The 55214-nt window shown below is 61.3% G+C and carries 54 protein-coding genes, 3 tRNA genes and 1 pseudogene (1 of these 58 running past the window's edge); 34 read left to right on the forward strand and 24 right to left on the reverse strand.

Annotated elements, in window-relative coordinates; all coding sequences use genetic code 11:
* Nucleotides 1-119: 119 nt before the first annotated feature.
* The 5 genes and pseudogenes from ACTNBZ_RS07890 to ACTNBZ_RS07910 form a co-directional block, all read left to right on the forward strand.
* Nucleotides 120-593, forward strand: a pseudogene (locus ACTNBZ_RS07890) (glutamate synthase-related protein); the annotation flags it as partial.
* 11 nt (nt 594-604) lie between these two features.
* Entirely contained in the window at nt 605-1033 is a 429-nt protein-coding gene (locus ACTNBZ_RS07895; protein ID WP_441209125.1) for a 4Fe-4S dicluster domain-containing protein, read from the forward strand.
* Between the two features lie 5 nt (nt 1034-1038).
* On the forward strand, nt 1039-2283 hold the full coding sequence (locus ACTNBZ_RS07900; RefSeq protein ID WP_441209126.1) for an NAD(P)/FAD-dependent oxidoreductase: 1245 nt from the start codon (nt 1039-1041) through the stop codon (nt 2281-2283).
* The gene (locus ACTNBZ_RS07905) at nt 2277-2996 is read left to right on the forward strand and encodes a glutamate synthase (RefSeq protein WP_441209127.1); all 720 of its coding nucleotides are present in this window, start codon (nt 2277-2279) and stop codon (nt 2994-2996) included. The genes ACTNBZ_RS07900 and ACTNBZ_RS07905 overlap by 7 nt, the downstream gene beginning before the upstream one ends.
* Before the next feature lie 76 nt (nt 2997-3072).
* A complete protein-coding gene (locus tag ACTNBZ_RS07910; RefSeq protein WP_441209128.1) occupies nt 3073-4674 on the forward strand; it encodes a CTP synthase in 1602 nt (533 codons plus the stop codon).
* Between the two features lie 49 nt (nt 4675-4723).
* Here the strand turns inward: ACTNBZ_RS07910 and ACTNBZ_RS07915 are convergent, their stop codons facing one another.
* Nucleotides 4724-6250: a putative polysaccharide biosynthesis protein gene (locus ACTNBZ_RS07915; RefSeq protein WP_441209129.1), complete on the reverse strand. Its 1527-nt coding sequence runs from the start codon at nt 6248-6250 to the stop codon at nt 4724-4726.
* Between the two features lie 153 nt (nt 6251-6403).
* Between ACTNBZ_RS07915 and ACTNBZ_RS07920 the strand changes: the two genes are divergently transcribed.
* The gene (locus tag ACTNBZ_RS07920) at nt 6404-7102 is read left to right on the forward strand and encodes a DUF554 domain-containing protein (RefSeq protein WP_441209130.1); all 699 of its coding nucleotides are present in this window, start codon (nt 6404-6406) and stop codon (nt 7100-7102) included.
* An 84-nt stretch (nt 7103-7186) separates the two neighbouring features.
* Here the strand turns inward: ACTNBZ_RS07920 and ACTNBZ_RS07925 are convergent, their stop codons facing one another.
* The 4 genes from ACTNBZ_RS07925 to ftsH form a co-directional block, all read right to left on the reverse strand.
* A complete protein-coding gene (locus ACTNBZ_RS07925) occupies nt 7187-7720 on the reverse strand; it encodes a transcription repressor NadR (RefSeq protein WP_441209131.1) in 534 nt (177 codons plus the stop codon).
* Between the two features lie 104 nt (nt 7721-7824).
* Nucleotides 7825-9099: a helix-turn-helix domain-containing protein gene (locus ACTNBZ_RS07930; protein WP_441209132.1), complete on the reverse strand. Its 1275-nt coding sequence runs from the start codon at nt 9097-9099 to the stop codon at nt 7825-7827.
* A gap of 390 nt (nt 9100-9489) precedes the next feature.
* Nucleotides 9490-10452 (reverse strand): hypothetical protein, encoded by a 963-nt coding sequence (locus ACTNBZ_RS07935; protein WP_441209133.1) that lies wholly within the window; start codon nt 10450-10452, stop codon nt 9490-9492.
* A 158-nt stretch (nt 10453-10610) separates the two neighbouring features.
* Nucleotides 10611-12713, reverse strand: a complete 2103-nt coding sequence (ftsH, locus tag ACTNBZ_RS07940; RefSeq protein WP_441209189.1) for an ATP-dependent zinc metalloprotease FtsH — start codon at nt 12711-12713, stop codon at nt 10611-10613.
* 342 nt (nt 12714-13055) lie between these two features.
* On the opposite strand from ftsH, the gene gap reads away from it, so the two are divergent.
* Entirely contained in the window at nt 13056-14084 is a 1029-nt protein-coding gene (gap, locus tag ACTNBZ_RS07945) for a type I glyceraldehyde-3-phosphate dehydrogenase (RefSeq protein WP_441209134.1), read from the forward strand.
* Between the two features lie 99 nt (nt 14085-14183).
* On the opposite strand, the gene ACTNBZ_RS07950 is transcribed toward gap, so the two are convergent.
* Entirely contained in the window at nt 14184-14396 is a 213-nt protein-coding gene (locus ACTNBZ_RS07950) for a hypothetical protein (protein ID WP_441209135.1), read from the reverse strand.
* A gap of 295 nt (nt 14397-14691) precedes the next feature.
* Between ACTNBZ_RS07950 and rlmB the strand changes: the two genes are divergently transcribed.
* The 3 genes from rlmB to ACTNBZ_RS07965 all read left to right on the forward strand — a co-directional run bounded on the left by rlmB (nt 14692) and on the right by ACTNBZ_RS07965 (nt 18204).
* Entirely contained in the window at nt 14692-15477 is a 786-nt protein-coding gene (gene rlmB / locus ACTNBZ_RS07955; RefSeq protein ID WP_441209136.1) for a 23S rRNA (guanosine(2251)-2'-O)-methyltransferase RlmB, read from the forward strand.
* A gap of 35 nt (nt 15478-15512) precedes the next feature.
* A complete protein-coding gene (locus ACTNBZ_RS07960) occupies nt 15513-17762 on the forward strand; it encodes a hypothetical protein (RefSeq protein ID WP_441209137.1) in 2250 nt (749 codons plus the stop codon).
* Nucleotides 17763-17901: 139 nt separating this feature from the next.
* On the forward strand, nt 17902-18204 hold the full coding sequence (locus ACTNBZ_RS07965) for a DUF6506 family protein (protein ID WP_441209138.1): 303 nt from the start codon (nt 17902-17904) through the stop codon (nt 18202-18204).
* A gap of 108 nt (nt 18205-18312) precedes the next feature.
* Here the strand turns inward: ACTNBZ_RS07965 and ACTNBZ_RS07970 are convergent, their stop codons facing one another.
* Together ACTNBZ_RS07970 and spoIID are read right to left on the reverse strand one after the other, a co-directional pair.
* The gene (locus tag ACTNBZ_RS07970; RefSeq protein ID WP_441209139.1) at nt 18313-19704 is read right to left on the reverse strand and encodes an NAD(P)/FAD-dependent oxidoreductase; all 1392 of its coding nucleotides are present in this window, start codon (nt 19702-19704) and stop codon (nt 18313-18315) included.
* A gap of 80 nt (nt 19705-19784) precedes the next feature.
* Complete coding sequence (gene spoIID / locus ACTNBZ_RS07975; RefSeq protein WP_441209140.1) at nt 19785-20780, reverse strand: stage II sporulation protein D; 996 nt, start codon at nt 20778-20780, stop codon at nt 19785-19787.
* A 190-nt stretch (nt 20781-20970) separates the two neighbouring features.
* On the opposite strand from spoIID, the gene ACTNBZ_RS07980 reads away from it, so the two are divergent.
* Complete coding sequence (locus ACTNBZ_RS07980) at nt 20971-22338, forward strand: citrate/2-methylcitrate synthase (RefSeq protein WP_441209141.1); 1368 nt, start codon at nt 20971-20973, stop codon at nt 22336-22338.
* A 47-nt stretch (nt 22339-22385) separates the two neighbouring features.
* On the opposite strand, the gene ACTNBZ_RS07985 is transcribed toward ACTNBZ_RS07980, so the two are convergent.
* Nucleotides 22386-23534 carry a sensor histidine kinase gene (locus ACTNBZ_RS07985; RefSeq protein ID WP_441209142.1) on the reverse strand — a complete coding sequence of 383 codons (1149 nt, stop codon included), beginning with the start codon at nt 23532-23534 and terminating at the stop codon, nt 22386-22388.
* A gap of 269 nt (nt 23535-23803) precedes the next feature.
* On the opposite strand from ACTNBZ_RS07985, the gene ACTNBZ_RS07990 reads away from it, so the two are divergent.
* On the forward strand, nt 23804-24694 hold the full coding sequence (locus tag ACTNBZ_RS07990) for a hypothetical protein (RefSeq protein WP_441209143.1): 891 nt from the start codon (nt 23804-23806) through the stop codon (nt 24692-24694).
* On the forward strand, nt 24684-26651 hold the full coding sequence (gene metG, locus ACTNBZ_RS07995) for a methionine--tRNA ligase (RefSeq protein WP_441209144.1): 1968 nt from the start codon (nt 24684-24686) through the stop codon (nt 26649-26651). The genes ACTNBZ_RS07990 and metG overlap by 11 nt, the downstream gene beginning before the upstream one ends.
* A gap of 88 nt (nt 26652-26739) precedes the next feature.
* Here the strand turns inward: metG and ACTNBZ_RS08000 are convergent, their stop codons facing one another.
* From ACTNBZ_RS08000 to coaBC, 3 genes are all read right to left on the reverse strand, one after another.
* Nucleotides 26740-27219 (reverse strand): DUF6773 family protein, encoded by a 480-nt coding sequence (locus ACTNBZ_RS08000; protein ID WP_441209145.1) that lies wholly within the window; start codon nt 27217-27219, stop codon nt 26740-26742.
* Nucleotides 27216-27425 carry a helix-turn-helix transcriptional regulator gene (locus ACTNBZ_RS08005; protein WP_441209146.1) on the reverse strand — a complete coding sequence of 70 codons (210 nt, stop codon included), beginning with the start codon at nt 27423-27425 and terminating at the stop codon, nt 27216-27218. The genes ACTNBZ_RS08000 and ACTNBZ_RS08005 overlap by 4 nt, the downstream gene beginning before the upstream one ends.
* 157 nt (nt 27426-27582) lie before the next feature.
* Entirely contained in the window at nt 27583-28788 is a 1206-nt protein-coding gene (gene coaBC, locus ACTNBZ_RS08010) for a bifunctional phosphopantothenoylcysteine decarboxylase/phosphopantothenate--cysteine ligase CoaBC (protein WP_441209147.1), read from the reverse strand.
* Between the two features lie 396 nt (nt 28789-29184).
* Between coaBC and ACTNBZ_RS08015 the strand changes: the two genes are divergently transcribed.
* A complete protein-coding gene (locus ACTNBZ_RS08015; protein WP_441209148.1) occupies nt 29185-29859 on the forward strand; it encodes an ECF transporter S component in 675 nt (224 codons plus the stop codon).
* Nucleotides 29860-29881: 22 nt separating this feature from the next.
* Entirely contained in the window at nt 29882-30655 is a 774-nt protein-coding gene (locus tag ACTNBZ_RS08020) for a type III pantothenate kinase (protein WP_441209149.1), read from the forward strand.
* A 55-nt stretch (nt 30656-30710) separates the two neighbouring features.
* Here the strand turns inward: ACTNBZ_RS08020 and ACTNBZ_RS08025 are convergent, their stop codons facing one another.
* The 5 genes from ACTNBZ_RS08025 to ACTNBZ_RS08045 all read right to left on the reverse strand — a co-directional run bounded on the left by ACTNBZ_RS08025 (nt 30711) and on the right by ACTNBZ_RS08045 (nt 36291).
* Nucleotides 30711-31616, reverse strand: a complete 906-nt coding sequence (locus ACTNBZ_RS08025; RefSeq protein WP_441209150.1) for an RluA family pseudouridine synthase — start codon at nt 31614-31616, stop codon at nt 30711-30713.
* A 438-nt stretch (nt 31617-32054) separates the two neighbouring features.
* Nucleotides 32055-32999 carry a 50S ribosomal protein L11 methyltransferase gene (gene prmA / locus ACTNBZ_RS08030; protein ID WP_441209151.1) on the reverse strand — a complete coding sequence of 315 codons (945 nt, stop codon included), beginning with the start codon at nt 32997-32999 and terminating at the stop codon, nt 32055-32057.
* 1 nt (nt 33000) lies between these two features.
* The gene (locus tag ACTNBZ_RS08035) at nt 33001-33873 is read right to left on the reverse strand and encodes a DegV family protein (RefSeq protein WP_441209152.1); all 873 of its coding nucleotides are present in this window, start codon (nt 33871-33873) and stop codon (nt 33001-33003) included.
* Nucleotides 33874-33943: 70 nt separating this feature from the next.
* The gene (locus ACTNBZ_RS08040; protein WP_441209153.1) at nt 33944-34495 is read right to left on the reverse strand and encodes a DUF1836 domain-containing protein; all 552 of its coding nucleotides are present in this window, start codon (nt 34493-34495) and stop codon (nt 33944-33946) included.
* Between the two features lie 197 nt (nt 34496-34692).
* The gene (locus ACTNBZ_RS08045) at nt 34693-36291 is read right to left on the reverse strand and encodes an ABC-F family ATP-binding cassette domain-containing protein (RefSeq protein WP_441209154.1); all 1599 of its coding nucleotides are present in this window, start codon (nt 36289-36291) and stop codon (nt 34693-34695) included.
* A gap of 150 nt (nt 36292-36441) precedes the next feature.
* Between ACTNBZ_RS08045 and ACTNBZ_RS08050 the strand changes: the two genes are divergently transcribed.
* Complete coding sequence (locus ACTNBZ_RS08050) at nt 36442-37260, forward strand: putative RNA methyltransferase (RefSeq protein WP_441209155.1); 819 nt, start codon at nt 36442-36444, stop codon at nt 37258-37260.
* A 48-nt stretch (nt 37261-37308) separates the two neighbouring features.
* Here ACTNBZ_RS08050 and asnA read toward each other — a convergent pair whose 3' ends face one another.
* A complete protein-coding gene (asnA, locus tag ACTNBZ_RS08055; RefSeq protein ID WP_441209156.1) occupies nt 37309-38322 on the reverse strand; it encodes an aspartate--ammonia ligase in 1014 nt (337 codons plus the stop codon).
* 221 nt (nt 38323-38543) lie between these two features.
* On the opposite strand from asnA, the gene ACTNBZ_RS08060 reads away from it, so the two are divergent.
* From ACTNBZ_RS08060 to ACTNBZ_RS08135, 16 genes are all read left to right on the forward strand, one after another.
* Nucleotides 38544-39041 (forward strand): RNA polymerase sigma factor, encoded by a 498-nt coding sequence (locus ACTNBZ_RS08060; protein WP_441209157.1) that lies wholly within the window; start codon nt 38544-38546, stop codon nt 39039-39041.
* Nucleotides 39038-39904 carry a DUF3298 domain-containing protein gene (locus tag ACTNBZ_RS08065; RefSeq protein ID WP_441209158.1) on the forward strand — a complete coding sequence of 289 codons (867 nt, stop codon included), beginning with the start codon at nt 39038-39040 and terminating at the stop codon, nt 39902-39904. Before ACTNBZ_RS08060 ends, ACTNBZ_RS08065 begins: the two co-directional genes overlap by 4 nt.
* A gap of 135 nt (nt 39905-40039) precedes the next feature.
* Nucleotides 40040-40116: transfer RNA gene (locus tag ACTNBZ_RS08070), tRNA-Met, on the forward strand.
* Nucleotides 40117-40143: 27 nt separating this feature from the next.
* Nucleotides 40144-40218, forward strand: a tRNA-Glu gene (locus tag ACTNBZ_RS08075).
* A gap of 29 nt (nt 40219-40247) precedes the next feature.
* Nucleotides 40248-40324: transfer RNA gene (locus ACTNBZ_RS08080), tRNA-Val, on the forward strand.
* A gap of 510 nt (nt 40325-40834) precedes the next feature.
* Complete coding sequence (locus tag ACTNBZ_RS08085; RefSeq protein WP_441209159.1) at nt 40835-41194, forward strand: BlaI/MecI/CopY family transcriptional regulator; 360 nt, start codon at nt 40835-40837, stop codon at nt 41192-41194.
* 5 nt (nt 41195-41199) lie between these two features.
* Entirely contained in the window at nt 41200-43893 is a 2694-nt protein-coding gene (locus ACTNBZ_RS08090) for a M56 family metallopeptidase (protein ID WP_441209160.1), read from the forward strand.
* Between the two features lie 327 nt (nt 43894-44220).
* On the forward strand, nt 44221-44847 hold the full coding sequence (locus ACTNBZ_RS08095) for a TetR/AcrR family transcriptional regulator (RefSeq protein WP_441209161.1): 627 nt from the start codon (nt 44221-44223) through the stop codon (nt 44845-44847).
* 252 nt (nt 44848-45099) lie between these two features.
* Nucleotides 45100-45321, forward strand: coding sequence for a GNAT family N-acetyltransferase (locus ACTNBZ_RS08100; protein ID WP_441209162.1), 222 nt, complete (start codon nt 45100-45102; stop codon nt 45319-45321).
* A gap of 110 nt (nt 45322-45431) precedes the next feature.
* A complete protein-coding gene (locus tag ACTNBZ_RS08105; RefSeq protein WP_441209163.1) occupies nt 45432-45653 on the forward strand; it encodes a hypothetical protein in 222 nt (73 codons plus the stop codon).
* 4 nt (nt 45654-45657) lie between these two features.
* Nucleotides 45658-45810, forward strand: coding sequence for a hypothetical protein (locus tag ACTNBZ_RS08110; protein ID WP_441209164.1), 153 nt, complete (start codon nt 45658-45660; stop codon nt 45808-45810).
* Between the two features lie 17 nt (nt 45811-45827).
* Entirely contained in the window at nt 45828-46394 is a 567-nt protein-coding gene (locus tag ACTNBZ_RS08115; RefSeq protein WP_441209165.1) for a hypothetical protein, read from the forward strand.
* 168 nt (nt 46395-46562) lie between these two features.
* Complete coding sequence (locus tag ACTNBZ_RS08120; protein WP_441209166.1) at nt 46563-46739, forward strand: hypothetical protein; 177 nt, start codon at nt 46563-46565, stop codon at nt 46737-46739.
* A 198-nt stretch (nt 46740-46937) separates the two neighbouring features.
* The gene (locus ACTNBZ_RS08125) at nt 46938-47636 is read left to right on the forward strand and encodes a flavodoxin family protein (RefSeq protein WP_441209167.1); all 699 of its coding nucleotides are present in this window, start codon (nt 46938-46940) and stop codon (nt 47634-47636) included.
* Nucleotides 47637-47693: 57 nt separating this feature from the next.
* Complete coding sequence (locus ACTNBZ_RS08130; RefSeq protein ID WP_441209168.1) at nt 47694-48056, forward strand: hypothetical protein; 363 nt, start codon at nt 47694-47696, stop codon at nt 48054-48056.
* Nucleotides 47989-48642, forward strand: coding sequence for a dockerin type I domain-containing protein (locus ACTNBZ_RS08135; protein WP_441209190.1), 654 nt, complete (start codon nt 47989-47991; stop codon nt 48640-48642). The genes ACTNBZ_RS08130 and ACTNBZ_RS08135 overlap by 68 nt, the downstream gene beginning before the upstream one ends.
* A gap of 410 nt (nt 48643-49052) precedes the next feature.
* Here ACTNBZ_RS08135 and ACTNBZ_RS08140 read toward each other — a convergent pair whose 3' ends face one another.
* The 5 genes from ACTNBZ_RS08140 to ACTNBZ_RS08160 all read right to left on the reverse strand — a co-directional run bounded on the left by ACTNBZ_RS08140 (nt 49053) and on the right by ACTNBZ_RS08160 (nt 52937).
* Entirely contained in the window at nt 49053-49208 is a 156-nt protein-coding gene (locus ACTNBZ_RS08140; protein WP_441209169.1) for a FeoB-associated Cys-rich membrane protein, read from the reverse strand.
* Nucleotides 49209-49227: 19 nt separating this feature from the next.
* Nucleotides 49228-51441: a ferrous iron transport protein B gene (feoB, locus tag ACTNBZ_RS08145; RefSeq protein WP_441209170.1), complete on the reverse strand. Its 2214-nt coding sequence runs from the start codon at nt 51439-51441 to the stop codon at nt 49228-49230.
* Nucleotides 51442-51683: 242 nt separating this feature from the next.
* Nucleotides 51684-51920 carry a FeoA family protein gene (locus tag ACTNBZ_RS08150; RefSeq protein ID WP_441209171.1) on the reverse strand — a complete coding sequence of 79 codons (237 nt, stop codon included), beginning with the start codon at nt 51918-51920 and terminating at the stop codon, nt 51684-51686.
* Between the two features lie 112 nt (nt 51921-52032).
* Nucleotides 52033-52245, reverse strand: a complete 213-nt coding sequence (locus tag ACTNBZ_RS08155) for a FeoA family protein (protein ID WP_441209172.1) — start codon at nt 52243-52245, stop codon at nt 52033-52035.
* 152 nt (nt 52246-52397) lie between these two features.
* The gene (locus tag ACTNBZ_RS08160; protein ID WP_441209173.1) at nt 52398-52937 is read right to left on the reverse strand and encodes a TetR/AcrR family transcriptional regulator; all 540 of its coding nucleotides are present in this window, start codon (nt 52935-52937) and stop codon (nt 52398-52400) included.
* Between the two features lie 138 nt (nt 52938-53075).
* On the opposite strand from ACTNBZ_RS08160, the gene ACTNBZ_RS08165 reads away from it, so the two are divergent.
* Together ACTNBZ_RS08165 and ACTNBZ_RS08170 are read left to right on the forward strand one after the other, a co-directional pair.
* Nucleotides 53076-53963 (forward strand): DegV family protein, encoded by an 888-nt coding sequence (locus ACTNBZ_RS08165; RefSeq protein ID WP_441209174.1) that lies wholly within the window; start codon nt 53076-53078, stop codon nt 53961-53963.
* A 450-nt stretch (nt 53964-54413) separates the two neighbouring features.
* Complete coding sequence (locus tag ACTNBZ_RS08170; protein ID WP_441209175.1) at nt 54414-54956, forward strand: TetR/AcrR family transcriptional regulator; 543 nt, start codon at nt 54414-54416, stop codon at nt 54954-54956.
* 27 nt (nt 54957-54983) lie between these two features.
* On the opposite strand, the gene ACTNBZ_RS08175 is transcribed toward ACTNBZ_RS08170, so the two are convergent.
* Nucleotides 54984-55214, reverse strand: partial view of a DUF308 domain-containing protein gene (locus ACTNBZ_RS08175; protein WP_441209176.1) — the final stretch only. It continues 381 nt past the right edge of the window; only the last 231 of its 612 coding nucleotides appear in the window; its start codon lies beyond the right edge, outside the window — the gene reads right to left on this strand; the stop codon is at nt 54984-54986.

Consider the following 55214-nt stretch of genomic DNA (forward strand, 5'->3'; position numbering starts at 1 on the left):
CACCGGACTTCATGAAGCCCCCCCCGCACCCAGGCCGGCGGCACGCCCCTGGCCGCGGCCCCCACAGCCCAACAAACCCCACCCCCCCCGCCCCCCCCCCCCCCCCCCCCCCCCCCCCCCCCACCCGCATCCGGGACAACGTGGGCATCCCTATCGAGCTGGCCCTGGCCGCCGTGGACCAGAGGCTGCGGGACGAGGGCATCCGGGACCAGGTATCGGTGGTCATCGGCGGCTCGGTCCGCTCCTCCTCCGACCTGGTGAAGGCCATCGCCCTGGGGGCCGACGCGGTGTACATCGCCACCGCCGCCCTGCTGGCCCTGGGCTGTCACCTGTGCCGCACCTGCCACACCGGAAAGTGCAACTGGGGCATCGCTACCCAGCGGCCCGACCTGGTCCGCCGCCTGAATCCGGACATGGGCTGCCAGCGGCTCATCAATCTGGTCACCGCCTGGGACCATGAGCTCAAGGAGATGATGGGCGGCATGGGCATCAATTCCATCGAGGCCCTGCGGGGCAACCGGCTCATGCTGCGGGGCATCGGCCTCAACCAGAAGGAGCTGGATATCCTGGGCGTCAAGTATGCCGGCGAATAAGGAGGCCCGCCATGAAACGCGTCTATGTGAATGAAAAGTGGTGTCTGGGCTGCCACCTGTGCGAATACTACTGTGCCTTTGCAAACTCCGGCAAATCCAGCATGGTCAAGGCCCTGAAGGACCACAGGATCGCGCCCCGTATCCGCATTGAGGAGCGGAACAATATCTCCTTCGCCGTCTCCTGCCGCCACTGTGAAGATCCCATCTGCGTCAAAAGCTGCATCTCCGGCGCCCTGTCCATGGTGGACGGCGCGGTGTTCATCGACTCGGACAAGTGCGTGGGCTGCTACACCTGTATCCTCACCTGTCCCTACGGCGCCCTGACCCACAGCGAGCATGGGGCGGTGCAGAAGTGTGAGCTCTGCCAGAAAAACGAATTCGGCGTGCCCATGTGTGTGCAGGGCTGTCCCAACAAAGCCATCGTCTACGAGGAGAGGTGAAGGGTATGAAGTATGTCATCATCGGCAACGGCACCGCCGCCGTGGGCTGTGTGGAGGGCATCCGCGCCGTGGACCGGAGCGGGCCCATCACCATCGTCTCGGCGGAGCCTTACCCAGCCTATGGCCGGCCCCTCATCTCCTACCTGCTGGAAGGAAAGACCACCGAGGAGAAGATGCTCCGCTACCGCCCGGAGGACTGGTATGAGCGCAGCGGCGTCACCCCTCTGCTGGGGCGGCGGGCCGTCTCGGTGGACGCCGGGGCCGGACAGGTGGTGCTGGAGGACGGCGGGCGGCTGGACTATGACAGGCTGTGCCTTGCAACCGGCTCCCGCCCCTTCGTGCCCCCCATGGAGGGACTGGAGACCGTGGAGCGAAAGACCAGCTTCATGACCCTGGATGACGCCAAAAATCTTGCCGCCATGCTGGGGGATGGAAAGGACAAACGGGTCCTCATCATCGGCGCCGGCCTCATCGGCCTCAAATGCGCCGAGGGCATCCTGGAGCGGTGCGCTTCCATTGACATTGTGGATCTGGCAGAGCGCATCCTGCCCAACGTGATGCTGCCCGAGCCGGCAGCCATCATCCAGCGGCATATTGAGTCAAAAGGCGTGCGCTTCCACCTGTCCGACTCGGTGGCCTCCTTCGCCCCCGACGCCGCCACCCTGAAGAGCGGGAAGGTCCTCCCCTTCGACGTGCTGGTGGTGGCGGTGGGCGTGCGGCCCAATACCGAGCTGGCCGCCGCCGCGGGCTGCCGGACGGACCGGGGGATCAAGGTGGATGAGCACGGCGCCACCACGGTGCCCGATATCTACGCCGCCGGCGACTGCGCCGTCTCCCACGACATTTCCGCCGGCACCGACCGTATCCTGGCCATTCTGCCCAACGCCTACTTTCAGGGCGAGACCGCCGGGCGGAGTATGGCGGGGGGAGAGGCATCCTTTACCAAGGCCATCCCCATGAACGCCTCCGGCTTCATGGGACTGCATATGCTCACCGCCGGCAGCTACGACGGCGAGCAGTACCTGACCCGGGAGGACGGCAGCTACAAGCTGCTGGTCACCGCCGATGACCGCCTGAAGGGCTTCATCCTCCTGGGAGAGGTGGACCGGGGCGGCATCTACACCTCCCTCATCCGGGAGCAGACCCCCCTGTCCTCCATCGATTTCGAGCTGATCCGGGAGAAGCCGCAGCTCATGGCCTTCTCCCGTTCCGAGCGGGCCAAAAAGTTGGGAGGCGTTAAGACATGGTGATCCAGGCCAACAGCACATACTATCAGCAGCTCAACGAGCAGATCCGCGCCTGCCCCGACCAGGAGGTGGTGGTGGAGCGGATCTTCGGCCAGCGCTATCTGGCCTGCGGCTCCTCCGGGCGGTATTTCCGCCTGCGGGGTACCCCGGGCAACGGCCTGGGCCAGTATCTCAACGGCTCTGACGTGGAGGTGTTCGGCAACTGCCAGGAGGCGGTGGGCGACACCATGAACGACGGCACCATCGTGGTCCACGGCAGCTGCGGGGACGCCTGCGGCTACGCCATGCGGGGCGGCTCCATCTTTATCGAGGGAAATGTGGGCTACCGGGCCGGCATCCACATGAAATCCTATCTGGACAAATCCCCTCTGCTGGTGATAGGGGGCCGGGCCGGCTCCTTCCTGGGGGAGTACCAGGCGGGGGGTACCATCGCCGTTTTGGGCCTGGAGGAGAGCGATGAGCCCATCGTGGGCAATTTCTGCGGCATGGGCATGTACGGCGGGAAGATTTTCCTCCGGGGCGGCCGTATCCCCGCCCTGCCTCAGCGCCTGGTGGTCCGCACGGCGGAAGCGGCCGATCTGGCCGAGCTGGAGAGCGCCCTGCGGCGGTTCTGCGGTCATTTCGGCCGGGACCTGGAGCAAGTAATGGATGCTCCCTTCCAGGTCATTACCCCTGACAGCGCCAACCCCTACAAGCAGCTCTATATTGCCAATTGATCCATAGCCGCCGGCGGAGAGGAGAGCTCCGCCGGCGGCTGCCGTGGTTTGATCTATTTGTGAGGAGGAATCGCGTATGACCAAATTCATTTTCGTGACCGGAGGCGTGGTGTCCGGTCTGGGCAAGGGGATCACCGCCGCCTCCCTGGGCCGCCTGCTCAAGCAGCGGGGCCTGCGGGTGAAGGTCCAGAAGCTGGACCCCTATCTCAACGTGGACCCGGGCACCATGAGCCCCTACCAGCACGGGGAGGTGTTCGTTACCGACGACGGCGCCGAGACCGACCTGGACCTGGGCCACTACGAGCGGTTCATTGACGAGAACCTGACCTTCAACTCCTCGGTGTCCTCGGGCAAGGTGTACTGGAACGTGCTCAACCGGGAGCGGGCGGGGGACTATCTGGGGGGCACGGTGCAGATCATCCCCCATATCACAGGTGAGATCAAGCGCAACATTTACTCCCTGGAGGGGCCGGAGACCGACGTGGCCATCGTGGAGATCGGCGGTACCGTGGGCGATATCGAGAGCCAGCCCTTCCTGGAGTCCATCCGCCAGGTGGCTGCCGAGCGGGGCCGCCAGAACGTGATGTTCATCCACGTTTCCCTCATCGTGTCCATCCCCGGCTCCGGCGAGCTCAAGAGTAAGCCCACCCAGCACTCGGCCAAGGAGCTGCTGAGCCTGGGCATCCAGCCCGACGTGATTATGTGCCGCTGTGACTCCCCCATCCCCGACGAGATCCTGGAGAAGATCTCCCTGTTCTGCAACATCCCCCGGGAGTGCGCCATCCCCAACTTGACCGCCGATATCCTCTACGACGTGCCCCTGATGCTGGAGCGGGAGGGGCTGGCCGACGTGGTGGTGCGGCGGCTGGGGCTCATCTGCCATATGCCCGACCTGACCGAGTGGGCCACCATGGTCCACAAGGCCAAGCACCCCAAGGGCACGGTGAGGATCGCCCTGGTGGGCAAGTACGTCTCCCTCCATGACGCCTACCTCAGCGTGGTGGAGGCCCTGACCCACGGCGGCATCGAGAACGAGGTGAAGGTGGACATCCAGTGGGTGGACTCGGAGACCGTCACCGATGACAACGCCGCCGCCATCCTCAGCGGAGCAGACGGCGTGCTGGTGCCCGGCGGCTTCGGCGACCGGGGCATCGAGGGAAAAATCTCCGCCATCCGGTACGCCCGGGAAAACAGGGTGCCCTTCCTGGGCATCTGCCTGGGGATGCAGATGGCGGTGGTGGAGTATGCCCGCCATGTGTGCGGCTGGGCCGACGCCCACTCCAGCGAGCTGAGCCAGACCACCGCCCACCCGGTCATCGACTTAATGCCTGACCAGCGGGGGATCACCGCCAAGGGAGGTACCATGCGTCTGGGCTCCTATCCCTGCCGGGTGGTGAGCCACGACAGCTTTACCTACCGGGCCTACGGCGCCGACGAGATCGCCGAGCGCCACCGCCACCGCTACGAGTTCAACAACGACTACCGGGAGGCCCTTACCGAGGCGGGGCTGGTGCTGGCCGGGCTCTCCCCCGACGAGCGGCTGGTGGAGATCGTGGAGCTGCCCGGCCACCCCTGGTTCGTGGGCGTCCAGTTCCATCCGGAACTGAAATCCCGGCCCAACAAGGCCCATCCCCTGTTCCGGGACTTCATCGGCGCGGCGAAAGCCCAACGGAATTAGATTTGAAATGGAAAAAGACCGGCTGTACAGCCGGTCTTTTTCCACATTTCTACCCTCCCATGTGGAAGAGTTCCCGCACCGGCACGCCCTGGGCCAGCAGGGCGGCCAGGTAGAGCACTGTGCCAAAGGCCAGGCAGGCCAGGGCTGCGGCCGCGCCGTCCGCACCCGCGTCCAGCAGCACCCGGAAGAGCAGATTCACCACCAGCCCCATGAGCAGGGAGGCCAGGACCGGGGCGGTGCACCACTGGAAGAGCCGGGGGCGCATCCTGGCGCGGCGGGCCACCTGCCGCCAGTTGAGGACCGCGCCCAAAGCCGAGCTGGCCACAAATCCGGCCACATAGCCCCGCAGCCCCACGCCGGGCAGCCCCATGAGGAACCAGGTGCACCAGAGCTGGACCGCACCGCACACAATGGCGTTCCAGGCGGCGGCGCGCTGTCTGCCCATGCCGTTGAGCACCCCGGAGAGCACGCTCTGGTAACAGGAGAGAAGGACCCCCACCGAGAGGGGGACGATAAAGTCCCCCGCCGTCTCCTCCCGAAAGAGAAAGCGGCCGATGGTGGGGCCCAGCACGGTCAGCAGGGCCATGGAGGGCATGATGAGCACCGAGGTGGCCAGCATGGCCCTGTGGATATGGCCGCGGATGGCGTCCCCACGGCCCAGGGCGGAGAGCTGGGCCAGCCGGGGCACCAGCATCAGGCCCATGGCGCCGATGAAGGCGGTGGGCATGCAGAGCATGGGTACTGTCATGCCGCACAGTACGCCAAAGGCGCTCATGGCCTGGGATACGTCGGCCCCGGAGGCCACCAGCCGCTGGGGGATGAGCACCGCGTTGGCCGAGCCCATCAGGTTGCCCAGCAGGGAGGTGAGCCCAATGGGGACGGCGATGGAGAAAATGCGGCGGTTCAGGCCGGGCGGGGCGGCGCGGCGGGGCAGACCGGCGGTATGGCGGCGGTAGAGAATGGTCAGGGTCACCGCGGAAAAGACCTCGCAGATCACCATGCCGGTCACGATGAGGCCCACGGTGCGCTCCGGGTTCTGGGGGAGAAAAAAGACCAGCAGGCCCAGCACCGCGCCGGTGCGGATGAACTGCTCGCACAGCTCCACCGCCGCCGGGGGGCGCACCAGCCCGGCGCCGTAGAAGAAGTGCTTGTGCAGATTTTCGATTCCGGTGAGCAGGATGCAGGGCAGCAGGAGCAGCAGGCCCAGCTGGGTCCTGGCGTCCCCCAGAAGGCGAACCGAGATGGGGTCGTACCACACCGCCACCACCGCCGCCGCCAGCGCGAACAGGATGAGAAAGGCGGCCAGGCACCGGCGGAGCACCGGGAGCATGGCCTCCGCCCCGCCCCGGGCGTGATATTCGGAGGAGAGGGTGGATACCGCCACCGTCAGCCCCACGGCGGTGACCGACATGAGCACCGAGTACACCGGCATGATGAGCTGATAGAGCCCCATGATCTCGGCTCCCACCAGCCGGGAGAGAAAGATGCGGTAGACAAATCCAACTACCTGTGCCACCAGGCTGGTACCGGTGAGCAGCATGGTGCCATAGAGCATGGAAGAACGGCTGAGCTTCACAATGGCTTCCCCCCTTCTTACAGACTATATTCCGGAAGGGACGGGGGCATGAGCAAAGGGGAAAAAAGTTTGACAAACCGGCGGGAAACAGGTATCATTTGATTTAACACTATGAAGTGAAAAAGACCCGCGCGGGAAGGAGCATATTCCAGCATGATCGCCACGATTATCAATGTCATTCTGGTCCTGATGGGCAGCGCCGTCGGACTGATCTTCAAAAACCGCATCAGCGCCCGGTTTTCCGGTATGCTGACCAGCGCCCTGGGCCTGTGTGTGCTGGGCATCGGCATCTCCAGCATGATCGCCACAGAGGACAGCCTGTGCGTCATCCTCTGCATGGTGGCGGGCACCCTGCTGGGGGAGGCGCTGCACATCGAGGACCGGCTGGAGGGGATCGGCGATGTGCTGCGCCGTAAGCTCATCCGGGGCGAGGGGAGCAGCAGCCGCTTTGTGGAGGGGTTTGTCAGCGCCACCGTCCTCTTCTGTGTGGGGGCCATGGCCATCAACGGCTCTCTGGACGCGGGACTGCGGCAGGATTACTCCATCCTCATCTCCAAGGGTGTCATCGACGGCTTTACCTCCATCACCTTTGCCGCGGCCATGGGTGTGGGAGTGGCCTTCAGTGCGGTGCCTCTCTTTCTCTACCAGGGGGGACTAACCCTGCTGGCCCAGTTTGTGGGGAGCTATCTCAGCGAGGCGGTGGTGGTGGAGATGAGCGCCGTGGGCGGCACCATCATTGTGGGCATCGCTTTGAACATGCTGGGCCTGCCCAAGGAAAAGATCCGGGTGGGGAACATGCTGCCCGCCATCTTCCTGCCGGTGCTCTACATCCCCCTGACCGGCCTGCTGTAAGGCGGGAACGGCGGCAGAATACGAACGCAGCAGAACAGAACCGACCCCCGGGTGCACAGCGGCGCCCGGGGGACGGTTTTTCACTTATTGGGGCCCTTCCTCCGGCCCGGCCAGGAATCCCTTGCGGGCAAGCTCGGCCTCGATGAGGTCCAGCATCTCCTCCGAGTCGGCCCGGATGGTGTGGCAGTGGTAGCCGGAGGTCAGGTTCTTCAGGGGCGAGGCCCGGCCCCTGCGGATGTCGGAGACAAAGTCCTGTACCTGCTTCCGGGAGCTGACGTCCAGGTCGGCCCGCAGCTCGCCGTACACGGTGTGGACCACAAACACATCCAGCACCGTGCCGCCGAAGTCCACCACGGTATTGAGCTCCTCGGCGATATCCTCGTCGCTGTGGAGCACCCGGACCACCCGGGTGGCGCCGGAGGAGGTCTGGCAGAGATAGCCCCGGTTGGTGGACAGGATATCGTGGCCTTCGGCCCGCAGCAGGGCCACGTCCTGGACGATGACCTGACGGCTCACGCCGAAATCCCGGGCCAGCGCCGCGCCTGAAAGGGGCGTAGAGCTGTGCCGCATCCGGGAGAGAAGTTCCTGTCTGCGCTGTGTGCCGGTGAGCATGGACATACCGCCTTCCTTTCCCCGGGACCGTGCCGCCGGGGATCATGGATAACGATAGTATACTCCAAAACCGCCGTCTTTTCCAGCGCTTTTCCGCAGCGGGGACCCGGTCATAGCCCCCAGTGCTCGGGCAGGTCGTAGCCGTAGAGATAGGGGTCGCTCATTTCCAGCTCCCAGCTCCCGTCCTCCTGCTGTACCGGGGTGTAGGAGCCGTCCAGCCACATGGCCTCCCGGCCGTATTCGTCGGTGAACCAGACCGCCAAAGTCACCTGGTCTCCCTCCGCCATGGGGAAGGAGAGATGGTCAAAGTGGAAGAATTGGGCGTCCTCAAGGTTCCCGTGCCAGGAGTCGGGCTGGCCGCAGGACTCACCCCACTGGACCAGATCCCGGTTGAGGAAAATGCCCATCCGCAGCTCCCGGATGGAGGCGGGACCGAACCGGCCCGTGCTGCCGGGGTCGAGATCCACATAGGAATAGACGTCGTCCCGGGTAAAGACACCCGACTCGTCCAGTTTCTCCCAGAAGAATACCTCATGGGAGGCGAGATGCAGAAACTGGGGCATGGAATCGCTCCACAGCCCGGAATACTGGTCCAGCAGCTGGGTCTCCCGCACGCCGTCGTGCTCAAAGACGATGTACAGACTCATGGAGTCGGTGAGGGCCACTTCGGCCTCACCGGCGAAGGTCTGGCCCGACGGGCTGTAGGGCCCGAAAGTGAAGCGGGAAACGCCGTTATCCACCTCGAACCAGGCGGTCATTCCCTCCTGAAAGGTCCTGGGCACCGCCCGGAAGGAGAAGGTGACCATGTTGCCGGCCGGGTCGGTGGATCTGATCTCGGTGCCGTAGTCGACGGTCAGGTCGTTCTGGGCCTTGAGGATCTCCTCCACCCTGCTTGAGATGCCGCCGATCTGGGCGCTGACATTGGACTGGATGCCGCCCACCGTGTTCTGCAGGTCCATATACCGCTGGTCCAGCCGGCTGAGCTGGCGGGAGAGGGACCAGAGGGCAGCTGCTATACACAGGACGCCCAGGGCCACGCACACCTTGACCAGCCTGCGCCGCCCGGGGGAGAGCGCGGGAGCGGGCCCGGGCCCGGGCAGGGCGGAGAGATAACGGTCCACGATCTCCTGCACCATGGCCAGCTGCTCCTCGCTGAGCTCGGCGCCGGCTGCGGCGGGGGCGCTCTCCTCCTCCACGCCCAGCAGCCACCCCACCGGAACAGAAAAGAGGCGGCTCATGGCGATGAGCTTTTCGATCTCGGGAAAGGTGGCGTCCGATTCCCATTTATAGATAGCCTGCCGGGAGACCCCCAGGGCGCTGCCCAGCGCCTCCTGGGACAGGCCCTGCTCCTTTCGCTTCTGGGCAATGCGCTGGCCAAGGGTCATAGATGCTTCCTCCTTTTTTAAGGAGAATATATCAGAAATACGGGCTGAAAGCCACCAACCGGGGGTAAGATTCTGTCAACCAGCGGTTAGCAGGTGGGCGGCGCGGACATTTCCCGGCCTGTATGGGCACAGGATCGCACCCGGGCCTTTGCCGCGAAAAAACCCGGCCTGAGGGTATTCAGGCCGGGCTTTTCTTCGGATAGCAAGGGACAAGACGGTGTGTCGCTTTCCCAGTCCATGGATTCGGCGTTCCTCGCAGTCAAAAGACCGCAGAGCCCATAAAAGGGTCACATATGATGGAAATGGCCTTACTGACAGGCCTGCTTCCGCAGGGGTACTTATACTCCACCGGTCTTGCCGCCATCAGTATACCATACCGGGCGGCCCAGTTCAACCTTCCTCCGGCTTATTTTTGATCCGCGGCTCAAAGCCCATTTCCTCCATCTCCAGCCGGAATTTCTTGGGCAGGGTGATCTGATTTATCCTGCCGTTCTTCCACATCCTGTTGTTCTCATAAACGGTATATACACTGTATCTGTCCTGCACAGCATCCGGCAGCGCCGAGACGATGTACTTGATCGGCAGTTTGACGTCCCGTTCCAGTGCAAGCTCCATCGAGCTGCCGCTGCCGCGCCAGCAGTCGAAAAATCCGGCCCGGCCCCTCCGGTCCAGCACCACATAGCCGTTCCACCGGCCGGTGCGCCGGCCCCACTGCACCGCGGCATGGATCAGCATGGCCTGCTCCAATGTCATCTCCACCAGGAAGCAAAGCTGGTTCTCACAGGACATCTCGTTCCAGACCTCATTGGCGGCGCCCTTTATATACCCCTGCAGCCCGTTCCCCGGGGCTGTGATCCGGTGCAGCGCGTCGGCCAGCTCTCGCTTGGTGTGCCCCTGCTGCTTTGTCAGCCAGACGATGCTGGCCTCGTCGTATAACCGGTAGCCCACGCCATAAATAAAACCGTCATAACCGGGCGCGAGGGTATTCATACTGTAATCCCAGCCGGAGTCGCCGGTATCGACCAGGATATCGCAGCGGCAGCGCTGGCACAGATACTCATGGACCGGCGGGCAGACCCTGACCAGTCCGGCCAGTTCCTCCGGCGGAAGCTCCGGCTCCTCCAGCTGCCCGGCCAGCGCCTCCAGCTCCTGCCGGGACAGCTGCTCCATCAGGGCGTCAAAGTTCCGCTTGGGCTGAGCGCTGTAGTTTGCGCCGTCAAAAAAGATCTGTTCCAGCTCCGACTGCTCCAATTCCCGGAATGGCCGGCAGATGCGGAACGTTCCGTCGGGATCCCGGAGATATCCCAGGCGCTCCAGCTTGGAGGCGATCCGTTCCCTGCACCACGCATCCATGGTTTTTCCCTCTCCCAAAGACTATTTTTTACAGAATAACACGCTTTGCACTGTTTTGCAACACAGCTGGGGACCGCCCGCGGGGAGGGGCCGCCGGCAGCCCTGGGGAACAGCGGTAAAAAAGCAGCGGCACATGTGCCGCTGCTTTTTTGTCGCTGTTATGGAGCGGGATCCTCGGAACTCTCACCGGATCCGGGGGATCCCTCCGGCGCCGCTTCCGGCTCCTCTGCCGGAGGCTCCGGGGCTTCGATCTTCTGGGAGATCATGTGAATGTTTTTGGCGGGAGCCTCGATGGAGCTGTCCCGGCTGGCGCCGAAGTTGTCGGCCAGGGCGGGGTCCCGGCCCTCCAGGATGGCCATCATCTCCTCGCCGGTGATGGTCTCCTTCTGGAGCAGGTACTCCACCACCTTGTCCATATCCTCCCGGTTGTCCCGGATGATCTGGACGGCCTTGTCGTAGGAGGAGCGGATGAGCTCCATCACCGCCCGGTCGATGCCGGCGGCGGTGTCCTGGGCGCAGTCGATGCCGTAGCCGCCGTCCAGGTACTGGCTGCGGCGGGAGGCCAGGGCCATCATACCAAACTCGTCGCTCATGCCGTAGAGGGCCACCATGTTCCGGGCCAGCGCGGTGGCCTGCTGGATGTCCTGGGCGGCGCCGTTGGTCATGGTGTTGAGCACCACCTCTTCAGCGGCGCGGCCGCCCATGTAGGTGGCGATCTCGGAGAGCAGCTCGTCCCTGGTCTGGAGGTTCTTGTCCTCCTCGGGCAGGTGGAGGGTGTAGCCCAGGGCGCCCTGGGTGTGGGGCACGATGGTGATCTTCTGCACGGGGGTGGTGTTCTTCATCTTGAAGGCCACCATGGCGTGGCCCACCTCATGATAGGCCACCAGCTTCTTCTCAAACTCGGAGAGGACGGAGTTCTTCTTCTCCGCACCGGCGATGACCAGCTCGAAGGCGGCCAGCAGGTCGTTCTGGTTCACGGCCCGGCGGCCCAGACGCACGGCCCGGAGGGCGGCCTCGTTCACCAGGTTGGCAAGGTCGGCGCCCACGGCGCCGGCGGTGGCCAGGGCGATCTTGTTCAGGTCCACGTCCTCCGCCAGGCGGATGTTGCGGGTGTGGACCTGGAGGGTGGCCAGGCGGCCGGCCAGGTTGGGCCGGTCCACCGTGATGCGCCGGTCGAAGCGGCCGGGCCGCAGCAGGGCCTGATCCAGCACCTCGGGCCGGTTGGTGGCCGCCAGCAGGATGACGCCCTTGGTGGGGTCAAAGCCGTCCATCTCGGCCAGCAGCTGGTTCAGGGTCTGCTCCCGCTCGTCGTTGCCGCCCATGCGGTTGTCACGGGACTTGCCGATGGTGTCGATCTCGTCGATAAACACGATGCAGGGGGCCATCTTGTTGGCCTCCTTAAAGAGGTCGCGGACACGGCTGGCGCCCACGCCCACGAACATCTCCACAAAGTCGGAGCCCGAGATGGAGAAGAAGGGCACGTTGGCCTCGCCGGCCACGGCCTTGGCCAGCAGGGTCTTGCCGGTGCCGGGAGGGCCCACCAGCAGCGCGCCCTTGGGCAGCTTGGCGCCGATCTCGGTGTACTTCTGCGGGTTGTGGAGGAAGTCGATGATCTCCTCCAGGCTCTCCTTGGCCTCATCCTGTCCGGCCACGTCCCGGAAGGTGACGCCGGTCTTCTTCTCCACGTAGACCTTGGCGTTGGATTTGCCCACACCGCCCAGGCCGCCGCCGCCCATCTTGCCGGCCATGCTCCGGAAGAGGAAGGAGAAGAGGACCACCATGATAAGCATGGGCAGGAGGTAGGACACCAGGAAGGCCACCACGGGGGAGAGCTCAGGCTCATAGGGCGTGCCGAAGCGGACATTGTGCTCCTTCAGCAGCTGGGTGAGCTCCTCATCCCGCAGGCTGGCGCTGGTGAGCGGGGCGCAGTAGTAGCTGCGGGCCTTGGAAAGGCGGGTGTCGAGGGGCTCGCTGTCCGCGTTCTGCCCGGTGATGTCAAAAAGCTGGGAGTCCCCCTCCGGTGCGGGGGTGGGGACGGGGACCGCGTCGGGATCGATACCGACCTTGGCTACGTCCTCCTTCAGGTAGATGGTGAACTTGCCGCTGGTCATGGTGACCGAGTAGACCTTGTCCTCCTCCACCATGCGGATGAATTCGCTGTAATAGATCTCGGTGGAGTTGGCCGAACTGGCCATGGAGGTAAAGTAATTGATGAGAATGGTGACCACAAGGGCCCACAGGATGATGGACACGATGCCCATCACGTTGCGCTTGTTGTTAGAGCCGTTTCCGCTCGGTTTGTTGGGCTTCAAACGGGTGCCCTCCTTAAATATCATCTGAATGCCTGCCCCGAAGAGAAGGCGATTGACTTATTTATAACACAATATACCGCGAAATACAAGAAAGGGGGGCAGCGCAACCTGTAAACTTTCTGTGAAAGGGCGGAAGAGATCGGATCTATTCCCGCCGGATGGTTTACTTTTCCGAAATATCTGATATACTGAAAACAATTATACCCAAAAGCTGAAAAACAGACTTCACCGTCTGAGACAGCAAACGGGTAAAAAAGAAAGAAGAAAGAATACAGGAAAGGAACGAGAAACATGGCAATTAAAGTAGGCATCAACGGATTCGGCCGCATCGGCCGGGTGGCCCTGCGGGTAATGACCGAGCGGGGGTGCAGCAGCTATCAGATCTGCGGCATCAACCTGCGCAACGCGGACCTGGACTATATGGTCTATCAGGTGAAGTACGACTCGGTGTTCCGCACCTTTCAGGGCGTGGTGGAGCATGACGACCGCCACCTGATCATCAACGGCAAGAAGATCCGGGTATACAGCGAGAACGAGGCCGGGCGCATCCCCTGGGATGACTGCGGCGCGGAGTACATCATCGAGTCCACCGGCGCCTTCAACACCACCGAGAAGGCCTCGGCCCACCTGGCCAACGGCGCGCGGAAGGTGGTCCTCTCCGCCCCGGCCAAGGACAGCTGTACCCCCACCTTCGTCATGGGCGTGAACCACAAGCTGTATACCCCGGATATGAATGTGGTCTCCAATGCCTCCTGTACCACCAACTGCCTGGCCCCCATGACCAAGGTCATCAACGACACCTTCGGCATCGAGCAGGCCCTCATGTCCACCATCCACGCCGCCACCGCCAAGCAGAAGGCGGTGGACGCCCGGGCCGGCCGGGACTGGCGCACCGGCCGCAGCGTGCTGGGCAACATCATCCCCTCCACCACCGGCGCGGCCAAGGCCGTGGGCCAGGTCATCCCCGAGCTCAAGGGCAAGATGACCGGCATGAGCTTCCGGGTGCCCACCAACGACGTGTCTGTGGTGGACCTGACCGCCCGGCTCATCCACCGCGCCAGCTACCACGACGTCTGTGTGGCCATGCGCAACGCCGCCCAGAACAGCATGAAGGGCATCATCACCTGCATCGAGGACGACGTGGTCTCCTCCGACCTGACCGGCTTTACCCAGACCTGCATTTTTGACGAGAACGCCGGCATCATGCTGGACGACAATTTCGTCAAGCTCATCGCCTGGTACGACAACGAGTGGGGCTATACCAACAAGCTGCTGGACCTCATCGCCCACATGTACGCGGTGGATCACGCCAACGCTTAAAGCGAAAAAATGCGCGCCCGGAGGGTTTCCCCTCCGGGCGCTGTCTCATGTGATAGGAGCGTTTCAGACGTTTTCCCTGATGGGCAGGGAAGGAACCGTCTATGTCCAGTCTCCCCGCCGTACCAGCAGGACGGCGGGCCACAGGAGCCCCGCCGCCAGCAGTACACCCGAGAGCGGGAACAGGATGCCGGAGGCGGATACCGGCGAGATGGCCCCGGCGATGAGCGTACCGGCCAGAAGAATGGCGCCGCTCAGGCCCAGAAAGCAGGAAAGGACCAGGGAGATCACCAGCTTTTGATCTGACTTGTCCATTTCTACCCCTCCTGTTGCGCGGGGGACGCCGGAGGTCCCGCCGCTGTGATGACGGTATTTGTCCAAAAACAGTATACCACAGATAGAAAGCGTTTTGTATTGCCATATGCACCGGATTTTTCAATCTTCTTCTGGAGAGAGGGGGCTTTCCCGCAAGTTTCTCTTTTTCCGTCGGGCGGGATGTGGTACAATAGCTTCACTTGGCGAGCCGCTGCGTCAGCAGTGGGGAGCCTAGTAAAACTTGTGCCTGTGGTATACTGAACTATAAATCCGAACAGACGAGGAGCAGCCAGCCATGAGAGAGAACAAGACGGGAAAGCGCCGGGACGAGGCCCCGGAGGCCCTGGCCGACGGGATCATCGAGGGGCGCAACGCAGTCATCGAGGCCCTGCGGGCGGGCACCGCCATTGATAAGATTTATATTGCCAGGGGGGAGACCGACGCTGCCCTGGGTCACATTGCGTCCACCGCCCGGGGCAGGGGCGTGGTGGTGGTGGAGGCCGACCGCCGCAAGCTGGACAATATGAGCCGCACCCACGCCCATCAGGGGGTCATTGCCCTGGCGGCGGTGCGGGAGTACGCCAGTGTGGAGGACATTCTCAGCGCCGCCCGGGAAAAGGGGGAGCCCCCTCTCATCGTGGTGTGCGACGAGCTCAGCGACCCCCACAACCTGGGGGCCGTCATCCGCACCGCCGAGTGCGCCGGCGCCCACGGGGTCATCATCCCCAAGCGCCGCTCCGCCGGCCTCACCGCCGTCGTGGCCAAGACCTCGGCCGGCGCGGTGAGCCACGTGCCCGTGGCCCGGGTGCCCAACCTGCCCGCCCTGCTCAAGGAGCTCAAGGACGAGGGGGTCTGGATCTTCGGCACCGCCGCCGATGGGGACAGGCTGCTCTATGACGCCGACCTGAAGGGCCCCGCCGCCATCGTCATCGGCAGCGAGGGGGACGGCATGGGCCGCCTGGTGGCGGAAAACTGCGACTTCAAGGTCCGCATCCCCATGAAGGGAAAGCTCAATTCCCTCAACGCCAGCGCTGCTGCAGCCATCCTGCTCTATGAGGCGGTGCGCCAGCGCCTGGGATAAAGCGGGCAATACCTTTTGTTTTTCAGGAGAACGTTATGTCCAGGGACAGAGACGATAAACTGAATCAGGACGGTGACCGGCTGGAATTCACTCTGGAGGAGATCCTGGCCGAGTACGGCGTGGAGGAGCGCAAGGAGAGCGGCGAGCCCATCCCCATCCCCCTCCAGCCCCGGGAGGACGGAGGGGAGGACGGTCCCGATCTGATCCCGGTGCCCGACCGGCCCAAACGGAAGCCGGGGAAGCTGCTGACCTTTCCCGGACGCGGAGCGGCCCCGGAAGCGGCTCCGGAGGAGGGACCCGCGCCCGAAGCGGAGGAGGATCCGGACGGCAGCTGCCTAGAAGAACCGGACGGACCGGAGGAGCCGGACGAGCCTGAACCGGCGGAGCCTCCCCGCCGCCCGGCGGAGAAGGTGATCTCCTTCCCCGGCGAGGAGCCGGAGGAGGGAAACCCCATTGCCGCGGGCCTGCGGCGGCTGAAGGAAAAGGCGGACCGTTACGCCGACCACATGTTTGAGGAGGAGAACGCCGGCGAGTCCATCGAGGAACGCCGGGCGGAGAAGTATATCCCCGGTGTGGACGAGGAGGAGCCCCCGGAGGAACGTCCGCCCCGCCGCCGGCGCCGCCAGCCTCCGCCCGCCCCGGACCTGCCGCCGCTGGAGCTCTTCCGCCGGTACGGCAAGGGACTGGGCGTATTGCGGCTGCGGACGGTGCTGGCCTTTCTGCTCTGCCTGCCCCTGCTCTACCTGACCCTGGCCCCCGGTATGGGGGTGGCCCTGCCGGGAAGGCTGGCAGGGGAGGCGGCCCTGCAGCTCTTTGTGCAGGCGGGGCTTCTGGGGGCGGTTATGCTGCTGGGGATCGACGTGATCGGGCGGGGGCTTTTGGGATTGTTTACCCTGCGGGCGGGGATGGAGAGCCTGACGGCCCTCTCCTGTGCTCTGGCGCTGGCCGACGCTGTGACCCTGGCCCTGGCGGACGGAGGAAACGGCAGGCAGCCCTACTGCGCGGTGGCGGCCCTGGCCCTGGCCTTCGGCCTGTGGGGCAGCGCCATGAAGCGGGAGGGCCTGCGTCTGGCCTGCCGCACGGCGGCCTCCGCGTCGGAGCCCTATCTGATCACCCTGGATGAGAACAAATGGAACGGGCGGGACGCCTATGCCAAGTGGTCAGGGGAGCCCATCGGCTTCGGCCGGCAGATCCAGGCCGCCGATGGAGCTGAGCGGATCTTCCATGTGGCGGCCCCGCTGATCCTGCTCGCCTGTCTGCTCTTCTCCCTGCTCTCGTCGGTGGGGCAGCAGCGGCCGGAGGACCTGGTCTGGTGCCTGAGCGCCACGCTGGCGGCGGGGGCGTCCCTGTCCTCGGCGCTGTGCTACGGGCTTCCATGGCGCGCCCTGTCCCGGCGGCTGGCCAGGAGCGGTGCGGCCCTTGCCGGGTGGGACGGTGTCACCGGCACCGGCGGTAGCGCCGGCATCCTGCTCACCGATACCGACCTCTTCCCGCCGGGAACCGTGACACTCAACGGCATCAAGATCTTCGGTGACTTTCCGGTGGAGCAGGTGGTGGGGGTCACTGCCACGCTGATCCGGGATACGGGGTGCGGGCTGGACAAGATCTTCCACGATCTGCTCCGCTCCCAAGGGGCCATCTACCGCCGGACCACGGATTTCTGCTGTTACGAGGGCGGCGGCGTGTCCGCCACAGTCCGGGGTGAGCGGGTACTGGTGGGTTCGGCGGCCTTCATGCACCTGATGGAGGTGGCGCTGCCCCAGGGGCTCAACGTGAAAAACGCGGTGTTCTGCGCCATCGACGGGGAACTGGCGGGCATCTTCGCCCTGAAGTATACCCTCCACGGCACGGTGGAGCCCGCCCTTTACGCCCTGATCCACAACCATATCTCCCCGGTGCTGGCCACCCGGGATTTCAACATCATCCCCGCCATGCTGCGCCAGCGGTTCAAGCTGCCCGCCGACCGGATGGAGTTTCCGGCGGTGGAGCGGCGGGTAGAGCTCTCCGACTCCCGCCAGAGCCACAGCGATATCCTTACCGCCGTGCTCTGCCGGGAGGGCGTGGGCCCCTTCACCGAGGCCACCGTGGGCGGGAAGCGCCTGCGCCTGGCGGTGCGCATCTCGGCGGGGCTCACCTGCCTGGGCTCCTGCGCGGGGGTGCTGCTGGCCTTCTACCTGACCTTTTCGGCGGCTTATGCCTCCCTGAGCCCGGCCAATCTGCTGGTGTTCCTGGCCATGTGGCTGGTGCCCACGGTGCTCATCTCCAACTGGGTGGACCGCTACTAGTCAAAAGAGCGGAATTTACAGCTCATATCAAGCCCCCGCGCCCTCGGGCGCGGGGGCTTTTCTGCGGTGGACGGAGCTGGTAAAGAGGAGCGCAATGTGGTATAATGGTAAAAATGAACAGCCCGAGGAGGAAACTTCCATGAAAAAGAAATGCGCCATGATGATTATGAATCCCCTCTTCGACCCCGCCAGGGACCACGCCCGGCTGGATACCAGCAGGGTGGAAAACCACATTCTTACTGTCCGCACGCCGGAGGAGGCGGTGGCCAAAGCGGTGGAACTGGCAGACGACGGCTTCGGGGTCATCGAGGTATGCGGCGCCTTTGGCGAGGAGCTGGCCCGGGAGATGTACGACGCGGCGGGGCACCGGCTGACGGTGGGCTACGTGGTCTGCCCGCCGGACCAGCTGGAGGCCACCCTCCGCTTCTGGCAGGAGGCGTGAGCGCGGGCCGGAAGAAGACCTCTCCTTTACCCCTCTGATATAAAACAGTCAAACAAAAGGCCGCCCGGCACAGCCGGGCGGCCTTTCTGATGGAATCGTTTTTCTGCTTTACAGCCGGTCCGCGATGACCCGGGCCACCTTGACGCCGGAAGCGCCGGCCTGCGCCAGGCCGCGGGTGACGCCTGCGCCGTCGCCGATGGCGAAGAAGCGGGGGAGGGGGGTCTCCAGCTCGCCGGAGAGGGAGAGCCGGGAGGAGTAGAACTTGACCTCGGCGCCGTAGAGCAGGGTGTCGTAGTTGGCGGTGCCGGGGGCGATCTTGTCCAGCTGATAGATCATCTCGATGATGTCGTCCAGCTGCCGCTTGGGCAGGGCCAGGCTCAGGTCGCCGGGGACGGCGGCGGTGAGGGTGGGCCGGACGAAGGACTTGCTCAGCCGGTGCTCGTTGGTGCGGATGCCGCCCACCAGGTCGCCGAAGCGCTGTACCAGCACGCCGCCGGCCAGCATATTGCTCAGGGAGGCGATGTGCTTGCCGTAGCGGTAGGGCTCGTTGAAGGGCTGGGTGAAGCGGTTGGAGACCAGCAGGGCGAAGTTGGTGTTCCCGCTGCGCAGGGAGGGATCGGAGTAGGAGTGGCCGTTGACGGTGTTGATGCCCTCCACATTCTCGGCCACCACATGGCCATAGGGATTCATGCAGAAGGTGCGCACCTGGTCGCCGTACTGCTTGGTGCGGTAGACCAGCTTGGACTCGTACACCACGTCGGTGATATGCTCAAACACGGTGGCGGGCAGCTCCACCCGCACGCCGATGTCCACCTGGTTATTGATGAGGGGAATGCCCAGGCCCTTGCACTGGTTGGCAAACCACTCCGCGCCCGAACGGCCGGGAGCGGCGATGAGCCAGGTGCAGTCCACCTCGTCCCCTTTGTCGGTAATAAGGCGGTAGCCCTCCTCCCCTCTGGCCTGGATGGTGGTCACCGCAGTGCGGAAGCGGAATTCCACGTGCTGCTTCACAGTTTCATAGATGCTCTGAAGGATCTTCAGATTGTTCTCGGTGCCCAGATGCTTGCACCGGGCCTGGAGCAGATGGAGATCATGCTCCAGAGCCTTTTTCTCCAGAGCTCTGGCCTCCGGCGTGGCGGTGGAGTAGACCTCGGTGGTGGCGCCGTGGCTCACATTGATGGAGTCCACATAGTCGATGAGGTCCATGACCTCCTTGCCGTCCATAAAGTCGGTGAGCCAGCCGCCGAAGGCGGTGGTGAAGTTGAACTTGCCGTCGGAGAAGGCCCCGGCGCCGCCAAAGCCGCACATGGTATCGCAGATCCTGCAATGGATGCACTCCTTCACCTTGCCCGCTACAATGGGACAGCTGCGGGTATAGATGTCGGCGCCCTGATCCAGAGTGACGACCTTGAGGGAGGGGGCGCGGCGCATCAGCTCATAGCCGGCGTAGATGCCGGCCTCGCCGCAGCCGATGATGGCTACATCGTATCTTGTGTTCATGTGCGTTCTTCCCTTTTTCTCAGATTGGGGCCCATAAAACCCCAACCAATTATACCATACCTGTCAATATCGCGGAAGGGTCAGGGCCCCAGGGTGATGCCGGTATAGTACCACTTGAGAATATCCTCATAAGTCCTGCCCGCTTTGGCCAGAGCGTTGGCGCCGTACTGGCTCATGCCCACGCCGTGGCCGTAGCCGGTGACCGAGAAGGTGACGGTATCCCCCTCCGCCGACAGGGTAAAGCTGGTGGAGCGCAGGGCGAAGAGGGTGCGCATCTCCCCGCCGGAGACAGAGATGCCTCCCACGGCAATGGACTCCACCCCGCCCGCCGAATTGTGGACGACGCTGCCAAACCATCCGGAAGGCGCACCCTCCAGCTTTGCGTCCGGGTGGGCGGCCAGAAACTTGACACGGAACTCCTCCGCCGTCACCTGTACGGTGGAGTGGTAGTTGGGGACCTCCTCCCCCTCGGGGCTCTCCACGCCGGTGAGATAGGGCACCGCGTTGCCCCAGACCTCCACTGCGTCCACCGTCCGCCCGGCGGCGGAGGAAAAGAACACCGCGTCGATGAGCTGCCCGTCGTACCGGGCCACCACCCCGTCGGTGTCCGCCACAGCGGCCTTGATCTTGGCGGTATAGACCGGAGCGTCGTCTCCCCAGTTGGCGGCGGCCGCCTCGGGCGTGATGTAGGCCTGGCAGCAGGTGTGGTCGGTACACACGTCGGCGTCGGGGTGGGCGGCGGGAGCATGTCCGATCCTGCGCATGGCATAGGTGCGGGCGGCCACCGCCTGGGCCTTCAGGGCTTCCGGCTCAAAGGAGGCGGGCATCTCGGCGGCCACTACCCGCCAGAGGTAGTCCCCCATGCACATGGTCTCTGCAGTGCCGTCGGGCAGAAGGACCTTGAGTTCTGTCTCTGTATCCAGCGGGCCGGAGGAGACCGGAGAGACCACCGTGCGGTCAATGGGCAGGGTGGCCTGGGGCGTGCCGCCGCCGGGCGGGCCACTGTGGATAAAAAGAAAGGGGAGAAGGAAGAAGAGAAGGAGCAGTATCAGGGCCGTGGCCGCCACTTGTTTCACAGGTAAGACCTCCAGAGTGGTAAATTTGCAAGAAGAAAAGCGAAATGTTTCATGATGCGTGCTTTTGCACAGGAATACAGGGAGAGACATGAAAGAAAACAGACGTGTTTGTGCGCAATTGGCATTGACTGGACATGCTTTAGTGTGATAAAATAACTCCCAATACAACTGATATAAGGAGCGGAGCGCCATGCAGGACAAGCAGGAGGGCACCAGGGCCTTCATTGAGAGCTTATGCGAAGAATACCGGAAGCATAACTATATCGACCCGGAATACTATGAGCGCTGGGGCGTGAAGCGGGGCCTGCGCAACGCCGACGGCACCGGTGTGCTGGCCGGAGTGACCCAGATCGGCAACGTGCTGGGCTACTATGTGCAGGACGGCGAGCGCTATCCCATGGAAGGCAAGCTCATCTACCGGGGCATCAACGTGGAGGAGCTGATCGAGGGCTTCATGAGCGAGGGACGCTTCGGCTTTGAGGAGACGGCCTATCTGCTGATCTTCGGCGCCCTTCCCAATCAGGAGCAGCTCACCGGTTTCAAGCAGGCCCTGGCCGAGAGCCATACTCTGCCCCACATGTTCACCGAGGACATGATCCTCAAGGCCCCCAGCCGGGACGTGATGAACAAGCTGGCCCGTTCGGTGCTGGCCCTCTATTCCTATGATGACAATCCGGACGATCTCTCCCTGCCCAACCAGCTGCGCCAGGCGGTGCAGCTCATCGCCCGGGTGCCCACCATAGTGACCCACGCCTTCGCGGCCAAGCGGCACTACTTTGACGAGGAGAGCCTTTACCTCCACCGGCCCCAGGCCGGGCTGGGCGTGGCTGAGAACTTCCTCTACGCCATGCGGCACGACAACAAATTCACCGATCAGGAGGCTAAGCTGCTGGACCTGTGCATGGTGCTCCACGCGGAGCACGGCGGCGGCAACAACTCGGCCTTTGCCTGCCGTGTGCTCTCCTCCTCCGGCACCGACATCTACTCGGCCGTGGCGGCGGCGGTGGGCTCCCTGAAGGGCCCCCGGCACGGCGGCGCCAACAAGAAGGTCATGGAGATGATGCACCACATCGAGAGCGGCGTCAAAGACTGGAAGGATGACGACGAGGTAAAGGATTATCTGGGCCGCATCCTGAAGAAGGAGGCGGGGGACGGCTCCGGTCTCATCTACGGTATGGGCCACGCCATCTACACCATTTCCGACCCCCGTGCCGCCATCCTCAAGCGCTTTGCCAAAAAGCTGGCGGCCACCAAGGGCATGCTGGAGGAATTCGAGCTGATCGAGTCGGTGGAGCGGCTGACTCCTGCCGTCCTGGCCGGCGTGAAGGGCGAGAAGAAGGTGGTATGCGCCAACATCGACCTGTACTCCGGCATGGTGTACAAGATGATGGGCATCCCCGAGGAGCTGTATACGCCCCTCTTTGCCGTGGCCCGCACCGTGGGCTGGTGCGCCCACCGGCTGGAAGAGGTGGCCGGTTCGGCCAACCGCATCATCCGTCCCGCCTACAAGGCGGTGGCCCCCATGCGGACCTTCGTGCCCCTGGCTCAGAGACAGTGATAAAATCTGCGCGCGGACCCCGCAACGGCGTCCGCGCTTTTTTGTCCTTATCCGCCGGACTGCTCCTCTTCACAGAGAGGCAGTGAAATGATAAAGCTGGTAAACCGGCCGTTGGACTCGGCCCGGATGGTGCCGCCGTGGCGCTCCACGATCTCCTTGGCGATGGCCAGGCCCAATCCCGCGCCGCCGGTGCGGGTGGAGCGGGCGGCGTCCAGCCGGTAAAATTTTTCAAAAATATTGGACAGCTCCCCCTCCGGGATCTCCAGCCCCTCGTTGGAGACAACAATCTCCACCCGGCCGCCGCTGCGCAGGGCGGCGATGCGCACCGTTCCGCCGTCGGCGCTGTAATTCACGGCGTTGCGCAGCACGTTGTCAAAAACCCGGACAAGCTTGTCCGGATCGCCGAGCACCACAAGGTGGTGCTCGATCTCCACCTGACACGTGAGCCCCCGCTCTGAAAAGATGGGATAAAACTCGTCGGCCAGCTGCTCCAGCAGAACGGAGAGCTGAATGGGCACCATGGCCTCGGGCGCGGCGCCCAGGTCCATCCGGGTGATGTCGAAAAACTCTCCCAGCAGCTCCTGCAGCCGCTGGGCCTTCTCCAGGGCGATGCCGGTGAATTTGGCACGCTGCTCCGGCGTCAGGCCCGGGTCGTCGTTGAGCAGGGTGAGGTAGCCCACCACCGAGGTGAGGGGGGTCTTGAGGTCGTGAGCCAGAAAGGACACCAGGTCCTGGCGCCGCCGCTCGATCTCCCTGGCGGCGGACTCCCGGGCCCGGAGCTCGGTGCGGATGGCGTTCAGGTCCTGCTCCAGGGGCTGGAGCTCCCTGGGAAGGGACACCGCCTCCCCCTCCCGGTCGGCCACCCGGCGGGTGGCGGAGGAGATCTGGTCCAGCCAGGCGGTGAAGCGGCCCATGGCCAGATAAAAGGCAAACAGCATCAGCACCGCCATCCCCAGCAGGAGGATCTCGGGCTTATTCTCCCGGATATAGTGCTGATAGGCCTCCAGCGCCACAGCATCGGTCTGGCCGAACAGATGGGTGGCCACCCAGACAAAGAGCCGGGCGAAAGGGTCCTGCAGTGCGCCGTCAATGACTACGTCCACCAGGAACAGGCCCACCGCGCTGGCGATGACGGCCCCTGCCACCACCAGCAGGAGCATTTTGAACTTGAGACGGGTATAGCGCCGGTCTGACATGGCGGGCCCTCCTTTGAGCGATCAAAAGGGCTGAGAATGGCCCCTTTGATCAAATCGCGCGGCTGCTGCCGCACGAATAAGCCGCAAAGCGGTTTATTCAGCAGATATTATTATAGAACAGGGCGCAAATTCTGACAAGGGAGGGGCGGACGGGGAAATTTTGTGAAAAGGGGCGTAAAACCCGTGCTTTTTGCGCAGGCATATGCTATACTACTTTAATGTCCATGCGTATTTCACAATTTTGATCTCATCCCGAAAGGATGCGTGCCATGCGTAAAGAATTGGTTTGCCCCACCCTGGCGGTGGTGCTGGGGGGCGTGGGGTTTGGCCTGCGGCGGTGGGAACTGGCCACCGCGTTCGAGCCGTCCGGGCTGGTGACGCCCGGGATGCCAGCCACCATAGCGCTGGCGGTGCTGTCAGTGGCAGCCGCCGCCCTGTTCCTGCTGCTGTCCCTGGGAAAGCACGGTGATTTTCCGGGGGGATACGGCCAGGCCTTCGCCGCCGGAGGCAATGCCCTGTACATGGGCGGGATGGTGCTCTCGGCCTTCCTGCTGCTGGGGGCCGCGGGATTGAAGCTGGCGTCCCTGCCGGCGCTGTTCCGGGAGGCGGTCTATAAGGCGGCGGAGGGCCAGGGGGGCAATCCGGTGCTCTCCATGTTCCTGCCGGTGATACTGGCAGTCCTTTCCGCGGTCACTGCCATGTGCGTGCTCTCGGCGGGACAGAAGTGCTACCGGGGCCTCCCCATGGAGAAATACAGCTTCCAGGTGCTTGCTCCCGCCTATCTGCTGTGCCTTTGGCTCATCGACGCCTACCAGTCCCGTGCCGCCGACCCGGTGCTCCAGGATTATATCTATGAGCTGCTGGCCATCATCTGCGCCCTGCTGGCCGTTTATTATATGGCCAGCTTCTCGTTCGAGAAGCCCAAGACGGCCCGGACCATCTGCTTCTCCCTGCTGGCGGTCTATTTCGGCCTGACGACTCTGGCCGATGGGCACGACTGGCCCACCGTGGCCCTGTACGGCTTCGCCATCATCTATTTGCTTACCAATGTGACCGTGCTGCTTTATCAGGACGGGCGGCCCTGCCCGCCCATCCCTTCCCCGGAGGCCGGCGCTGAGACGGAAGAACATGAAACGGAGGGAAACCCCAATGAACGATAAGAAATTCTATATCACCACCCCCATCTACTACCCCTCGGACAAGCTCCACATCGGCCACACCTACTGCACGGTGGCCACCGATGCCATGGCCCGGTATAAGCGGCTGTGCGGCTATGATGTGATGTTCCTCACCGGCACCGACGAGCACGGCCAGAAGATCGAGGACAAGGCGAAAGAGGCCGGCGTCACCCCCAAGCAGTTCGTGGACAACATCGTGGAGGGCCCCCGGGGCGTGCTGGACCTGTGGAAGCTGATGAACATCTCCAACGACCGCTTCATCCGCACCACTGATGCATATCACGAGGCCGCGGTGCAGAAGATCTTCAAGAAGCTCTACGAGCAGGGCGATATTTACAAGGGAAAGTATGTGGGCAAGTACTGCAAGCCCTGCGAGTCCTTCTGGACCGAGAGCCAGCTGGTGGACGGAAAGTGCCCCGACTGCGGCAGGGAGGTGCAGGACGCCGAGGAGGAGGCCTACTTCTTCCGCCTGTCCAAGTATGCCGACCGCATCCTGGACCTGCTGGAGAACACCGACTTCCTGGAGCCCCGCTCCCGGGTCAATGAGATGGTGAACAACTTCATCAAGCCCGGCCTGGAGGACCTGTGCGTCTCCCGTACCTCCTTCACCTGGGGCGTGCCGGTGGACTTCGACCCCGGCCACGTGGTCTACGTGTGGATCGACGCCCTGTCCAACTATATCACCGCCCTGGGCTTTGACAACGACCAGTACGACGATTACAGCAAGTTCTGGCCCGCCGACGTTCACTTTGTGGGCAAGGAGATCGTCCGCTTCCACTCCATCATCTGGCCCGCCATCCTGATGGCTCTGGGCGAGCCCCTGCCCAAGAAGGTGTTCGGCCACGGCTGGCTGCTGCTGGACGGCGGCAAGATGAGCAAGTCCAAGGGCAACGTGGTGGATCCCTACCTGCTGGCCGAGCGCTACGGCGTGGACGCCCTGCGCTTCTTCCTGCTGCGGACTTTCCCCTTCGGCTCCGACGGAAATTTCTCCAACGAGAGCCTCATCAACACCATCAACGTGGACCTGGCCAACGACCTGGGTAACCTGCTCAGCCGCACGGTATCCATGGTGGGCAAGTACTTCGAGGGCGGCAGGCTGCCCGCGGAGCAGACCGCCGATCCCCTGGACGATGAGATCATCGCCATGGCCTCCGGCCTGCGGGACAAGTATGAGGCCGCCATGGAGCGCTACGCCTTCCAGGACGCCCTGGCCGAGGTATTCAAGCTCATCTCCCGGGCCAACAAGTATATTGACGAGACCGCCCCCTGGGTGCTGGCCAAGGACGAGGCCAACAAGCCCCGCCTGGCCCGGGTCATGTACAACCTGCTGGAGAGCCTGCGCATCGCCGGCGTGCTGCTGACCCCCTTCATGCCCGAAAGCATGGACAAGCTTTTTGCCCAGATCGGCGCCGGTCCGGACAGCACCACCTGGGAGAGCGCCGGACAGTGGGGCGTGCTGGCGGCCGACACGGCAGTGGCCCGGGGCGAGAACCTCTTCCCCCGCATCGACGTGCAGAAGGAGCTGGCCGCGCTGGAAGCAGCCGCCGAGGAGGCCCGGAAGGCCGCCCTCCCCGCCCTGGAGATCGAGCCCTTCACCGAGGAGCCGGTGGATTTCGACACCTTCTGCAAGAGCGACTTCCGGGTGGTGAAGGTGAAGGACTGCCAGAACGTGAAGAAGAGCACCAAGCTGCTGAAATTCACTCTGGACGACGGCACCGGCACCGACCGGCAGATCCTCTCGGGCATCGCCATGTACTACAAGCCTGAGGAGCTCATCGGCAAGACCCTGGCCGCCATCGTCAACCTGCCCCCCCGCAAGATGATGGGCCAGGAGAGCTGCGGCATGCTCCTCTCCGCCGTCCACAGCGAGAAGGGCGAGGAACGCCTCAACCTCATCATGCTGGACGACAAGATCCCTGCCGGCGCCAAGCTCTGCTGAGCCGGGCCGCCGCAGCCACAGATTAATAAAAAGACAGCGAGACCGGAAGGGACATCCTTCCGGTCTCGCTTTTTCGGTTCGGCGCGCCTCAATCCTCCGGCTCGCCGCCGTTCTCCAGTTCCTGTTCCAGCTTCTTCCGCCGGCTCTCGGCGTAGCGGGCCGTCATCCGGTGCGCGGCGTAGGTCAGCGCGAAGATGGATACAAAAAAGACCGCCGCGCCGGCCAGGATGACCACGGGGGTCTCTCTGACCTGGGGATAGCGGTACCACATGCCGGCGCCCTGGGCCGCCGCCAGCGGGACCGCCGCTGCCAGGGATATCAGCAGGCAGTTCTTCCTGCTGGGCTTGATATAGGGGTCAAACAGCCCCTTGCGGGCCTCCAGCCAGAGCGCCAGCGCCGCCACAACCAGCAGGATGATGACCTCAGTCACCCAGTAGCCGATGGGCAGTGCCAGAAAATAGGACTTGATGACCAGTGAGAGGGCGGCGATCCAGAACACCGCGCACAGCTCGATGCTCTTGGCCCTCAGACTCTCCTGCTCCTGACGCTCGTCATATAACCGCTTCATGCTTGTTCCTCCTCTTCCTCCCAGAACAGTTCGTCCAGTGTTTTGCCCAGGCAACGGCAGATATTGACGCACAGATTTAGGGAGGGATTGAATTTTCCCGCCTCAATCATACCGATGGTCTGGCGGGTCACCCCCACCATCCCGGCCAGCTGTTCCTGGGATAGGTCCATGGCCACGCGGGCCAGCTTCATCTTTTTGTTTTTCATATGCGCTCACCCTGTCTTTGATGGTGCCAGTATACACTATACTTTTTATAATGTCAACTATATTTTACTTTTTAGAAATTAAATTTTCCACACCGGGAAGGTGAGGAGGCAGGAGGACAAAAACATCCCCCGCCCGTATGGGCGGGGGATAAGGGCCTTACCGTGTTTTTCGCAGGGTCAGAATTTCATCCAGCAGAGCATGGGCCACCTGGTCCTTGGTCAGAAGGGGCAGTTCGGTCTCCCGGTCCGGGGCGATGAGGGTCACCCGGTTGGTGGACACGCCGAAGCCCGCGCCCTCCTCCTTCAGATTGTTGGCGGCGATCAGGTCCAGGTTCTTTTTGACCAGCTTGGCCCGGGAATTGGCCAGCATGTCCCGGGTCTCCATGGAGAAGCCGCACAGGAGCTGGCCCGGGACCTTGTGCTCCCCCAGCCAGCCCAGAATGTCCCGGGTACGCTCCAGCCGGAGGGTGAGGTCAGCGTCATCCGATGATTTTTTGATCTTGTCCTCCGCAGCGGAGGCGGGACGGTAGTCGGCCACGGCGGCGGCTTTGATGATGATATCCTGCGCCGCGCTGCGGGAGGTCACCGCGTCAAACATCTCCTGGGCGGAGGTGATCTCCACCACCTCCATATAGGCCGGGCGCTTGAGTTCGGTGGGGCCGGTGACCAGGGTGACACGGGCGCCCCGGGCGGCGGCGGCCCGGGCGATGGCATAGCCCATCCTGCCGCTGGAGTGGTTGGTGAGATAGCGCACCGGGTCCAGGGCCTCCCGGGTGGGGCCGGCGGTGACCAGTACGTTCAGCCCCTCCATGTCCCGGGGATGGCTGAGGGCGTGCAGGACGCTCTCCAGCAGGTCCTCCGGCTCGGGCAGCTTGCCCGGCCCCACCGCGCCGCAGGCCAGGCGGCCGCTGGCGGGGGGAATGATCTCCCAGCCGTACCGGCGGAGCAGGTCCAGATTGTCCTGAGTCACCGGGTTCTCGTACATCCGGGTATTCATGGCGGGGGCGGCCAGCTTGGGGCAGTCGCAGGCCAGAACGGTGGTGGTGAGCATATCGTCGGCGATACCGTGGGCCAGCTTGGCCAGCACATTGGCGGTGGCCGGGGCGATGAGCACCAGGTCGGCCCGGTCGGCCAGAGCGATGTGCTCCACCTGGAAGGTGTGGTTGCGGTCAAAGGTATCCACCACGGCCCGGTTGCCGGTGAGCTGCTCAAAGGTGAGGGGGGTAATGAACTCGGTGGCGTTTTGGGTCATGATGACGTGGACGTTGCAGTGCTGTTTGACCAGCGCGGAGGCCAGGGAGGCCGCTTTATAGCAGGCGATGCCGCCGGTGACCCCAAGAAGGACGGTTTTTCCCTGTAACATGGGCGTTCGCTCCATTCCATCCATGGTTTTGTTTTAGTATAATACGCATTGTAACAATGCCTGAATTCGATCAAAAGGGCCGAGAATGGCCCTTTTGATCGAATTGTGCGGCTGCTGCCGCACGAATAAACCGCAAAGAGGTTTATTCAGCAGACATTAGTATAGCAAATTCCGGGGGATGTGTAAACCGCCAGTGGCCGGGGCAATATGCAGACTGTAGGGTTTTTGCTTGCATATCACACCGGGAGCGGCTATAATGAAAGCCGCTCAATGGCCTGCGGGATTCCGCTGTACCCACCCGGATGGGACGGCAGGCGTCCGCAAAGCGGGCCGGAGGGCACATTAAAATTTGCGCTGTATCTCCCAAAGGGAGAACGGCAGCAGGAGGTTTTACAATTGAACAACACGCAAGGTCCCAACCGCGCCGCCCGGAGCTCGTCCATCCACGACATGGTGCTCCTGGCCCTGTTCACGGCCATCATCTTCCTGATGGCCTACACCCCCATCGGTCTCATTGACCTGCCCCTCATCAAGGCCACCATCCTGCATGTCCCCGTCATCATCGGGGCCATCCTGCTGGGCCCCAGGAAGGGCGCGTTTCTGGGCGGGATGTTCGGACTGACCAGCCTGATCAAAAACACCATGGCCCCCAGCGCCCTGTCCTTTGCCTTTTCGCCCTTTATCCCGGTGCCCGGCACTCAGAGCGGCAGCCTCTGGGCCCTGGTGATCTGCTTTGTCCCCCGGATCCTGGTGGGTCTGGTGTCCGGTCTGGTGTACCGGGGCCTGACCCGTCTGCTGGGCAAAAAGGCCTGGAGCATGACCTTTGCCGCGGTAGCGGCCGCCATCATCGGCGCGTTCTTCATGAACACCGGACTGGTGATGGGCCTTATTTACCTGCTTTTCAAGGATGCCTACGCCACCATGAAGGATATTCCCGTGAGCGCGGTGCAGGCGGCCATCCTGGGCGTGGTGGCGGCCAACGGTATCCCCGAGGCTATTGCCGCCGCCATTCTGGTACCCGCGGTGTCCATGCCGCTGCAGAAGGCCCTGAGGCGGGGCGCGGCCCAATAAAAACCGGAGGGAGAGACCAGTCATGATCCTGGCCCTGGATGTGGGAAATACCAATACCGTCATCGGCGGGTTCGAGGGGGAGGACCTCCGCCTGAGCCTGCGCATACAGAGCGACCGGAACAAGACAGCAGACGAATATGGCCTGCTGCTCCGGGGCCTGCTGGCCGGGCGGGGGGTGGATCTCTCCGCCGTGGAGGGGGGCATCATCTCCAGCGTGGTGCCTGAGCTGCGCTATGTACTGAGCAAGGTGATGGAGCGGCTGACCGGGAAAAAATTCCTGGTGGTCAGCAATCAGATGAACCTGGGCGGCATGAAGATCCGCATGGACATCCCCACTCAGGTGGGCGCCGACCTGCTGGTGGACGCCGCCGCCGCCCTTTCCCTCTTCAAGCCGCCCCTTGTGGTCTTTGACATGGGCACCGCCACCACCATGTCGGTGCTGGACCCCGCGGGGGATTACATCGGAGGCGTCATCATCCCCGGCCTGCGTCTTTCCATGGACGCCCTCTCCGGCCGGGCGGCCCAGCTCCCTTTCATCAACCTGGATGAGCCCCCCGCCCGCCTCATCGGCACCAACACGGTGGACTGCATGAAGGCGGGAGCCATCTACAGCAACGCCGCCATGCTGGACGGCCTGGCGGACCGGGTGGAGGAGCAATTGGGAGAGAAGGTGACGGTGGTGGCCACCGGCGGGCTTATGGGCGTGGTGGCTCCCTTCTGCAAGCGGGAGGTCCACTACCGGGAGGACCTGCTCCTCGTCGGCCTTTTGAGGCTTTACCATCTCAATTCCAGATAGCGAAAAAGGCTTCCCCGACCGCGGTCGGGGAAGCCTTTTATATTCAGACGGGAGCTCAGTCCTGGGGCTTGTCTCCGCCCCGGCAAAGGCGGCGGAAGGCGGCGGGCTCTTTGGCGGAGAAGGTGCGCTCCCCGCCGGTGCGGGGGTCGGTGAGGGTCAGCTCATGGGCGTGGAGGCACAGCCGGCCCAGGGGCCGGGTGCGGGCGCCGTACTGCCGGTCCCCGGCGATGGGGTGGCCCATGTCGGCCATGTGGACCCGGATCTGGTTCTTGCGTCCGGTCTCCAGATCCACCTCCAGCAGGGCGTACCCTCCGCCGGAGGAGAGGACCTGATAGCGGGTGATGGCCTCTTTGGCGTCCCGGCCCGGAGGGCCGGAGTAGACCAGATGGGTGCGGGTCTCCCGCAGATAGGAGACGATGCGGTCCCGGGATTTTTCGGGCACACCCTCCACCAGGGCCCGGTAGCCCCGGCGCAGGACCCGGTGCTCCCAGTCCTCCTGGAAGGCCAGCTTGGTCTCCTCATTCTTGGCGAAGAGCACCACGCCGGAGGTGTCCCGGTCCAGCCGGTGGACCACAAAGACCCGGCCGTTTTTCTCCTTCTCCCGCATGTAGTCGGTGAGGATATGGTAGGCGGTGCGGACCTTCTCCTTCTCGTTGGCGATGGTGAGCAGGCCCGCGGGCTTGTCAATGACGATGATGTCCCGGTCCTCGTAGAGCACGGGGAAGGGCAGCTCGGCGGCGGGGGCGGCCTGCCGGGGGATGATGCCCACCTTGTCGCCGGGGACCAGGGGGTGGTCAAAGCGGGTGTAGTTCTTGCCGTTGACCCGGAACTGCCCGCCGGAGAGCATGGATTTGATGTTGTTGCGGGACTTGCCCTCCACGTGGGTGAGCAGATAGGGGAGCAAAGTGGTCTCCTCCTCCACGATCCCCACCGGGGTCAGCCGGTTCTTCTTCTCAGGCATAGCGTTCTCCTCCGCCCCGGAGCCCGGGGCCTGTTTTGGTGCGCGGCCCTTGCCGCGCGAATAAACCGCTTTGCGGTTTGTTCAGCAGACATTATTATAATGCGTACTGAACAAAGCCGTAAGCCTTGAAAGCCAAGGCTTACAAGGCCGATCAGCTTTGTTCGGGTGCAAGGTTTTTGGGCGAAACCGCCCAAAAACCTTGCACGTTCCGATGAAGCGCTGCGGCGCTTCATCGGAAATACGCATTGTAACAATGCCTGAATTTGATCAAAAGGGCTGAGAATGGCCCTTTTGATCGAATTGTGCGGCTGCTGCCGCACGAATAAACCGCTTTGCGGTTTATTCACCAGACATTATTATATGGGATATCCGCCGCCGGCGCAAGGGGCGGTATGGGATAAAAAAAGGAGAGCGCGCCGCGCTCTCCTTTTCATGCGCTTACAGGAACCGGGCGGCAAAGGCCACCCAGCCCTTCTTCTCCCACCGGTCCACGATGGTCATGCCGCTGCGCTCCAGGGCGGCGCTGACCTCATGGGCCCGGGTGTCGATGATGCCCGAGCACAGGAACACGGCGCCGGGGGCCATGAACCGGCGCACCGTGGCGGACAGGGGAATGATCACGTCGGCCACGATGTTGGCCAGCACCAGCTGATACTGCTGACCGGCCAGCTCGTCCACCAGGCCCTGGTCGGTGAGCACGTCGCCGGCAAGAACCCGGTAGCGGTCTTTGCCGATGCCGTTCATCCCGGCGTTCTCATAGGCCACGCCCACCGCCTTGGGGTCGATGTCCACCGCCACGGCGGAGGAAGCGCCCAGCCGCAGGGCCGCGATGGAGAGGATGCCGCTGCCGCAGCCCAGGTCCAGCACCCGGCCGCCGGGGACGGTATAGCGCTCCACCCCGCCCAGGCAGAGCTGGGTGGAGGCGTGGCTCCCGGTGCCGAAGGTGAGGCCGGGATTTAAATAGAGGGCGGTCTTTCCGGCGGGGACGGGCTCCTCCCGCTCCCACTCGGGCACGATATAGAGCCGCTCCCCCACTTCCATGGGCTTGTAATACTTCTGCCAGCTGTGGGCCCAGTCGTTCTCGCCCAGGGCGGCGGTGGTATAGGGCTTGTCCACGCCGGCCATCCACCTGGAGAGCTGCTTCTCCCCATCGGCGTCGTCCGGGACGTAGAACTTGATGCGGCACACGCCCCGCATCTTTTCCTGGAGCTCCTCGTCCACATAGTCCCAGTACTGCCGGTTCTGCTCCAGAAAACGCTGGAAATCGGTCTCATCCTCGATGACCAGACCGGTGACGCCGTTCATGGTCAGGCGGGCGGAGAGGTCGTCCAGCTCGTCATGGGCGGCGTCAATGGCCACCTCCAGCCATTTGATATCCTCCATCTCAGCGCTCCGATCCCAGGAAGAAGAGGGCCACAGTGCCGGGGCCGGTGTGGGCACCGATGACGGGGCCGATGTGGTTGTATACCACGTCCTTTACGCCAAAGCGCTTTTTGGCCTCCTCGCCCACGATCATGGCGTCCTCCAGGCAGTCGCTGTGGCTGATGAAGATGACCTGATCCTGGGGATCGGTGACCCGCTTGCCCATCTCGTCCACAACATATTTCAGCGCCGCGCCCCGGCCCCGCGCTTTCCCCATGTTGATGAGATGTCCTTCGTTATCCACATGGAGCACGGGCTTGATCTGGAGCATGCTCCCCACAACGGCAGTGGTTGCCGAAATACGTCCGCCGCGCTTAAGGAAATGAAGGTCATTGACTGTGAACCAGTGGCAGAACCGGAGCTTGTTCTCCTCGGCCCAGTCCCGGACCTCCTCGATGCTCTTGCCCGCCTGGCGCATGCGGGCGGCGTACCACACCAGAAGCCCCTCGCCCAGAGAGGCGCACAGGGTGTCCACGGTAAAAATCTTCCGCTCCGGGTACTTCTCCCGCAGCTCCTCCACGGCGATGGCGGAGGAGTTGTAGGTGGTGGACAATCCGGAGGAGAAGGCCAGCACCAGCACGTCCCTGCCCGACTGAAGGACAGGCTCCAGCAGCTCGGTATACTGGGACACGTTGACGGCGGAGGTGGTGGCCATCTTGCCCTGGCGCAGCAGGCCGTAGAACTGCTCGATGGGCATGGCCCGGCGGTCGGGGTGGTCCTCGTAGGTATGATCCTCGATGGTAAAGGACAGGGGCAGGACCTCCACCCCCAGCTCCTCCACCATGGACGCCGGCAGATCGGCGGCGGAATCAGTGACGATGATGTACTCGCTCATAGTGAGACCTCCATGTTGCGGCGCGGCGGGACCCGTGGGCCGGCGGCGCATAGTTTGGTATTTCGGGGGCTTACCGGCTCTGCCGGTCCCGCTTTTTTCCGCCCTTCTCGGGCTGTGGGTCCCGCTGGGCCATGATGTCCAGCACCCGCTGGCAGGCCAGACGGTCGGCATAGCTGCGCAGGGCCAGGTTCAGGGCCAGCCGGGGCAGGTCGTCGGCCTCCCCCTCTTCCGGCAGGCTGTCCGCCGTCTCGGTGAGGGCGGCGTCCAGCTGGCGGCAGAAGTAGGCATATACCTCCTCCTCGGAGCTCTTGCGCTCCACTCCCGCGGCGATCAGGCGGCTGGTCTCCTTCACCGAGAGGACCTGCTTGAGCACGCAGATGGCGGTGAGGTAGGCCAGGTGCCTGCGGGAATAACGCTTGCCCTCGGCCCGGGGGAGCAGCCCGTCCTTGATGTAGTTGTTGACCATGGCGGAGGTGAGCACGTCCCCCTCGCCGTAGTGGATGAGCTGCCGGGGCAGGTAGGAGATGACCTGGTCCATATACAGTCCGATGTCGGGGAAGGACTCCCAGTCCACCGGGCGCTGCCCGCCCATGCGCTCTTTCAATTCCTGAAGCTCTTCCATATCAGTTCCTCCCTGCGGGGGCGTATTCCGGATGATGGATGACCAGTGACATACATTGTATCACATCACCAGGTGGAAAGTAAAGGAGAATAACCCCCGAATCACAAGCATTTGCGTCACATAACACGTGATGTGACATACCGCGCCGGAAACGGGGAAGCGCCCGGAGTCTCTCTCCGGGCGCTTCCAGGCGGAGCCTATACGCCGGGGTGCATGGACTCCAGATATTCGTCGTAGCTCATCTTGCGGTCGATGAGCCTGCCGTCGGCGGTGAAATCGAAGATGCGGTTGGCCACGGTCTGGACCATCTGATGGTCGTGGGAGGAGAAGAGCACGTTGCACTTCACGGCCTCCAGGCCGTTGTTGACGGCGGTGATGGACTCCAGGTCCAGGTGGTTGGTGGGCTGGTCCAGCAGCAGCACGTTGGCCCCGGAGAGCATCATCCGGGAGAGCATGCACCGGACCTTCTCGCCGCCGGAGAGGACCTTCACCGACTTGTACACGTCGTCCCCGGAGAAGAGCATCCGGCCCAAGAAGCCCCGGAGATAGCTCTCGTGGGGATCGGGGGAGAACTCCCGCAGCCACTCCACCAGGTTCTCGTCATGTCCCTCGAAGAAGGAGTTGTTGTCCTTGGGGAAGTAGGAGAAGGTGGCGGTCTGGCCCCACTTGACGGTGCCCTCGTCGGGTTCCATCTCGCCGGTGAGGATCTTGAAGAGGGCGGTGTGGGCGTTCTCATTGTCGCCCACGAAGGCGATCTTGTCCCCGTGGCCCACGATGAAGGAGACCTTGTCCAGCACCTTCACGCCGTCGATGGTCTTGCTCACGTCGGTGACGAAGAGGATGTCCTTGCCCACCTCCCGCTCGGGGTTGAAAGCCACCCAGGGATAGCGGCGGGAGGAGGCGGGCATCTCCTCCACGGTCAGCTTGTCCAGCAGCTTGCGCCGGGCAGTGGCCTGCTTGCTCTTGGATTTGTTGGCGGAGAAGCGGGAGATGAACTCCTGCAGCTCCCTGATTTTCTCCTCGTTGCGCTTGTTTTGGTTCTTGATGAGGGACTGCACCAGCTGGGAGGACTCGTACCAGAAGTCGTAGTTGCCCACGTAGAGCTTGATCTTGTTGTAGTCGATGTCCACGATGTGGGTGCAGATGGTGTTGAGGAAGTGGCGGTCATGGCTGACCACGATGACGGTGCCCTCAAAGTCCAGCAGGAAGTCCTCCAGCCAGTTGATGGCGTCGATGTCCAGGTTGTTGGTGGGCTCGTCCATCATCAGGATGTCGGGATTGCCGAAGAGGGCCTGGGCCAGCAGTACCTTCACCTTGAGGCGGGCGTCCAGGGTGGCCATGTCGTTGTAGTGCAGCTCGGTGCCGATGCCCAGACCCTGGAGGATGCGGCTGGCGTCGCTCTCGGCCTCCCAGCCGCCCAGCTCGGAATACTCCTCCTCCAGCTCGCAGGCCCGGATGCCGTCCTCCTCGGTCATCTCTTCCTTGGCGTAGAGGGCCTCCTTCTCCTTGCCGATGTCGTAGAGCCGCTGGTTGCCCATGATGACGGTGTCCATCACGTTGTAGGCGTCATAGGCGTTCTGGTTCTGCTTGAGGATGGACATACGGACGTTGGGCAGGATGGAGACCTCGCCCTTGGTGGGCTCCAGCTCGCCGGAGAGGATCTTCAGAAAGGTGGACTTGCCCGCGCCGTTGGCGCCGATGATGCCGTAGCAGTTGCCCTTGGTGAACTGCAGGTCCACATGGCTGAACAGGGCCTGTCCGCTGTATTGCAGGGTGAGATCGGAAACGGTGATCATGTCATACTCCTTAAAATAGTAAATTAGCCTAATCAGTATATCATAAATCCGCCGCAAAACAAGAGCGAGAAGAAGAAAAGACCGGCTGCTCTGTACCGGGGCGGGATCTTCTGGTATAATAGCCGTAATCGCGGAAAGGAGCGATGCCCGTTGAGTCTATTTCGCTGTCCCATCTGCTCCTCGCCCCTCCGGCGGGGCGAGCGGGCCTATACCTGCCCCAAAGGGCACAGCTACGATATTGCCCGGGAGGGCTATGTCCACCTGCTGCCCGCCAATCAGAAGCACTCCAAAGCCCCGGGGGACGACAAGGCCATGGTGGCCGCCCGGAACCGCTTCCTCTCCGCCGGGCACTATGGTCCGCTGCGGGATACGCTGGTGGAACTGGCGCTCCGGTATACGGGGGAGCAGGTAACGCTGGTGGACTCGGGCTGCGGCGAGGGGTACTACACCGCCGGGGTGGTCTCCGCCCTGGGGCAGGACGGACGGACTGTGGAGGCAGCGGGGGTGGATATCTCCAAATTTGCCCTGCGCCATGCCGCCCGGCGCTCCCGGGAGACCGAGTTCGCCGTGGGCTCGGCCTACCACCTGCCGGTATCCGACCACCGGGCCGACCTGCTGATCAACTGCTTCTCTCCCCTGGCGGCGGAGGAGTTCCACCGGGTGCTCAGGCCGGGCGGGGTCTTTTTCTATGTGGTACCGGCGCCGGAGCACCTGTGGGAGATGAAGGAGGTCCTCTATGAGAAGCCCTACCCCAACCCGGATGAGACCATCCTCTACGAGGGGTTCCGTTTCCTGGAGATGGTCCCGGTGGAGGCCATGCTCCACCTGACGGGGCCGGAACCCATGGACCTGTTCGGCATGACCCCCTACGCCTGGAAAACGCCCAGAGAAGGGGTGGAACGGCTCAAGGCGCTGGACGCCCTGGATGTGCGGGCCAGCTTCCGTATCCACGTGTTTCGGGCGGTATGAGCGAAAAAGCGCCGGACCAGACGGCCCGGCGCTTTGTATGGCAATTTATCAGAGGAGAATGACCCCCGCGTCCTTGCAGGCGGCAATGGTGTCGGGATCCCAGACGCTGGCCTGGACCTCGCCGATGTGGGCCTTGCCCAGCAGAAACATGCACAGCCGGGACTGGCCGATGCCGCCGCCAATGGTCAGGGGGAGCTTGCCCTCCAGCAGCAGCTTGTGGAAGGTGAGGGAGCGGCGGCTGTCGCAGCCGGCCACGGTGAGCTGGCGGTCCAGGGACTCGGGGCTCACCCGGATGCCCATGGAGGAGAGCTCGAAGGCGCTCTCCAGCACCGGGTTCCACACCAGAATGTCGCCGTTGAGGGACCAGTCGTCATAGTCGGGGGCGCGGCCGTCGTGGGGCTTGCCCGATTTGAGGGCGGCGCCGATGCCCATGACGAAGGTGGTGGGGTGGTCCTTCACCCAGGCGTTCTCCCGCTCCTTGGGGGTCAGGTCGGGCCACTTGTCCTCCAGCTCCTGGGCGGTGACGAAGGACACGTCAGGGCACACGGGAGGCAGGGCGGTGAGCTGAGGATAGACCGAGCGCAGGGTGGACTGGGTCTCGCAGATGGCCTTGACAATGGTGCGCACGGTGTTCTGCAGGTACTCCACGTTCCGGTCCCGGGGGGCCAGCACCTTTTCCCAGTCCCACTGGTCCACATAGACCGAGTGGAGGTTGTCCAGCTCCTCGTCCCGGCGGATGGCGTTCATGTCGGTAAACAGGCCCTCGCCCACCGAGAACTGATAGCGGTACAGGGCCATGCGCTTCCACTTGGCCAGGGAGTGGACCACCTGGGCGTCCCGGCCGCAGGCGGGGATGTCGAAGGAAACCGGGCGCTCCACGCCGTTCAGGTCGTCGTTCAGGCCGGTGGCCGCCTCCACAAAGAGGGGGGCAGATACTCGGCGGAGGTTGAGGGCCCCGCCAAGCGTGTCCTCAAAGAGGCGCTTGAGAAGACCGATGGCCTTCTGGGTATCATACAGGTTGAGACAGGGGGCATAGCCCGCGGGGATCACGGTCTTGAGCATAGCGAGAACTCCTTTACATCAGCATACGAGGGGGCCCCTCGATTTTACAAGCTAATTTACTAGCGTATTATATCCCATGGCGGGACGGCTGGCAAGGGCTTTCAGGAGTAAAAAACAGAGGCGGCAAAACTTTTTGGGGGCCGGAACCGTCAAAGAAATACAAGAGCCTCCGGGGGAGCGTCTCCATGCGCCCGCCCGGAAGGGGAAAGGAACGGACCGCGGTGACAGACACCGGAGACAAACGGCAGCGCCTGACGGAATTCATCGTGGCGGGCCAGACGGATTTTTACCGTCTGGCCTACAGCTACGTGAAGGACCGGGATACGGCGCTGGATGTGGTGCAGGAGAGCATCGTCAAGGCGCTGAGCAAATCGGATACCCTGCGGGAGCCGGCCTATGTCAAGACCTGGTTCTACCGCATCCTCATCAACGAGTGCATGAACTGGCACCGGTACCGGCGGCGGGTGCTGCCCATGGAAGAGCTGCCCGAGTCCCCCGGCGGGAGCGAGCGGGACCATGAGGCCCGGCTGGACCTGTATGACGCCATCGAGCGGCTGGAGGAGAAGGAGCGGACCATCATCCGCCTGCGTTTTTTTGAGGATATGAAGCTGGAAGAGATCGCCCGGATCACGGGGACCAACCTGAACACCGTGAAATCCAGACTGTATAAGAGCCTGAAACGCCTGAAGGAATGGACCGGAGAGGAGGAGACGCAATGAAGGAGAAGGAAGCCTGGGAAAAAGCGCGGGAGCGCTATCAGTCGGCGGAGATACCGGAAGAATTGTCCGGTGTGGTGAGCGCCGCCCTCCGGGAGGGAAGGCGCCGGCAGGCATCCCGCAGGGCCGTCCGGCGGGGATGGGGCGCGGCATTGGCGGCCTGCGCCTGCTTTTGCCTGCTGGTGAACGTGAACCCCGCCTTTGCCAGCGCGGTGGCCGAGGTGCCGGTGCTGGGCAGCCTGGCGCGGATCTTTACGGCGGAGCGCTATCAGCGCCAGGACCGGGATCACCTCATCGATGTGCGGCTGCCGGCCCTGGCCGATACCGGGAATACCGATCTGGAGCAGCGCATCAACCTTGAGATCAAAAAGCGCATTGATGATGTGCTGGCCGAGGCGAAGGAGCGGGCCAGGGAGACCCGGGAGGCCTATGTGGAGACCGGCGGAACGGAGGAGGAGTTTATTCCCATCATCATCGACGTGGATTATGAGGTCAAGTGCTCCGACGGCCAGTATCTCTCCTTCCTCATCTGGAAGACCGAGACGCTGGCCAGCGCCTATACGGAGCTCTATGCCTATAATCTGGACCTGGCGGTGGGGAAGGAACTGACGCTGCGGGATATTCTGGGGCCGGATTTCCAAAGCCGGGCCGACGCGGTCATCCGGTCCGAAATGGACCGGAGAGAGCGGGAGGAGGGCGCAGTCTACTTCCGGGCGGACCGGGACGGTGACGGCTTTCAGGGGATCGGGGCGGACCAGAAGTTCTACCTCAATGACCGGGGCGAACCGGTGGTGCTCTTTGAAAAGTATGAGATTGCCCCCGGTTCCATGGGGATCCAGGAGTTCACGATCCCTCTGAGCCAATAGAATAGACGCGGCCTCTGCCGGTATGCCTGACGGAGGCCGTGGAAAAATTCCTGAAATTTTTGCACATTTCTGTTGACAAAAAGGCGGGCTTCGGGTATACTAACTCTTGCCCTGTTTAAGAGCAGCGGCTTAGATGGCGGCATAGCTCAGTTGGCTAGAGCATGCGGTTCATACCCGCAGTGTCCCCGGTTCAAATCCAGGTGCCGCTACCATGGCTCCATGTGAGTCACATTTCGCTTGGCGCGTTGGTCAAGCGGCTAAGACACCGCCCTTTCACGGCGGTAACACGGGTTCGATTCCCGTACGCGTCACCATGACGGGAGAGGAATCGCTCCCGCCAATTGGAGGCTTAGCTCAGCTGGTTAGAGCGCCTGCTTCACACGCAGGAGGTCACTGGTTCGAGTCCAGTAGTCTCCACCAAATCCTTGGAAACCAAGCGTTTCCAAGGATTTTTTTATTTTTCCGCAAACGAGTGACCTCCTGTTTTTTCGTTGGAATTTTGAAGAATCAGGAGAACACTCACATGGCAGGAATCAAGATGCCCGCAGCACGTTCCACGGAAGAGGCCTTTTGCATCCCGTGAGGAATTACAAAGATGCAAACCCGGAAATCATTACGCCGCAATGATTTCCGGGTTATATTTGACTTGTTTTTCAAAAATGGACTGCTTTGATTTTCCGCAGGAGTATAGGCTGGCAAGGTATAGTAATGTCTGCTGAATAAACCGCTTTGCGGTTTATTCGTGCGGCAACAGCCGCACAATTCGATCAAAAGGGCCATTCTCAGCCCTTTTGATCGAATTCAGGCATTATAGTAGGAGAACAGGGCATATTACGGGTTTCAAAAAAGATTGGGAAAACTGTTGACAGGGCAGTTTACATCATATAGACTTTTATTGAAGACTACAAATTGTAGACTGGAGGCTGTGTGATGAGTGAACTGAGAATGGGAGCCATTGAATCCCGCTTTGCGGATATGATCTGGGAAAACGAACCTGTCCATTCCCCGGAACTGGTAAAGCTGGCGGAACGGGAACTGAGTTGGAAGAAATCCACCACATACACCGTGCTGAAGCGGCTGTGTGAACGGGGCATTTTTCAAAACCAGGGCGGTATCGTGACCTCCCTGATCTCCCGGCAGGATTTTTACGCGGTGCAGAGCGAGAAGTTTGTAGAGGAGACCTTTTCCGGCTCCCTCCCGGCGTTTCTGGCTGCCTTTACCACCAGAAAGAAACTGTCCGAGGAGGAAATCACGGAACTGCAGGCGCTGATCGACCAGAGCAGGAGGTGACAGGAATGGGGGACGTTCTTTCCTATGAGCTGTTTCCTGCCGTGATCAACATGAGCGTGACGGCCAGCGTGGTAATTCTGTTTGTATTGCTGGCGAGATTGCCGCTGAAAAAGGCACCAAAGCTCTTTTCCTACGCGCTTTGGGCGGTGGTGCTGTTTCGGCTGCTCTGCCCGGTGTCCGTCACCACAGGCTTCTCCCTGCTGGGTTTGCTTGATGCGCCTGTAACCGAAACCACGACCCACACCACAGCGGTGGAATACATTCCGCAGAACGTGGTCCACACCCCTGATTCCGGAGTAAAACTTCCTGTGCCGGAGGTGGATCAGGCTGTCAATGAAGCGCTCCCGCAAGGGGAAGAGCAGACGGCGGCGGACCCGCTGGAAGTCCCTGCCGCGCTGGCTGCGCTGACGTGGCTGGCGGGAATTGGTGTTATGGCCGCTTACAGTGTGGTGTCCCTGCTCCGGCTCCGCCGCAGGCTGGCGGAGGCCGTACCGCTGCGAGGTAATATCTATCTGGCTGACTATATCGAGTCTCCTTTTGTTATGGGTATCCTTCGCCCGAAGATCTATCTGCCCTCCTCCCTGCCGGAGCAGGAGCAGGGCTATATCATCCTCCATGAGCAGCACCACATCCGCCGGGGAGACCATATCATCAAGGGCCTTGCTTTTATCGCCCTGTGCGTCCACTGGTTCAATCCGCTGGTCTGGGCGGCCTTTATTCTGTCCTCCAGGGACATGGAGATGAGCTGTGACGAGGCGGTGGTGAAGAAGCTGGGCGAGGGCATCCGGGCGGATTACTCCGCGTCCCTCCTGAGCTTTGCCACCGGCCGCCGCATCATCGCCGGGACGCCTCTGGCATTTGGGGAGGGAGATACCAGGAGCCGTGTCCGCAATCTCGCAAACTGGAAAAAGCCTGCCTTCCTGGTTATATTGACTTCAGCGATCCTTTGCGCTGTGGCAGCCGTGTGCCTGCTGACCAATCCCGAAGAAAACCCTGAAGGCCTTCCGACCCTTGAGCAGACATATTTGGCCATTTCAAGTAAGGGGGAAGACTTCGATGTTGGCCTGAAAGGGTGTCCCCGCGACCGTCTGATCGACTGCTGGGGTGAACCGGATGATATGCTGTCCGGCTTCTGGGGAGATATTTGGGAACTCACCGGTTTGGCTGAGGTGATCGTCTACTACGACCAGGACGGACTGGTTGAACAAATCAGAGTAAATGATATTGAGAATCCGGAGCTTGCTTCTGCACCAACAGAGCCTGTGTTGTGGACTTATTCTCCTATGATGAGCGCCACCTGGCACGCGGCGTTCCACTTCCGTTTCGACCTGAATTACTCCCATATTGAGGCGTCCTGCGACAACGGAATGCTGTGGAACCCGGACGCGGAGGGGCAGCCCAGGGAAAAAACGCTGCGTTTTGAAGCGGGCGAGCCGGTCTGCTGGAGTCCGGGGATCGACGGTGAAACGCTCACAGATACGGCGGAAGCGGCGACGATCCGCTTTACTGTATACGACGGTGGAGAGATTCTCTATACAGGCGTATTGGAGATCACCCGGACCGGAACAGAAAACGGCCAGAGCTTCTATGAGGCAAGGCTGGGCGGCACCTATCTTCTGGCACTGCGGCAGAACGCTGACAACATGGGCGCATCCCTTGTCCTCTCCGATCATGCCGCGATCATTGCTTTTTCTGACTTGAATCATAACCGCGTGAATGAGAATATCGTGGTGCGGGAAGTGGAACCGGGTATGCTCTATGAGCTGACGGTGGAAGAAAACGGCACGGAGATCTGGTCAACACAGGCCAGTCCTGCCCATGCGGGCTGGAACACCATTATGCTCTGTAGCGACAGTGAAGGCGATTATCTGGTGCAGTATCTGCCCGCCATGTTTCAGGGCGCGGGCAGCTATACCTGCACGGTGTTCTCCCTGGAGGGCGGGCAGGAGACTGTGAAAGCGGAATGGTCTGTGGACTTTGCGCTTCCTGTGGAGGAGACGCCTGAGATGGCGCGGTTTGCCAAAGAAGTCGGTATCCTTCTGAGAAATTGCAGCGTACTGCTGTCCACGGAGCAGGGGATCGTTGTGGACCGACCGGTCAGCGCGTCCAGTTTGCCCCAGATCTATCCGGTCCGGTTTGACCCGGAGGAAATTCAGGCCGCCCTTGATGGCACTGCTGATGCGGGGAAGCTCACCTCCAACGCCGCGCAGTTCCCGGACACAGCTCTGGAGCTTGTCTTTGCCAGCGGTGCGGGCGGGTGGGAAACGGTGCTGACGCTCCGGCCCGACGGCAGCTTTACAGGCCAATACAGCGACGCGGAAATGGGAGTCAGTTCGACGGATTTTCCCAACGGCACCCGTTATGTCAGTGAGTTTTCCGGCCGCTTTACAGACATTCAGCAGATCAGCGATTACGCCTGGTCCATGAAGCTGTCGGAGCTGACCACGGAAAGAGAAGCGGAACAGACCTGGATCGAAGGCGGCGTGCGCTATATTTCCGCGGAGCCATACGGCGTGACCGGCGGAAATACATTTATTCTGTACGCTCCGGGAACACCCGCAGATGAACTTCCGGCGGATTGCCGGGACTGGTGGCCGGATGCCTATCAGTGGCGCAAAGGTGAAATCGAGCAGTTGGAGGGCTGGGGCCTTTGCAATGTGGAAACTGGCCAGGGCTTCTTTACCTCGTGGCTCTCCTGACGCGGCTATGTGGGAGCCCACTTCCCAGACAGCTTGGTTGAATGAACAGGCACCCCGTTTTCCTCCGGAGCGCCTGCATCCCTGCCGGGCGGCGGTATTCCTCGGTTTTCACCGCCTCGGGCCGGCGCCATCATGGTGTCGGAGACACGGCTCCATCACTTCCATTTCGGCTGGAGCACGGGGCGCAGCATTGGGGCAGGGAAAGGACAAATTTCAAAAACTATTGACTACCGAACGATAGGTAGCTATACTATAAACAGTTATAAAGGGTATGTCATGTTTAACGCAGGCGGCAGAATACTCTGGTACATTGAAGGAGAAATGGTTATGGATCGAGGAAACACAAAGCAGGAGATTCTGGAGGCGTCGCTGGAGCTGTTTTCGGTGCAGGGATTTGAGGCCACCTCTATTTCCCAGATCGCGGACGCCGTGGGCATTCGCAAGGCATCACTTTACAGCCATTTCGAGAGCAAGCAGGCAATTCTGGACGCACTCGTAAAGGATATTTTGGAACAGTATGCGACGCATTCTATTTTTGCAGGGGCGGATTGGGAGAACCCTGCCGATACCAGGAACGGGCAGGCGCTGACGCCCGATACAGCAGCGCAAATGATCCTGGGACAGATCCGTTATATCCTCCATGACCCCCATATCAGCAAGGCGCGGAAAATGCTGGTGATGGAACAGTTCCAAAATTCCGAGCTTGCGAAGCTGCAGACCAAGCAGAATTATACTGATGTGATGCAGTACTTCACCGGGCTGATGAAGCACCTGATCCGGCAGGGTGTTCTCACAGAAGATGATCCGGAGATCATGGCGGCGCAGCTTTGTCTGCCTGTTTCCGTGTGGATCAACCTCTGCGACCGGGAGCCGGACCGGGAGACAGAGGTCATGGAGCTGGTAAGCCGGCATATTCAGCAGTTTTTTAAGATCTATCAGCCGGAGACAAGGTGATTCCACGAGCAAATATGATGCTTTTTGGATGTGGATCAAAGAAAACGGCACGGACGACTTCAAGCTGATCTTTGCCGAAACCGAACAGATTGCCGGGCTTCCCATCGGCCGTTTCTTTCTGACATACAGAAAAGGATGAATGGACTATGAGAATCAGGCCGGCAAGATCTCGATGAAAGAACAGACGGTTGTTTTTCAGAGGGGCGATTGAGAATTTTGACATATAAATCATGAGTTACGGGAGGCATAAAAATGCAGTACAGAAAACTATCCGTGGATGAGGCGGAACAGTTATTGAATGTCTGGGCTGAGGAAAAGAAGGTCACCCGTTTAGAGTTAACTGTAATTTGTGAAAATGAAGCTGCGAAACACTTGTATACAAATAGTGGATTTCAAATAGAGGGTATAAAACGAAAATCGGTTTGTGTCGGTGGAGCGTATTTGGATGAATACTATATGGCAAGGGTAAGATGAGCTCCTGTTTGCAGAACCATGCGGCTGTGCCCGCTGGGGCATAGCCGCTTCATTTTAAAGCCTATACCTACCGAACGACAGTTAGTGCCTGTTGAAAAGGAAAGACACGTATGATCGCACTGTTTGTAATAGGTATCATTGTGGTTACAGCGAAGCTTGTTCATTTTGCATGCAGGGCCGCATGGGGAATCACGAAAGGGATCCTTTTCGTGATTGGAATCCCCGCACTGCTGATTGTGTCGTTTGTCGCCGGGTTGGTATCTCTTGCGATCCCTCTTTTGCCTCTTGTGTTGCTGGCAGCATTTTTCTTGCCTGTTTTGAAAGGAATTTAAGGATATGAACACAGAAGAAAAAACTGCGTGGATCGATGAGGAAAACAAAATCGTGTCGTTCCATGCAATCGATAACGGCAAAATGGTAATGAAAACGGAAAGCCTGTTTTGGGACTTTATATCCGGACTGATGAGATCAGGATACCGGGTCATGTGAAAGGAGATCGTTTTGGTATGAAAAGAACAACTGCGCTGTTTCTGGCGGCGATCCTGTGCCTGTGGTTGGCGGCGTGCAGCAAAGCGCCCGAACCCGAACAGAGCCCGCAGGAAACCTATACGGAAGCGGCCGATACAGAAGGCTCTGAGGAGATGCAGGGGCAAAGCGGCAGTTCCATCCATAACGGGGACGCGGCAGAACCGTCGAAAGAACCTGTGCAGCGAAATGCCGGGTTGGTCGGACCGTGGCATCTGGACAATGAAAAGAATGATCTTGCCGCATTTGCGGATTCACTGGACTTGTTCCCCGGCTATGGGGAGTGGGGCGCCAGTATGGAGATCCGGAGCGACGGACAAATGAGCTGGTACATCGGAGCGGAGGGCTGGCACGGGACCTATACCGTGGAGGATGGGGTGATCCATGCGCAGCTGACCTCTGATTTGGAGCGATCCCAACAGCTCTGGGACTTCCTCGTTGTCATAGAGAATGAAACGGCAGAGCTGGAAATGGATTATGGGGACATGACGATCTGTTGGGCTTATGGAGAGCAGGAGAGCCCCGCAAACGGGGCTGACAACGGGTAACAGACGGATTGAAAAGAAGCAAACGCAATATCTGTAAAACGGACACATACGCATACAAAAAGCGCCTATATGCAGCCGGACTTCTCCTGTAGAATATAGGATGTAAGCCGCCGGAAGCCTGGAACAAATACAAATGTGAATACCCGGTCATACAGGGAGGAAAAAGATATGGAAAAGAAACCGGTCCACGAGATCATCTCCACCATTTTCAGGGCGCTGGCGCTGGCCATGGGTGTTGCCGTTGTGGTGCTGTCCCGCCTGGGTGAGCTGGAAACACGATCTGCCATTACCATGCTCGGCATCGGCCTTGCCTGCGCAGGTCTTGCCATGCTGGAGAAACGGTAATGGAAAATGTGCAGCAGGATACCTGCCCATGCAGGCGCGTAAACTGCCCCCGACACGGTGACTGCGCGGCTTGCCGGGAACACCATCACGCATCCGGCCGTAAACCGCTGACCCGCTGCGAAAAGCTGGAGCGGAAAGTGCAGCGCAGGACTGAAAGACGAGCGGGGAAACCGAAGTGATTCAGAGAGGATTGCAACGATGAAAATTGCCATCATTCACGGACAGAGCCATGAGGGAAGTACCTGCATGGCGGCAAGGGAACTTGCGAACAAGGTCGGCGGGGAAATCCGCGAATTTTTTCTGCCGCGGGATTTCAACAAGCCCTGCCTTGGCTGCTATACCTGCTTTAAAACAGACTTATCCAGCTGTCCGCATTACAAAGAACTGGAGCCACTGGTGGCGGCGATCCTGGATGCGGATCTGCTGATTCTGGCAAGTCCGGTGTATGTGTATCATGCCACAGGAGCGATGATGAGCTTTCTGGACCACTTCGGGACCTGGTGGATGGTCCACAGGCCTTTGCCGGAAATGAGCAGAAAGCAGGCGGTGGCCATAGCCACTGCCGCCGGCGGTGGGATGAAAAGCACCGTGCAGGATATGGCAGACAGCCTGGAAATGTGGGGCATCCGCAAGGTATATAAGCTGGGCCTTGGGGTGCAGGCGGCCAAAGCGGATAAGATCCCGGACGGGATCCTGCGGAAGATCCACGGAAAGACGGACCGGCTGGCCTGCCGGATCCGGAAAAATGCGGGCGGGCGCGGCTGCAACAGCCGGGCGAAAAAGTGGTTTTACGTGATGCGCTTTGCCCACAGGCATTTCCCACCCATGGAGCCGGATCATAGCTATTGGGAAAAGCGGAACTGGCATGGGAAAAGCCGGCCCTGGCGCCAGGACTGACGATCCGGAGCCAACGCGCTGCTTCGGATGCCGGCCACATGATAGGAGAAAATGAGAATGAAAGCACTGAAAAAAATACCGGCTGTGCTGCTGGTGATCGCAGTGATCCTGACGGCAATTTTTCTCGCCGGACGCTATGGGTGGAAGCTGGGCGGCTTCCGCGCCTGCCAGGGTGCGGGGATCACCTCTGTGGAAGTCAGCGGGAAGGCGGTACATATCACAGGATTCTATCCCGGCTCGTTCCCGGAGGGGTTTTGCGGCTACTATGCCAGGGAGCAGGGCGGCAAGCTCTATGTGGGCTTCCGGTTCAGCAGCCTGTTCGGCTTCTTTGAGACAGGGGACTTTACTGTTGGTGTTTCTGTTCCTCACTTTGCTCTTATCGCTGTTTCTGCTGCTCATCGTTTTCGGCAATCACCATGACAGGAGAAAACGGTATCTGAATGTGTCTGTGTTCCTGGCCCTGTTTGCACTTCTGATCGTTCTGGCTGACGATTTTGAACAGACCAGCCAGGGGCTTGCGTCCGGAATATGGTTTCCTGTTCCGATGCTGCTGCTCTGGTGCATTGCCGGCGGAACAGCCCTTCTGCTCTTGTGGGAGATGGCCGGGCTGCACCGGACAAAAGGACAGAACTTTGCCATCACCGGGGTGGCCCCTGGCACCTACGACCTGGTGGCCACCAAAGCGGGACATCTGACCTATACCATCAAAGGCGTCGTGGTGGGCAGCACAGATCTGGATCTGACCAAGAACGCCAATGCGTCTGTCAGCACCATCACGCTGCTTGCGGGAGACGTGGATGGAGACGGAAATATCAACGAATCGGATGTCTCTGTGATCCGCTACGCCAGCAACATCAACAAGCTGGCGTCGTCCGCGGCCAATCCCCTGGCGGATGTGGACGGTGACGGCAACGTCAATGAATCGGATGTCTCCATTGTCCGGTACGCAGTCCATATCAATAAGAATGCCGGCCATTGTACCTATGTCTACGCCCCAAAAGAATAAGGCCATATTTACCATAAGCGCTGATGGATCGCTTTCCCGCACCGTGATCTCAGCTCAGATTCTGAGCCTTACGGTCGCGGCCCGGGCGGAAAATTGCTGTAAAATCTAAAAAAACTTACAGCTTCATCGTTTTGCCTCAGGAATTCCTTACGGTGCAAGCGCCCTGACAGAACAGGGCATCTGCGCCAGATCCGCAGCATCTGTTCACACGCCGGAGGTCACCGGTTCGAGCCCGGTGATCTCCAACAGCCGGAATCCCTTGCAGTACAGCAGCTGCAAGGGATTCCAAATTCTTATGCCGGTTTTGCTGCCCGCGATCCCATGTTCTGATCCTCACCCTCATGACAGAAAGGAGACACGAACAGCGTCTCTTTGCCCGTGCCTCCTTTCCATTGTTTCCGCCTATTCAATTATCTGGAGCAGCCGCCGTGACAGCCGCCGCAGCTTCCGCAGTCGCCGTTGCAGTGCCCGCCGGACCTGTGGGATCTCCACAGAGAACGGACAGCCAGGACCACGACGACAGCCAGCACTGCCAGAACGATCACATTTCCCAAGATACCAGGCATCGTTATGTCCTCCTTTTCTTTACTTCGCGGCCGCCGCGGCCACAGAGGTCAGATTATGGCTCTCATGCTCCCCCTGATAGCCCTTGCGCAGCAGCAGGTACAGGATACCAGCCAAGGCGGCGGCGGCCACCACGGTCCACAGGCTGAATACCGCTTCGCCGGTGATGAGGCCGCCCAGCTGGTAGACGATCATGGACACCACATAGGCAAAGCCGCACATGTAGCCAATGGCACCCAGGGTCCACTTCACGTTGTTCATCTCCCGCTTGATGGCGCCCATGGCGGCAAAGCAGGGGGCGCACAACAGGTTGAAGATCATAAAGCTGTAAGCAGTGATGGCGCCGAAATCCGCGCCGATGGCCACCCAGATGTCATGGCTGTCCTCCAGCAGATCAGCCTCACCGGCGTACTGGTACAGCACACCGAAGGTATTGACTACTTCCTCCTTGGCAATGAGGCCGGTAATGGTTGCAACGGTGGCCTTCCAGGCCATGTCACCCATCCAGCCCAGGGGGTAGAAGATCCAGGCGATGGCGCTGCCGATCATGGCCAGCAGGGAGTCGTTGTTGTCTTCCACGGCCTGCCACACCCCGTCCACAAAGCCGTAGCCCTGGAGGAACCAGAGGATGATGGAGGAGAGCAGGATGATGGTGCCGGCACGCTTGATGAAGCTCCAGCCCCGCTCCCAGGTGGCCCGCAGCACATTGCCCATGGAGGGCAGGTGGTAGGTGGGCAGCTCCATGACGAAGGGGGCGGGTTCACCGGCGAAGGCCTTGAACTTCTTCAGCATGATGCCGGAGAGGATGACGGCAGCGATGCCGATGAAGAAGGCGGAGGTGGCCACCCAGGGGGACTCGCCGAACACAGCGCCGGCAAACAGGCCGATGATGGGCATTTTTGCGCCGCAGGGGATAAAGCCGGTGGTCATGATGGTCATCTTCCGGTCACGGTCCTGCTCGATGGTACGGGAGGCCATGATGCCGGGCACGCCGCAGCCGGTGGCCACCAGCATGGGAATGAAGCTCTTGCCGCTAAGGCCGAAGCGGCGGAAAATCCGGTCCATGATGAAGGCCACACGGGCCATGTAGCCCACGTCCTCCAGAATGGCAAGCAGAAAGAACAGCACCAGCATCTGGGGCACAAAGCCCAGCACCGCGCCCACGCCGGCCACGATGCCGTCCATGATGAGGCCGTACAGCCAACCGCTGACGCCCAGAGAGGTCAGGATGCTGTCAAAGAAGCCGGGGACGATCTCGCCGAACAGCACGTCGTTGGCCCAGTCGGTGCCGAAGGTGCCGATGCCCGCGCCGCCGTCGGCGATGGAGGTACCCATGGCGATCGAGTAGATGCAGAACATAATGACCGCGAAGATGGGCAGGGCCAGGATACGGTTGGTGATGATCTGATCGATCTTGTCGGAGACGGAGAGACTGCCCTTGGGAGCCTTTTTCTTTACCGCCCTGCTCACCACACCGTTGATGTAGGCGTAGCGCTGGTTGGTGATGATGCTCTCGGCGTCGTCGTCCAGTTCCTTTTCGCAGTCGGCAATATGTTCTTCCAGGTGATCCTTCAACGCCTTATCCAGCTTCAGATCAGCCAGGACCTTTTCATCCCGTTCAAAGAGCTTGATGGCGTACCAGCGGAGGTAATTTTCGTCCACCTTGCCCTGGATGGACTCCTCGATGTGGGCAATGGCGTGCTCCACGCTTCCGGTGAACACATGGGGCAGCTCGCCGGCCCTGGAGCTCCGGGCCAGGGCCACCGCTTTTTCAGCGGCTTCCGGGCCGCCCTCACCCTTCAAAGCGCTCATCTCCACGACCTCGCAGCCCAGGGCGGCTCCCAGCTTGCTAAGGTCGATGGTGTCGCCGTTCTTGCGTACCAGGTCGATCATGTTTACCGCCACCACCACAGGCAGGCCCAGCTCGATGAGCTGGGTAGTCAGGTACAGGTTCCGCTCGATGTTGGTGCCGTCCACGATGTTCAGGATGGCGTCGGGCTTTTCGTTCACCAGATAGCTCCGGGCCACCACTTCCTCCAGGGTGTAGGGGGACAGGGAGTAGATGCCGGGCAGGTCCTGGATGACCACGTCCTTGTGGCCCTTGAGCCTGCCCTCCTTCTTTTCCACAGTAACGCCGGGCCAGTTGCCCACGTACTGGTTGGAGCCGGTGAGGGCATTGAACAGGGTCGTTTTACCGCAGTTCGGATTGCCCGCCAGCGCAATTTTGATCTCCATAGCAGTCTCCTTTCAAAACGTTAGTTACAGCTAACTTATAATGAAAATAACAGCGGCCTTCCGCCGCGCTGGTTTAGTGCTGTCACGCCTCGCCTGTTCGCAACGCACGGCTTCCCTCCGTCTCGGGCTGGTCTCTGGGGCCTGCGGCCCCGCCGCCCGCCACACCCGCAAGGGGTACGCCACATCCGTAAGGCGGCAAAGCCGCCAACGGCTGTGCAGTCGCTTCGGTCCATCCGCGCTGCTCACGACGGCTCGGACGCTTCCACCTCGATCATTTCTGCATCCGCCTTGCGCACGCTCAGCTCATAGCCCCGGACATTCAGCTCCATGGGATCGCCCAGAGGGGCCACCTTACGGACGAAAATCTCCACGCCTTTCGTGATGCCCATGTCCATGATGCGGCGCTTCACCGGGCCCTCGCCGTGGAGCTTCACCACAGTAACAGTTTCGCCCACCTTGACATCCTTCAGTGTTTTCATATTTGCTCTCCTCCTGATCAGTTTTCACGTTTCATTCATGCAGCGGCATCGATAAGCGCGCACAAATGCGCAGCAAAGAATCCCTGATTCAGAATACGAATCAGGGCCCTGTTTAAATCATGATACGGTTTGCCATGGTCTTATCCAATGCGATCCGGCTGTCTTTTACCTGCACGATCAGATTTCCTGCCATCTCGCTTACCACTGTCACATCACTGTCCACCACAAAGCCCAATTCTGCCAGGTGCTGGCGCACCTCGTCCTTCCCTGTGATCTTATGAATGGTGACCGTTTCCCCTGTTTTCGCCATCGTCAGCGGCATCATTCCATCGCCTCCCTCTCCTGGAAGTTAGACATATCTAACTTCCCGTCAAAAAATTTGGGTTAGGAGTCTCTAACCCACGGATCGGCATCAGTTTAACACCACTAACCATCCTTGTCAAGAGTGTTTGATAAAAACATCCAACTCTAGTCAGCTTATACTAATCCATGTGCCGCTTTAGCGGCAGTCTCAAAAAAGAAGGACGCCATCTCCTCCGCACTTGTTCTGTCATCGGTGGAGAGCCAGATGAGCGCTGTGTTGAGCAGTGCACCGATATACATGTACAAATGATATTTTTCGATGGAGGATGACGGCATATTGCCCGCCACATTCTCATGGAACCGGTTGAGTTCCTCCAGCAGAACAGTGATGAATCCGGAGCGGTACAGATCCAAAACATATTTCCGGTACTTTTGGAAATACCGGAAACTCAGAAGCATATTCTCATATGAAAAAAAGGTATCCTGTTCAAAGTGGATCTCCTGATAAAAGCTGTCCAAAATGTCCCGAATCAGGGTGACAAAAACATCTTCCTTTGAAGAATAATTGCGGTAGAAGGAGGCCCGGGCCACTCCGGCCCTGCTGACGATCTCTGAGATATGGATATCTGCCAGACTCTTTTCCTCCATCAGGGTAAATAAAGCATTGGTGATATGGGTTTTTACCCGCAGATTCGCCTCTTTCCGCTTGTCCATGGCCGCTCCCTTCATAAGATCTGATACATAAATGAAAATTCTGTCTTACTAGCAGCGATTGATGTGCCTGCTGCAATGTGATACGATTGTTGCATATTTTATCATATTGTTTTTTGATGTCAATGGAGGAACTCTGATATGGCCAACTATTGTCTGAGCTGCTGTTCCACGGTGGATCTGACCCCGGAGCATATGCGGGAGCGGGATATCCGATACGTGTGTTTCCACTTTACGCTGGACGGTGTGGAATATCCGGACGACATGGGCGTCTCCATGTCCTCTGAGGAACTGTTCCGCCGGATGTCCGCCGGAGCTGAAACGAAAACTTCTCAGGTGGGGGTGGCGGGTTACCTTGCGCACTTTGAAGCGATGCTGAAGGAGGGCAGGGACATTCTCCACGTCACCCTCTCCACCGGCCTGTCGGGCAGTTACAACTCTGCCTGCATTGCAAAGGCGGAGCTGGAGGAGCGGTATCCGGAGCGGAAGATCTGCATTGTGGATTCTCTCGGCGCATCCAGCGGCTACGGCCTGATCATGGAGACGCTGGCCGACCTGCGGGACGCCGGGAAGACCATCGACGAGCTCTGCCGGTGGCTGGAAGCCAACAAACTGCGGATGCATCACTGGTTCTTTTCCACGGACCTGTCTTACTATGTGCGGGGCGGAAGGATCTCCAGGACTGCAGGTATGGTCGGGACCATGCTGAACATCTGCCCGCTGCTCAACATGGACAAGAAGGGCTGTCTGACCCCCAGAGAGAAGGTGCGGGGAAAGCGGAACGTGATCAAGCGGATCGTGGATCAAATGGCGTTCCATGCCGAACACGGGAGTGCATACAGCGGGAAATGCTTTCTATGCCAATCCCTGTGTATGGAAGACGCCAGAGCTGTTGCCGCACTGGTGGAGGAACGGTTTCCAAATCTGCAGGGCCCGGTCCGGATCTTCCCCATCGGCACCACAATAGGAAGCCATACCGGCCCCGGTACCATAGCTCTGTTTTTCTGGGGCGATGAGCGAACGGACTGAATATCACAGAACGAGCATCTCAAAAGAACAAAAGGGGGACCGCCCTGATGGGCGGTCCCCCTTTTCCGTATCGGAGCATCCCGGCACACCTTACCGGAAGATGGCCTTGGAGCTTTCCACGCTCTCCGGCAGGACGGCGGTGAAGTGGAAGCAGGTGGCCCGGGCTGGAGGCCAGTCTGGATGAGACGCAGCAGCTCCTCAGGCAGGCGGGCTGCGCCAAGCGCTATGTCAGGAGCAAGCGGGACGCCATCATCAGCCACGGCATCCTCCACCATATCCCCCTCAAAAAGATTAACGACAAGCTCTTCACCGGGAACGAAAAGACGCTGATCTGAAAAAAGGAACCTTCTCCCGCCGTCCCTACGGGGAGGGCAAACTGGACACAGCAGCCCCGGGTGTGATAAAATAGCGGCAATGAACAGGACGATTTCGTCGAAGGGGCGTAGCGCTGTGCCAGTCAACATGAAAGCCATGATCGCGGAGACCTTTCTCACCCTTGCCGGACAGAAAAACGTGGATAAGATCACGGTGAAGGACCTGGTGGAGGCGTGCGGCATCTCCCGTCAGACCTTTTACTATCATTTTCAGGATATCATAGATGTGGTGGAGTGGCTGGTGGAGCGGAACACTCAGACCATGCTGGAGCGGAGCCTGGCGGCGGGAGACCCGCGGGAGGCCATCCGCATCTTTGTGGCCGACGCGGTGGAGAAGCGGGATTTGATCCAGCGTCTTCTGGCCTCCCAGCGCCTGGAGCAGGTGCGTGGGACCATGTTCCAGGCCTTCCGCACCTATCTGCGGGAACTCTTCCGAAGCAGGGAGCCGGCGCAGCCGGTCCGCGTTTCCGACCTGGAGACCCTCATTGATTTCTGTGCCTTCGGCATTGCCGGATTGCTGCTGGAACACTGCCAGAGGCCCCGGACAGACGTGGAACTGCTGACGGACCAGATCTACCGCCTGCTGTCCGGGGAGATGATCCCCCGGGTGGAGCTATAGAGAAAAGACCTCCGGAGCGTGAGCCTCTCACGCTCCGGAGGTCTTTTTTTCCCGCTTCCACGGGTGCAGGTCCAAAAGAAGCTGCACGCCGATGGAGATGAGCTCCAGGCCCAGAAGCACCACATGCTCCCGTACCCGGGATACCGGGTCGATGAGCAGCACCACCGCCAGCAGCAGGCCGATGGCGGCGTGGAGCATCTCTCTCAGCCAGCATTCCCGGTTGGCCATGGCACAGATGGCACGGTTGAGCAGTTCGGA

Origin of the sequence: Pseudoflavonifractor sp. HCP28S3_F10 (assembly GCF_052065415.1) — a bacterium.
Taxonomy (GTDB): domain Bacteria; phylum Bacillota; class Clostridia; order Oscillospirales; family Oscillospiraceae; genus Pseudoflavonifractor_A.

Excerpts from the sequence above, each read along its gene's own strand:
- ACTNBZ_RS07895 (WP_441209125.1), top strand. The coding sequence starts at position 605 with ATGAAACGCGTCTATGTGAATGAAAAGTGGTGTCTGGGCTGCCACCTG.
- ACTNBZ_RS07900 (WP_441209126.1), top strand. The coding sequence starts at position 1,039 with ATGAAGTATGTCATCATCGGCAACGGCACCGCCGCCGTGGGCTGTGTG.
- ACTNBZ_RS07905 (WP_441209127.1), top strand. The coding sequence starts at position 2,277 with ATGGTGATCCAGGCCAACAGCACATACTATCAGCAGCTCAACGAGCAG.
- ACTNBZ_RS07910 (WP_441209128.1), top strand. The coding sequence starts at position 3,073 with ATGACCAAATTCATTTTCGTGACCGGAGGCGTGGTGTCCGGTCTGGGC.
- ACTNBZ_RS07920 (WP_441209130.1), top strand. The coding sequence starts at position 6,404 with ATGATCGCCACGATTATCAATGTCATTCTGGTCCTGATGGGCAGCGCC.
- ACTNBZ_RS07925 (WP_441209131.1), bottom strand. The coding sequence starts at position 7,720 with ATGTCCATGCTCACCGGCACACAGCGCAGACAGGAACTTCTCTCCCGG.
- ACTNBZ_RS07930 (WP_441209132.1), bottom strand. The coding sequence starts at position 9,099 with ATGACCCTTGGCCAGCGCATTGCCCAGAAGCGAAAGGAGCAGGGCCTG.
- ACTNBZ_RS07935 (WP_441209133.1), bottom strand. The coding sequence starts at position 10,452 with ATGGATGCGTGGTGCAGGGAACGGATCGCCTCCAAGCTGGAGCGCCTG.
- ftsH (WP_441209189.1), bottom strand. The coding sequence starts at position 12,713 with ATGGGCATCGTGTCCATCATCCTGTGGGCCCTTGTGGTCACCATTCTC.
- gap (WP_441209134.1), top strand. The coding sequence starts at position 13,056 with ATGGCAATTAAAGTAGGCATCAACGGATTCGGCCGCATCGGCCGGGTG.
- ACTNBZ_RS07950 (WP_441209135.1), bottom strand. The coding sequence starts at position 14,396 with ATGGACAAGTCAGATCAAAAGCTGGTGATCTCCCTGGTCCTTTCCTGC.
- rlmB (WP_441209136.1), top strand. The coding sequence starts at position 14,692 with ATGAGAGAGAACAAGACGGGAAAGCGCCGGGACGAGGCCCCGGAGGCC.
- ACTNBZ_RS07960 (WP_441209137.1), top strand. The coding sequence starts at position 15,513 with ATGTCCAGGGACAGAGACGATAAACTGAATCAGGACGGTGACCGGCTG.
- ACTNBZ_RS07965 (WP_441209138.1), top strand. The coding sequence starts at position 17,902 with ATGAAAAAGAAATGCGCCATGATGATTATGAATCCCCTCTTCGACCCC.
- ACTNBZ_RS07970 (WP_441209139.1), bottom strand. The coding sequence starts at position 19,704 with ATGAACACAAGATACGATGTAGCCATCATCGGCTGCGGCGAGGCCGGC.
- ACTNBZ_RS07980 (WP_441209141.1), top strand. The coding sequence starts at position 20,971 with ATGCAGGACAAGCAGGAGGGCACCAGGGCCTTCATTGAGAGCTTATGC.
- ACTNBZ_RS07985 (WP_441209142.1), bottom strand. The coding sequence starts at position 23,534 with ATGTCAGACCGGCGCTATACCCGTCTCAAGTTCAAAATGCTCCTGCTG.
- ACTNBZ_RS07990 (WP_441209143.1), top strand. The coding sequence starts at position 23,804 with ATGCGTAAAGAATTGGTTTGCCCCACCCTGGCGGTGGTGCTGGGGGGC.
- metG (WP_441209144.1), top strand. The coding sequence starts at position 24,684 with ATGAACGATAAGAAATTCTATATCACCACCCCCATCTACTACCCCTCG.
- ACTNBZ_RS08000 (WP_441209145.1), bottom strand. The coding sequence starts at position 27,219 with ATGAAGCGGTTATATGACGAGCGTCAGGAGCAGGAGAGTCTGAGGGCC.
- ACTNBZ_RS08005 (WP_441209146.1), bottom strand. The coding sequence starts at position 27,425 with ATGAAAAACAAAAAGATGAAGCTGGCCCGCGTGGCCATGGACCTATCC.
- coaBC (WP_441209147.1), bottom strand. The coding sequence starts at position 28,788 with ATGTTACAGGGAAAAACCGTCCTTCTTGGGGTCACCGGCGGCATCGCC.
- ACTNBZ_RS08020 (WP_441209149.1), top strand. The coding sequence starts at position 29,882 with ATGATCCTGGCCCTGGATGTGGGAAATACCAATACCGTCATCGGCGGG.
- ACTNBZ_RS08025 (WP_441209150.1), bottom strand. The coding sequence starts at position 31,616 with ATGCCTGAGAAGAAGAACCGGCTGACCCCGGTGGGGATCGTGGAGGAG.
- prmA (WP_441209151.1), bottom strand. The coding sequence starts at position 32,999 with ATGGAGGATATCAAATGGCTGGAGGTGGCCATTGACGCCGCCCATGAC.
- ACTNBZ_RS08035 (WP_441209152.1), bottom strand. The coding sequence starts at position 33,873 with ATGAGCGAGTACATCATCGTCACTGATTCCGCCGCCGATCTGCCGGCG.
- ACTNBZ_RS08040 (WP_441209153.1), bottom strand. The coding sequence starts at position 34,495 with ATGGAAGAGCTTCAGGAATTGAAAGAGCGCATGGGCGGGCAGCGCCCG.
- ACTNBZ_RS08045 (WP_441209154.1), bottom strand. The coding sequence starts at position 36,291 with ATGATCACCGTTTCCGATCTCACCCTGCAATACAGCGGACAGGCCCTG.
- asnA (WP_441209156.1), bottom strand. The coding sequence starts at position 38,322 with ATGCTCAAGACCGTGATCCCCGCGGGCTATGCCCCCTGTCTCAACCTG.
- ACTNBZ_RS08065 (WP_441209158.1), top strand. The coding sequence starts at position 39,038 with ATGAAGGAGAAGGAAGCCTGGGAAAAAGCGCGGGAGCGCTATCAGTCG.
- ACTNBZ_RS08085 (WP_441209159.1), top strand. The coding sequence starts at position 40,835 with ATGAGTGAACTGAGAATGGGAGCCATTGAATCCCGCTTTGCGGATATG.
- ACTNBZ_RS08090 (WP_441209160.1), top strand. The coding sequence starts at position 41,200 with ATGGGGGACGTTCTTTCCTATGAGCTGTTTCCTGCCGTGATCAACATG.
- ACTNBZ_RS08095 (WP_441209161.1), top strand. The coding sequence starts at position 44,221 with ATGGATCGAGGAAACACAAAGCAGGAGATTCTGGAGGCGTCGCTGGAG.
- ACTNBZ_RS08100 (WP_441209162.1), top strand. The coding sequence starts at position 45,100 with ATGCAGTACAGAAAACTATCCGTGGATGAGGCGGAACAGTTATTGAAT.
- ACTNBZ_RS08105 (WP_441209163.1), top strand. The coding sequence starts at position 45,432 with ATGATCGCACTGTTTGTAATAGGTATCATTGTGGTTACAGCGAAGCTT.
- ACTNBZ_RS08110 (WP_441209164.1), top strand. The coding sequence starts at position 45,658 with ATGAACACAGAAGAAAAAACTGCGTGGATCGATGAGGAAAACAAAATC.
- ACTNBZ_RS08115 (WP_441209165.1), top strand. The coding sequence starts at position 45,828 with ATGAAAAGAACAACTGCGCTGTTTCTGGCGGCGATCCTGTGCCTGTGG.
- ACTNBZ_RS08120 (WP_441209166.1), top strand. The coding sequence starts at position 46,563 with ATGGAAAAGAAACCGGTCCACGAGATCATCTCCACCATTTTCAGGGCG.
- ACTNBZ_RS08125 (WP_441209167.1), top strand. The coding sequence starts at position 46,938 with ATGAAAATTGCCATCATTCACGGACAGAGCCATGAGGGAAGTACCTGC.
- ACTNBZ_RS08130 (WP_441209168.1), top strand. The coding sequence starts at position 47,694 with ATGAAAGCACTGAAAAAAATACCGGCTGTGCTGCTGGTGATCGCAGTG.
- ACTNBZ_RS08140 (WP_441209169.1), bottom strand. The coding sequence starts at position 49,208 with ATGCCTGGTATCTTGGGAAATGTGATCGTTCTGGCAGTGCTGGCTGTC.
- feoB (WP_441209170.1), bottom strand. The coding sequence starts at position 51,441 with ATGGAGATCAAAATTGCGCTGGCGGGCAATCCGAACTGCGGTAAAACG.
- ACTNBZ_RS08150 (WP_441209171.1), bottom strand. The coding sequence starts at position 51,920 with ATGAAAACACTGAAGGATGTCAAGGTGGGCGAAACTGTTACTGTGGTG.
- ACTNBZ_RS08155 (WP_441209172.1), bottom strand. The coding sequence starts at position 52,245 with ATGATGCCGCTGACGATGGCGAAAACAGGGGAAACGGTCACCATTCAT.
- ACTNBZ_RS08160 (WP_441209173.1), bottom strand. The coding sequence starts at position 52,937 with ATGGACAAGCGGAAAGAGGCGAATCTGCGGGTAAAAACCCATATCACC.
- ACTNBZ_RS08165 (WP_441209174.1), top strand. The coding sequence starts at position 53,076 with ATGGCCAACTATTGTCTGAGCTGCTGTTCCACGGTGGATCTGACCCCG.